Raw genomic sequence first — 43,731 nt, 5'->3', positions numbered from 1 at the left:
CGCGCCCGGTCCGCGGATCACCCGGACCTCTCGTTCTCCCATTGAACGTTCGCGACGCCCGGGATTTTCCCGGGCGCTCGCCAGACTCACCCCATCACCAGGGAAATCGCCATGTTGGACGCCAATCTCTCCGCCCAGTTGAAGGCCTACCTCGAGAAGGTCACGCAGCCGATCGAGATCGTCGAGTCGCTCGACGACGGCGCCAAGTCCGCCGAGCTGCACGAGCTGCTCGAAGAGATCACCGCGCTCTCGGACCAGATCACCCTGGTGCGCCGCGACGACGACGCGCGCAAACCCTCCTTCGCGATCAACCGCAAAGGCACGGATATCGGCGTGCGCTTCGCCGGCATCCCGATGGGCCACGAATTCACCTCGCTCGTGCTCGCCCTGCTGCAGGTCGGCGGCCATCCGTCCAAGGCCACACAGGACGTGATCGAGCAGGTACGCAACCTCGACGGCGAGTTCGCTTTCGAGACCTATTTCTCGCAGTCCTGCCAGAACTGCCCGGACGTGGTGCAGGCGCTCAACCTGATGAGCGTGCTGAACCCGAAGATCAAGCACGTCGCCATCGACGGCGCCTTGTTCCAGGACGAGGTGGACGCGCGCCAGGTGATGTCGGTGCCGACCGTCTACCTCAACGGCGAAGTGTTCGACCAGGGCCGCATGAGCCTGGAACAGATCGTCGCCAAGCTCGACACCGGCGCCGCCAAGCGTGACGCCGAGAAGCTGACGACCAAGGAGGCCTTCGACGTGCTGATCGTCGGCGGCGGCCCGGCCGGCGCGGCCGCGGCGATCTACAGCGCACGCAAGGGCATCCGCACCGGCGTGGCGGCCGAGCGCTTCGGCGGCCAGGTGCTGGACACCATGGGCATCGAGAACCTGATCTCGGTGCCGCACACCGAAGGCCCGAAGCTCGCTGCCGCGCTGGAGCAGAATGTGCGCGAGCACGAGGTCGACGTGATGAACCTGCAGCGCGCGACCAGGCTCATTCCGGCCAGCGATGCCACCGGCGGTCTGGTCCAGGTGGAGCTGGAGAACGGCGCGACGCTGAAGTCCAAGACCGTGATCCTCTCCACCGGCGCACGCTGGCGGCAGATGAACGTGCCGGGTGAGGACGCCTACCGCAACAAGGGCGTGGCCTACTGCCCGCACTGCGACGGCCCGCTGTTCAAGGGCAAGCGCGTGGCGGTGATCGGCGGCGGCAACTCCGGCGTGGAGGCGGCGATCGACCTGGCCGGCATCGTCAGCCACGTCACCCTGCTCGAGTTCGACAGCCAGCTGCGCGCCGACGAGGTATTGCAGCGCAAGCTGCGCAGCCTGCCGAACGTGGCGATCCTGGTGAACGCGCAGACCACCGAAGTGCTGGGCGACGGCCAGAAGGTCAACGGCCTGACCTACAAGGACCGCGTCAGCGGCAACACCCACACGGTCGACCTGGAAGGCATCTTCGTGCAGATCGGCCTGCTGCCGAACACCGAGTGGCTGAAGGGCACGGTGGAACTGTCGGCGCGCGGCGAGATCGTCATCAACGACCGCGGCGAGACCTCGCTGCCGGGCGTGTACGCCGCCGGTGACGCCACCACGGTGCCGTACAAGCAGATCGTGATCGCCATGGGCGCCGGCTCCACTGCCGCGCTCAGCGCCTTCGACCACCTGATGCGCCTGCCGGTGGCAGAGCGCGAGAAGGTGACCGAAGCGGCCTGAAGAACCCCCCGCAGGGCGCAGGAAGGAAAACGGGACGGCTTGCCGTCCCGTTTTCCTTTGCGGCGGATCCTTGTGGCGGTAACGGAGCTTCAGCTGCCCAGGTCCGGCCCCCTGTCCAGCGCCTTGCGCACCTCGTCGAGCGAAGCCGGATCGTCCAGCGTGGACAGGTCGCCCGGATCGGTGTGCTGCACCAGCGCCTGCAGCGAGCGGCGCAGCAGCTTGCCCGAGCGCGTCTTCGGCAGGGCATTCACCACGTAGATGCGCGCAGGCCGGGCGATCGGACCGAGCTGGTCGGTCACCGCCTGCTGCATGCCGCGCGCCGCCTCTTCCGAGGAAGCGGTGGCGCCCTGCTTGAGCGTGGCGAACACCACCGGCACCTGCCCCTTGAGCTCATCCTTCATGCCGATCACCGCCGCCTCGGCCACCGACGCATAGGTGGCGACGGACTCCTCGATCTCGCGCGTGCCCAGCCGGTGCCCGGCCACGTTGATCACGTCGTCGGTGCGCCCGAGGATGTTGGTGTAGCCGTCCGCGTCGCGGATCGCCCAGTCCAGCGAGCTGTACAGCAGCTCCTTGAAGTGGCTGAAGTAGCTGTTGACGTAGCGATCGTCGTCGCGCCACACCGTGGTCAGGCAACCCGGCGGCAGCGGCGGCACCATCACCAGCACGCCCTTCTCGCCCGCGGCGGCTTCCTCGCCGGTGGCCTCGTTGATCACCTTCATGCGGTAACCGGGAGCGGGCAGTCCGGGCGAGCCCCACTTCACCGGCTTCAGTTCCAGGCCCGGCATCAGGGTGAGCGCCGGCCAGCCGGTCTCGGTCTGCCAGTAGTTGTCGATCACCGGCACCCCGAGGCCATCGGTGATCCAGTGCGCGGTCGGCTCGTCCAGCGGCTCACCGGCGAGGAACAGCCACTTGAGCGAGGAGAGATCCGCCTTCTTCAGCCACGACACGTCCTGCTTCTTCAGCAGGCGGATGCCGGTGGGCGAAGAGAACATGGAGCGCACGCGATACTTCTCGCACAGCCGCCACCAGATGCCGGGGTCGGGGTTGGTCGGCAGCCCTTCGTACAGCAGCGACGTCGCGCCGACGATCAGCGGGCCATAGACGTTGTACGAGTGGCCCACCGCCCAGCCCACGTCGGAGGTGGAGAACATCACCTGTCCCGGCCCGATGTCGAACACCAGCCGCGTGGACATCGCCATCGCCACCGCATAGCCGCCCACGTCGCGCTGGATGCCCTTGGGCTTGCCGGTGGTGCCCGAGGTGTAGAGCAGATAGCTGGGCTCGTTCGACTCCAGCCACACCACCGGCACCTCGTCGTTCATGTGCTCGGCGCGCAGGCGGGCGTAGTCCAGGTCGCGGCCCTCCACCCGATGCATATCCGGATCCAGCCCGCGACTGACGATCAGCACGTGCGGCGGCGGCGCCTTCGCCTCGCCCAGCGCCGCGTCCACCAGCGGCTTGTACGGGATCACCTTGCCGCCGCGCATGCCGGCATCGGCGCAGATCAGCAGCTTGGGTTCGGCGTCGTCGATGCGCAGCGCCAGGTTGTGCGCGGCGAAACCACCGAACACCACCGAGTGGATCGCGCCGATGCGCGCGCACGCCAGCATCGCGTACACCGCCTCGGCCATGTTCGGCATGTAGATCACCACCCGATCGCCCTTGCCCACATCCAGCGACTGCAGGATGCCGGCAAAGCGATTCACCTCGCGGTACAGCACGCGGTAGGTGATCTCTTCGGTGGCGCCGGTCTCGGTGGAGATCGCCACCAGCGCCAGCTGCTCGCCGCGCTCGGCGATGTGGCGATCCACCGCGTTGTAGCAGAGGTTGGTGGTGCCGCCGACGAACCACCGTCGGAACGGCAGCTTCGAGGCGTCGAGAATCTGCTGCGGCGGCGTCTCCCAGTGGATCAGCCTCGCCTGCTCGCCCCAGAACCGTTCCGGCTCCTCGACCGACTGCCGGTAGAACTCGTCGTAGCCCATCGTCCGCTCCCTCACCCGTGCGATCGACGATATACCGCCCCCTTCCATCCGCCAGACCCGACTTTGGTCGGACAATTGCGCCGGCTGTGCCCGCCGGCCCATCCATCGCCAGAAATTGCCAATTGCGTCAATGCCTTGCATCGATCAAGGCGAGCCGCCATCGACGTCGACGAATTGCTGAATGCGTGCATCCCTGGCGCGCTGGAGCCCGTACGTCCGGAATGCAGGGGGAGCAAATGGAGCGGTACGTTTCGCTCGATCTCGAGAACGCACGCGTTCAGGAGGCAGATCATGCGCAAGACGACGACGTCATCGTGGAAGACACGCTTTCTCATTGTCAGCTGTCTTTCCGCTGGGGCCCTGGCACTCGCCGGATGCAGCGGTTCCGGCTCGGTCAGGTTGAACCATCCACCCGGAAGCTCGGCATCGCCAGGCAGCACCGGCGGAGGTGGTACCCCGGTCGGGGGTGGTGGTGACAACGGCGGAGGATCCGGGGGCACCGGCTCCGGCAGCGGCTCTGGAGGATCTGGCGGCGGTTCCGGTGGGTCCGGCGGCGGTGGTGGTGGATCCGGCGGTGGCGGTGGATCCGGTGGCGATGGCGGCGGTTCCGGTGATGGCGGCGGCTCATTGCCCGCGCCCAGCGGGCTGACCGGAGCGGTGCTCACCGACGCCGGCAACATCGTGGCGACCGCGGGCGGAGCCGTGTCGGGTATCGGCGCGCAGATTCCCAACCAGGTATTGCTCGGCGGCAGCAACGGCGTCACCGACGGACTCGCGGGCGTAGTCACCCATGTCGGCAACGCGGTCACCGCCGCTGGCGATGGGGTCGGCAGCGGCCTGGGCCAGGTGGGCAACATCGACGACCCGGTCGGCACCACCCTGGGCAGCACCGGAACGGTGGTGGCGTATACCGGCGACGCCGTGGACAGCCTCGGCCAGACGGTGGGCAGCCTGGGAGCCTTCCAGGGGTCGCCGATCCAGCCAATCACCTCCGCCCTCGGTGGCGGCATCTCGATGTTCGGCAATGGACTAGGCGATGGCGGCGCCGCGCTCGGCCAGATCATCGCAGCCGGATCGGTGCAATCGCTTACGCAATCGTTGAGCGGCGTCGTCACTCCCATCGCCGTGCTGGGACAGTCCGGCGCCAGCGGCGGCTCGACCAACATCGTGGCACTGGCCTCGCGCTCTGCGGGCGGCCTGGTCGATGGCGGCTCGAACCTGGTGAGCGGGCTCGGCAGCGCGGTGGCCTCACAGTCGCTGCCACTGGGCGGCAGCAGCACCACCCAGGCGCTGGGCGGCACGTTGCACACGCTGGGCGGTTCGCTGGACACGCTCGGCGCAGGCCTGAACAACGGGCTCGGCCAGACCGGCAGCATCGCCGATCCGGTCGGAGTGACGGCGACCGCGGCCGCCGGCACGGTCGGCGGGCTTGGCCAGACGATCACCGGCGCCGGTGGGACATTGGCCACGGTCGGCGACAACACGGCACTCGCACCGGTCACCGGCACCGTCGGCGGTGTCGTCGCCACCACCGGACAGGCCGTCACCGCGGTAGGCGGCGGTCTGGGTGATGCGATCGCCAGCGGCCCGCTGCATCCGGTCACCGGCACGCTCAGCCAGGTGGTGAACGGCGTGGCCGGTGCCGGTGACAGTGGCGGTGGCGGCGTCCTGCAGCCGGTCACCGGCACCCTCGGCAAAGCGGTCGGTGGCCTCACCGGCAGCGTGGGACTGTCCGGAACTCTCGGCCTCTCCGGCACGGTGCAGGGCGGCAGTTCGGCCTCGTCGCAGGGCTCCTCCGGCTCTGGCGGCCTGCTCGGTGGCCTGCTCCGCTCCAAGGGGGGCAGCCACTGACGATCCATGCACGACCCGGAACGGGGGCGGCAACGCCCCCGTTTCCGTTGCGCCAACGGGCGCCTCCGTCGCCCGGCCCCCATCCACGACACGTAAGGACACGTCATGAAGAGAGGAGCCTGCCTGCTGCTCGGCGCCACGCTGGTCGTCGGCGCCCAGGCACAGCAATCGCGCCCGTACGTGGGCAATCCCCTGCAGACCCTGCCCACGCCGGTGCCCATGGCGCCGACCCCAGCGGTTCGACTCAGCGTGCAGCCGCAGCGCAACGCGCAGTTGCAGGCGCTGCTGGCACGGACCCTGGTTCCCACCCGCTTCGAGATCGCCGGCGCACACGCACTGCCGGTGACCGAGATGGCGAAATTGTTCCAGCCGCTCGCCGGACACACCGTGCGCGTGGCCGACCTGATTGTCGCCGCCGACAAGGTCAGGGCGCTCTACGAATCTCATGGCTACGCGCTCTCTTTCGCCTACATCCCTGCCCAGACCTTCGCGGGCGGCGTGGTGCGCGTGGTGGTGGTGGAAGGCTATGTGGCGCAGGTGAAAATCCATGGCGACGCCGGCTCGCTGGAGGCGAAGATCCGCGCCATCACCTCGCACATCCAGGATGAGCGCCCGCTGCGCACCGCGACGTTCCAGCGCTACGTGCAGTTGCTGGGCCGGCTACCCGGCGCCCGTGTCGATGTCAACGTTCCGGCACCCACCACCACCGACGGCGCGACCCGGCTGGAACTCGACGTCACGCGCACCCGCTTCAACCTGGCCAGCAGCGTCGACTTCAATCATCCCGGCGTGCAGGGCTTGCTGAGCGCGACTTTGAACGGCCTGTCCCCGCTGGGCGAAAAGCTCACGCTGTCCACCCTCTTTCCGCGCGGTCGCGGCTCGCAGCGTTACGACGCCGGTTCGCTGGCGGTCCCGGTGGGCTCGGACGGGCTGCAGCTGAGCCTCGACGGCTCGCGCTACGACGGCCGGCCGGATGATTCGTTCCAGTCGCTTCCCGACCTGAGCCGGCGTCTGACCCAGCACCGCCTGCAACTGGCCGCAAGCTACCCGCTGCAGCTTTCCGCCGACCACATCCGGGAAATCGGCGGCGGCACCTTTCGCGCCGACGTCATTGACCGTTACCGCAACATCGTCACCAACGCGCAGCTCAGTCTGGACAGCCGGGTACGTGTGCTCTTCGCCACCTTCGACGACCAGCGCACGAGCACCCGACGCAGCCGCAAGATCAATTTCGCCATCGCCCGGGGACTGGATCGCTGGGGCGCGGAGTCGGTCGCGCGCAGCAGCCTCAGCGATGTCCCGCTGGCGTACCCCGGCGATGTCGCCTTCACCCGCTACAACGCCAGCCTCGAGCAGGCCGATCGATGGACCGCGCGCTTCGGCACGCGCTTCAGCGTCGCCGCGCAGTACAGCGCCGACACCCTGCCCAGCACCGAGCGGATCACCTTCGGCGGGGCGCGCTACGCGCTGGCCTACGACCCCGGTGAAGCCGCCGGCGACAGTGGCTGGGGACTGTCGCTGGAGCTCAACCGCAACTGGTCGGTGGGAAAGCGTTACCTGAAAACACTGACCCCGTATGCCGTCGCGCAGGTCGCCCGGGTCTACGTCCATCAGGGCCATCTGCCGATCGACCGCCTCGGCTCGGCCGGCGTGGGCCTGCGCATGTCCGACGACCGCCACTACGCCGTCGACCTCACCGTGGCGCAACCGTTTGGCGATCGTCCGCTGGAGGCGAGCCATCGACGCCCGCGCATCAATCTCGGGTTTTCCTACCAGCTCCGCTAGTTCTGGACGCGCCGGCAGCGCGGGGCGCCGCTCGTGGCCAAAGGACTTGACCCTCACGTAACGTGAGCCCTTAGCGTGCGGTCCCAAGCGAGGCGAACGGAGTGACGACGATGCAGCTGACGGTGGGCGAACTGGCGAAGCGTAGCGGGCTGACCGTGCGCACCCTGCACCACTACGACGCGATCGGCCTGCTCAGTCCGTCCTCGCGCTCCGATGCCGGCTACCGGCTTTACGGGCAGGCGGACATCGAACGCCTGCATCGCATCCAGGCCCTGCGCCAGCTGGGTCTGGCGCTGGCCGACATCGGGCAAGCCCTGTCCGGAGCGCAGCCACCGCTGGCCGAGGTGGTGGATCGCCAGATCGCCCAGCTCGACCGCGACCTGGCCGATGCCGCCCGCCTGCGCGAACGGCTGGTGCACCTGCGTGCGCAGCTGTCGTCCGGACAGTCCCCCGACCTGGCCGACTGGCTGGACACGCTGGAGCAGATGACGATGTACGAGAAGTATTTCACCCCCGAGGAACTGAAAGCCCTGCCACTGCACACCGACCCGGACGTATTGCCGGCCTGGAGCGCCCTGGTGGCCGCCGTGCAGTCGGCGATGGATCGCGGCGCCACGCCGGACGATGCCGATGCGCAGCAACTCGCCCTGCAGTGGATGGAGATGATCGGCCGCGGCACCGGCAACAACCCGGCCTTCCTGCTGCGCCTGCGCACGATGACCGAAGCGGAGCCGGGCATGCGCGAACGCAGCGGCATCACGCCGGCACTGGAGCGCTTCGTGGAGAACTCCCTGGTGAGCGCGCGGCTGGCGATCTTCGCCCGCTATCTGGATGAGGACGAGATGGCTCGCATGCGCGCCCACTACGGCAAGCAGATGTATGCCTGGCCCGAACTCATCGCCGCGTTGCGCACCGCCCTCGCCGATGGCGTACCGGCGGACGACCCGGCCGTGCAGGCCATGGCGCAGCGCTGGATGGCGATGTTCCGCGCATATGCCGGTGACGACCCGGCCACGCACGCGAAGATCCGCGAGGCCTATGCGAAGGAGCCGGAGCTGCGTACCGGCAGCTCGGTCGACGATGCCTTGCTCGCCTACGTGCGCGAGGCCGCGGCGAGCGCGACCGCCCGTTCGCACTGACGACGCGGTGCGGCGCGAAGCCCTCGCTGTCGCGCCGCGCCTTTACCCGCCCTGTAGTTCGGCCAGCAGCTGGCGCAGCGAAGCGACTTCGGCGGTCAGCTCCGCCACGCGCCGGCGCAGCTGCTGCAGCTCATCCTCCGCGCCAGCGGCCGCATCAGGGGCGGCCGCAGGAACCTCCTTCGGCTTGCGCCGCGACTCGCGCACGCGTTTGGCGGCCTCCTTCAGTTCCCTGTCGCCGCCGCTGGCCGCCGCACGCTGCTCGTCCTCCGGCAGGCTGGCCACCGCGGCGGCGGCGTTGATCGAGATCGTGCCGGCCTTCACCGCCTCCACCACCTCGGGCGCGGCCTGCTTGCGGATCTTCTCGATCAGCCCGACCTGCGTGTTGCTCAGGCGCGCAGCCTTCGCCAGCGCCTCGCGGCTGGGCGGCGCCTCCACCGGTGCGTCCGGCGCGCTGGCTGCCGGCTCGGCAACCGGCGCTGCATCTTCCGCGGCGGTTTCCGCGTCTTCCGGAATCGGCGGCAGTGGCGGCAACTTCACCCGCGCCTGAGCACGACGCGCAGCGAGGATGTCGCGCTTGCGCAGCGCCAGCTCGCCGCGCTGGAACACCGACAGGCTGCGCCGGCCCAGGTGCTGGTCGATCATCCACAGGTGCACGTCGTCCATCGACTGGAAGTGCGGATGCTGCACGGTCTGGAACGACAAGCCATGCTTCTGGCAGATCGCATAGCGGTGATGCCCGTCGACCAGGATCTCGCCCCACAGCACCAGCGCATCGCGACAGCCTTCGGCGAGGAGGCTTCGTTCCAGCGCCTCGTATTCCTCCGGCGTCATCGGCTCGATGTAGGCCTTGAGTTCCTCGTTGACGACGATGTTCATGCGGCGCGTATCCGACCTTGCAAAACGGGGGCGCATTGTAGGAAGTGCGTCGTTATCGCGCTGCCTTGCGCATCAACGAGGCATGTGCGTCAGGCTCGGTGAGCAGGCGATCAATGGCGAGTGTCCTCTGGCTCGGTCCACTTGTTCTCGATCGCCCGCTTCACTACCGCATCGAGATCCGCGTCTAGGACATCCTGCATCTGCTCCAGGTGACCGTTGCGCATACCGTAGAAATTGCCTTCCTTGCGATAGGTGGCACTCCACTGAACCCGCCCGCGACTGCCCCGCTCGAAGTCGCCTTCGTAGGTGAAGGCATTGCGGGTCTTGCCCGATACATGACTCATGGCAGCGCACTCCATTCGGACGATGCACCAGCATAGCCCTGTACCGGCCATGCCGAGCGTTCAAGTGCCGGCAGCGCAGCGATGATCGCGACACAGGTCGCCGATGAACGCATGCAGCCCGCGCGGTTACGAAAAGCGATGCGAAGCGAGCCGTCTGAAACTCCCTTCGGGAGTCGAGCGGGTCGGGACGAAAAGGCCCGCAGGGGAACGGGCAGAACGCCCGTTCCTTTTCGTCAGGGCAGGAGCCCTGTCGAAAAGCCCGGCCCGACCCGCGTGCCTGGAGCGCCGCAGGCGCGGAGGGACGACGGACGCAGGGTGCCGTTCTCTTTGGTTACTTTCTCTTGGGCAAGCAAGAGAAAGTGACTCGGCGGCCGCAGGACGTCGAAACCGCTTTTGAGTCTGCAACAAGTGCGCACGCCCATCCGCGCACCGCCTCGCCAATGCGGTGCGAAGTCACTGGATGACCGGCACTCGTCCCCTTTTCGGGATTCGCCGTTGAAGAGCGCCTCCAGCTTTCGCTGGGATGACGTTGAGGAAATATCCAGCCAGGTCGGTGAAGACCATCCAAAAAGAAAGGGCGGCCTAAGCCGCCCTCTCCTCCAGCCGAAACGAGCCGGCTTACTTCTTCGCGAACAGGTGCTCGACGCCAGCACGCTCCTCGCGCAGCTCCTTGTCGGTGGCATCCATGCGGGCGCGGGAGAAATCGTTGATTTCCAGGCCCTGCACGATCGCGTACTTGCCGTCCTTGATCGTCACCGGGTAGCCGTAGATCACGCCCGGGGCGATGCCGTAGGAGCCGTCCGACGGGATGCCCATCGAGACCCAGTCGCCCTCGGTGGTGCCCAGCGCCCACGAGCGCATGTGGTCGATCGCGGCCGAGGCGGCCGAGGCGGCCGACGAGGCGCCGCGGGCCTTGATGATCGCCGCGCCGCGCTGCTGCACGGTCGGGATGAAGTCGCTCTCGTACCAGCTCTGCTCGACCAGGCTCAGCGCCGGCTTGCCGTCCACGGTGGCGTGGTGCAGGTCCGGGTACTGGGTGGAGCTGTGGTTGCCCCAGATGGTCATCTTCTTGATGTCGGTGTTGTGCTTGCCGGTCTTCTCGGCGAGCTGGCTCATCGCGCGGTTGTGGTCCAGGCGCACCATCGCGGTGAAGCAGTTCGGATCCAGGTCCGGGGCGTTCTGCTGGGCGATCAGCGCGTTGGTGTTGGCCGGGTTGCCGACCACCAGCACCTTCACGTCGCGCTTGGCGTGGTCGTTCAGCGCCTTGCCCTGCGGGGCGAAGATGGCGCCGTTGGCCTCCAGCAGGTCCTTGCGCTCCATGCCCGGGCCGCGCGGACGGGCGCCGACCAGCAGCGCGTAGTCGACATCCTTGAAGGCGACGTTGACGTCGTCGGTGGCGACGGTGCCGGCCAGCAGCGGGAAGGCGCAGTCGTTCAGCTCCATCACCACGCCCTGCAGCGCGGGCAGCGCCGGGGTGATCTCCAGCATGTGCAGGATCACCGGCTGGTCCGGACCCAGCATGTCGCCCGCGGCGATGCGGAACAGCAGGGCGTAACCGATCTGGCCGGCGGCGCCGGTGACGGCAACTCGAACGGGGGCTTTCATGGGGTTGGCTCCTTGGTGGGAAGTTGATGCGTTTGTAGGAGCGGCTTCAGCCGCGATGCATTTCAGACCATTGCAGCAAGAGCATCGCGGCTGAAGCCGCTCCTGCAGGGGTTTGTGGTCAATTGAGTTCGGCAAAGAATTGGGCGATGCGGTCGAGGCCCGGCTGCAATTGCGCCGTCGGGCAGGTGTAGGAAATGCGCATGGCACGCGGCTCGCCGAAGGCCGAGCCCGGCACGCAGGCCACGCCCTTGGCTTCCAGCAGCGCGGCGCAGAAGCTCACGTCGTCGGTGATGGCCAGCTCGCCGTGGCGCTTGCCGAACGCGCAGGAAATGTCCGGGAACGCGTAGAACGCGCCCTGCGGCCGCGGGCAGACCACGCCGGGGATCGCGTTCAGCGCGGCCATCACCGTGTCGCGCTTGGCGGCGAACTCGGCGCACTTGGCCTGCGGCACGTCCTGCGGCCCGGTCAGCGCGGCCACCGCGGCGGCGGTGATCACTTCCGGCAGGCTGGTTATGTGGTTGGAGTTGAGCGTGGTGACCGCCTTGGCCACCGATTCGGGACCTGCGATGAAACCCACGCGCCAGCCCGGCATGCCATAGGTCTTGGACAACGAGTCGACGAACACCAGCCGGTCCTTCAGCTCCGGCTTCGAGTGCACGAAGTTGTGGTAACCGAGGCCGTCGAACACCATCGAGTTGTAGATGTCGTCGGTGATGATCCAGGTGTCCGGATACTTCACCAGCACGTCGGCGAGCGCGGCGATTTCCTCGCGCGTGTAGACCATGCCGGTGGGGTTCGACGGGTTGTTGAACAGGAACACCTTCGGCTTGCGCTTCAGTGCCTCTTCCAGCTGCGCGGGCACCAGCTTGTAGTTCTGGTCCGGGCCGCAGTGCAGGATGTTCGCCTTTGCCCCGACGATGTCGGCGATGTCGCGGTAGGTGGTCCAGAACGGTGCGGCGAAGCAGATCTCGTCGCCCTCGTCGAGCATCGCCTCGGCCAGGTTGTACAGCACCTGCTTGGCGCCGATGCCGATGGAGAGGTTCATGCGGCCGTAGCCGGTCAGGCCCAGCGCATCGATGTGCTTGAGGAAGGCATCCAGCAGCCCCTCGGCGCCGCGGTTGCTGCCGTACTGGCCCGAGTCGTGGCTGAGCGACTCGCGCGCCGCGGCGTACACGTGCTCGCCGGGCAGGAAGTTCGGTACGCCGATGGAAAAGCTGATGACGTCGCGGCCGGCAGCCTTGAGCTGCTTGGCTTTCTCGGCGATCAGCATGATCGCGCTGGGCTTGGCGCGACCGACGCGCTGGGCGAGCTGGGGCATGGTGTCCTCGAAGGGATTTGCGGTCAGCAAACCGGCGAAGTTTAACACGCGCCTACCGGCCGCCGGTCAGGCCGTCCCACCAAGGTCGTACCCGCGGCAAGATGCGCGAGGTGCCGCCGCAGCGGCCTGCGATGCCGGGATGGCGCGCGGAGCGGGCCGGAGTGCCCCCAGCCGGAGGAGGTTCCGCAGATGCATTGGCTTTGGGTATTCCTGGTCGGCCTGGTGGTCGGCGTGATCGCCAAGCTGCTCACCCCGGGGCGCGACCCGGGCGGCTTCATCGTCACCGGCCTGATCGGCATCGCCGGCTCGCTGCTGGCGACCTGGGTCGGCGTCCATGTGCTGCACATGTACGCCCCCGGCCAGTCAGCCGGCTGGATCGCCTCGGTGATCGGTGCGGTGGTCCTGTTGCTGGCCTACCACATGGTGTTCAAGAACAAATCGTCCTGAGCCGGCGGCCCGGCGCGGGATCTGCGCCGGGCCATCGCGCCTCAGCCGAACAGCTTGCCGGCCAGCCCGGCGAGCGCACCCAGGTCGACACCGGCATTGCCCGACGGCACCTGCCCGTCCGGCGTCAGGTGGTCGACCGCATGCGGCAACACCTGCGACAGCTGGCCGAGCAGCGCCTGCGGATCGGTACCGAGCTTGCTCGCCATCGACTCGATCACGCCGCCCAGGCCACCATTGCCCAGTGCCTGGCCGAGCTGGCCCGGGGACACCGGCTGATTGGCGCCAGTACCCACCCAGGACTGCACCGCGTCGCCCAGGCCGTGCTGCTGCAACATCGCCACCAGACCCTGCACGCCACCGGCCTTCTCGATCAGCTCGCCGGCCACCCCCAGCAGGGAGCCGCCGCCCTGCACGCTTCCACCCATCAGATCTCCCAGCAACGACATGGCTCGAACTCCCTGGACCGGCGCGCCACCGCGCCTCGCCGGCCGAGCATAGGCCGATCGACCGGGCGCAACCACCGCACCTCACCGGAAGCCCGAAACGACAGCGGCCACCCGAGGGTGGCCGCCGCATACCGCCTGAAGACCGGGCTCAGCCGCGGGCGTCGAGGATGGTGTTCCACTCCTTCACGCGCTCGGCCTGGGCCGCCAGCAGCGCATCGACGTCGCCTTCGACGGTGGCCTTCTCGATCACGTCGCCCTGGCGGATCGCGTCGACCACGGCCTGGTCCTCGGCGCCCAGCACTTCGCCGAACACGCTGTGCTTGCCGTCCAGCCACGGGGTGGCGCCGTGGGTGATGAAGAACTGGCTGCCGTTGGTGCGCGGACCGGCGTTGGCCATCGACAGGATGCCCGGCTTGTCATGGCGCAGCGACGGGTTGAACTCGTCCTCGAACTTGTAGCCGGGGCCACCGGTGCCGGTGCCGAGCGGACAGCCGCCCTGGATCATGAAGTCGGCGATCACGCGGTGGAACGACAGGCCGTCGTAATAGCCGCGGCGCACCAGATTGACGAAGCTGGCGACGGTGACCGGGGTCTTGTCGTCGTGCAGGCGCAGGCGGATCGGGCCGCGGTTGGTCTGGAGCGTGAGCTGGATGGACATGGGGCAATCCTTGGGTTCGGGTGGAACGCGTCGCCGCGCCCGGGCGCGGCGGCAAATGGCCGCCAAGGATAACGCAGGCACCCGGCGCGCGCCGAGCAGACACGGCGGTGCTCAGGGCAGGCCCAGCATCTCCCGGCGCAGCATGCCCTCGCCGCGGGCGGAGGCCGCCGGTGTCGGCAGCGCCTTCGGCCAGGGTGCCCCCTCGAACAGATGCGCCCACATGCGGTCCAGCGCGGCGTAGCCGTAGGGCATCAGCGGCACGTGGGCCGCACCGAACCCGGGCACGGCGAGAAAGGCGTCGAAATGCTGGGCATACGGCACCCGCCAGTACAGCGGCGAACGCCCTTCGCTGCGCAGCCAGGCCACATAGGGTTCGGAGCTGAAGGCGGTCGGCAACAGGCCGTCGCCGGCGCCGTGCAGTACCCACAGCGGCAGGTCCGCCCGCGGCAGCTTCACGGCGGTGGCGGCGACGCTGGCGTGCACGGTGCGCGCCTCGCTGCCGTCGCCGGTCCACAGGTTGCGCAGGCAGTCGAGCCCGGCCAGCGTCGGGTCGTCGGAGTGGTCCATGCCGCCGCGCAGCGCGATGCCGTTGCCGGGCGGAATGCCGGAACCGTCCGCCCACCAGGCCGCACGCGTCGCCGCATCGGCCAGCGCGGGATGGTTGTCCTTGTCGATGGTGACGTAGTGGAAACCGCACGGCATGTCGGTCGCTCCCGTCCGCGCATACGAGGAGGCGTAGCCGGCCACGATCACCCGCCACAGATCGAACGCCGTGGTGCTGGCCGCGGTCGCCATCGCCTCGTCGGTCCAGCCATGGGAGCGCAGCCGCTCGTAGGCCGCCTCGCCCTGCGCCGCCACCGTCGCACCCGGCAATCGACCGTCGGTGTGCAGGCTGGCGCAACGCTGGATCCACGCCGGCGGGACCGAGCCGTCCGGCGCACGGCCGAAGGGTACCCGGGCGAAGCGTGGCGAGGTCAGCGCGCACGGCAGCCAGATCGCCGCCTCGGTGGCGTAGTCGTACATCGGCCGGCCGTGGCCCGCGACGTAGACGTTCGGCTCCAGCGCCACCACGCCGGCGAACAGGTGTTCATCGTCCAGGCCGGCCGCCTGCAGCACGGCGCCGCCGCCGTTGGACAGCCCGGTGGCGATGATCCTCGTGTTCTGCGGCGTGAACGGCGCCTGCTCGGGGAAAGCGCGATCGAGCATGGCCAGGCCGAACCGGGCCGCCTGGATCACATCGCGGCCCCAGTCGGCCTCGGGGTTGTCGCCGGAGTGCATCTGCTTGACTGCGATACCGGCATCGATCGGCGCGGGCTTCGGTTCGAACTCCAGCATCGCCTCGCCACGCTTCGCGCGGGTGCCGTCCAGCTGCACGCCGCTGTCGTCGGCGTAGTCGAAATAGCCCGGTCCGGTGCCCTTGTCGGTGTAGGCCACCGCGCAGCCCTTCGGCAGGCCCCACGCACCGGCCAGCGAGATCGCGCCATACACGCCGCGCGAGCCCGACGACGGCGCCACCACCAGGCAGCGATGCGTCTGGTCGAAATGGTCGGGCACCTGCAGCAGCACGCGATGCGGCTGGCTTGCGCCGGGCACCCGGGCGAAGGCCTGGTATTCACGACCCGGCACGTCCGGCACGCCGCCATAGACCGTGCCGTAGCCGCCCAGCGGGCCGAGATCGGCGATGCCTTTCCAGTTGGCCTGGATCGCCCGCCGGCGCAGCTCGGCAGGCGTGGGATGCGCGGGATCGGCGATCGGCGAGGGAGCGCCGGCCAGGCCGGCCAGTCCCAGTCCCGCACTGAGCAGGTCGTCGTGGTCGCGATGGTCGGTGACGCGGACGTCGCCGACCAGGAATCCGGGATGGGTCATCGCCGCCTCCGGTGGGGATGGGAGCGCAGCACAGGCCGGCAGGGCCAGCGCCAGCAGCGGCAGGCAGAAGGTGCGCAGGTTCATCCGTGCACCATAGCAACCGCCTGCGTGGCCGCCATCGTACGAAAGTCCATGGCCGCCGACCGCATGCGGCGCAGCATGCGGCGACGTCCACGGACGTCGCCGCACGGCCCGGATCACTCCGGGCGCACGGTGCCCGGCTTCTGCGGCAAGGCCTCCATCAGCGGCTTGATCAGGTCCAGCGGCAGCGGAAACACGATGGTCGACGACTTGCCGTTGGCGGACATGTCGGCCAGCGTCTGCAGGTAGCGCAGCTGCAGCGCCTGCGACTGCTGCGACAGCATCGCCGCCGCATCGCGCAGCTTCTCCGCCGCCTGCATCTCGCCGTCGGCGTGGATCACCTTGGCGCGACGCTCGCGCTCGGCTTCGGCCTGGCGGGCGATCGCGCGCACCATGGTGTCGTTGAGGTCGACATCCTTGATCTCCACGTTGGCCACCTTGATCCCCCACGGGTCGGTCGCCTCGTCGAGGATGCCCTGCAGCGTCTGGTTGATCGATTCGCGCTGCGACAGGATCTCGTCCAGCTCGTGCTGGCCCAGCACCGAGCGCAGCCGCGTCTGCGCCAGCTGACTGGTGGCCTGGTAGAAATCCGACACCTGCAGCACCGCCTTGTCCGGCTCCACCACGCGGAAGTACACCACCGCGTTGACCCGCACCGACACGTTGTCGCGCGAGATCACGTCCTGCGGCGGCACGTCCATCACCGTGATGCGCAGGTCCACCCGCAGCATGCGCTGCACGATCGGCACCAGCAGGATCAGGCCCGGCCCCTTGGTGCCGGTGTAGCGGCCCAGCGTCAGCACCACGCCGCGCTCGTATTCCGGCAATACCTTGACCGAGGAAAACAGCAGGAACGCGACGAGCACCACCAGCACACCCATGAATCCAAACATGTCCATCTCCATCAGTGACAGGAAAGTCGCCGGCGCACCGGCGACGCATCGATCAGAGGGCCTCGACCCACAGCAGCAGTCCCTGCCGCCGCAGCACGCGCACGTGCGCTCCGGCAGGCAGCGGCACCTCGGCCCGCACCCGCCAGCGCTCGCCCAGCACCCGCGCCCAGCCTTCGGCACCGGGTTCCAGCGCCATCAGCAATTCGCCCTGCGCATCGCGCAATGCGTCGTCGCCGCTGAACCGGCGTGCCCGGCGCGCGCCGAGCACCATCCACAACAACAGCGCCAGCAGCAGCGACGCCGCCACCGCGATGCCGGCGATCACGCCGATGTTCACCGCGTAACCCGGCGTTCCCGAATGCATCAGCATGACCGACCCCAGTACGAATGAAATGATTCCGCCGACGCCGAGCGCGCCGATCGTCGGCGTCAGCGCCTCGGCCACGAGCAGCCCGATGCCCAGCGCCATCAGCGCCAGGCCGGCATAGTTCACCGGCAGCCACTGCAACGCATAGAACGCCACCAGCAGGCAGATGCCGCCGGCCATGCCGGGCAGGATCGCGCCGGGATGCAGCGCTTCGAGCAGCAGGCCGAAGATGCCCGCCAGCAGCAGCAGGTAAGCGATCGTCGGGTTGGTGATGACGGCCAGAAACCGGACGCGTGCACCCGGCGCGAAGTCGCGTACCGTGGCGCCGCGCAGGTGCAACGCCACCTCCTGCTCGCCGACGCGCACGACGCGACCGTCGGCCTGGGCCAGCAGGTCGGGGAGACTGGTGGCGACGATGTCGATCACGCGCTGCTGCTTCGCCTCGGTCGCCGTCAGCGTCGCCGCGCCGCGCACCGCCTGCTCGGCCCAGGCGGCGTTGCGCCCCCGCAACTGGGCGAGGGAGCGGATGTACGCGACGGCATCGTTGAGTACCTTGTGCGCCTCGGCGTCCCCGCCCTGGTCCGCGAGCGGGGATCCGTCCGCGGGGGCGGACGAGGCGCTGCCTGCGGGCGCGGGCTTCGCCCGCGGCAGTGGCATGCCGCCGCCCAGGGACACCGGCGTGGCTGCCCCGAGGTGTGTGCCCGGCGCCATCGCCGCCAGCTGCGCGGCGTAGAGGATGTAGGTGCCCGCCGATGCGGCCCGCGCACCACCGGGAGCCACGTAGACCAGCACCGGCACCGGGCTGGCCAGCATGTCCGCGATGATGTCGCGCATCGATTCGGCCAGGCCGCCGGGCGTGTCCAGTTGCAGCACGATCGCACTGGCGCCGGCGGCGACCGCCTGCCGGCTCGCGTCGTGGACGTATTCCGCGGTGGCCGGACCGATCGCCCCATCGAGCACGATCCGCGCTACCACCGGTGGGCCCTCGGCCGTGTTCGCCGCGCGAACGGCCGGCGACATGCCGAGCAGCAAGGTCACGATCGGCAGCAGCGAAATGCAGCGTCGCACTAACCCGGCCATCTCCGTCGCCCTCCTGTCGCCGTGGGACCTGCCGAGCGTAGCGCGTCGAGTGTTCAGAAGAAGGTAGTGCGCGGCCCGTCGTCCGGATGCCCGGCCGTGACGATCCACCCTCGACGGCACCGTCGGGCCCGGCTACCGTTCGATGGATGACCCGCCTGCTGATCGCCGACGACCACCCGCTGTTCCGCGCCGCCCTGCACCAGGCCGCCGCGACCAGCGTCGCCGGTTGCACGGTGCTGGAAGCGGCCGACCTGCATGGCGCGCTGGAAGCGCTGCGCGCGGACGCCGACATCGACCTGGTGCTGCTCGACCTGCACATGCCCGGCAGCCAGGGGCTGAGCGGTCTCGCCGCGCTGCGCGGCCAGCATCCCGGGGTGGCCGTGCTGGTGGTGTCCGCGCACGACGAGCCGCGGGTGGTCCGCCGCGCGCTGGACCACGGCGCCGCCGGATTCATTCCCAAGAGCGCCAGCCCGGCCGAGATCGGCGAGGCGATCCGCTGCGTGCTCGACTGCGGCACGTGGTTGCCGCCGGCGCTGGCCGAGAGCGTGGCCGCGCTGCCGGCCGATCCGGCCGACAGCAACCTGGCGGCCCGGCTGGCCAGCCTCACCGAGCAGCAGTACCGCGTGCTGGTGCTGCTGGCCGACGGCCTGCTCAACAAGCAGATAGCCGACCGGCTGGCGATCCAGGAGCGCACGGTGAAGGCACACGTCACCGCGATCTTCGAGAAGCTCGGCGTGCGCAACCGCACCCAGGCCAGCGGCGTGCTGAAGGCACTGGAACTGGGCGAGCCCGCGCGGGTCGTCTGATTCACCCCGCATCCCCCGACGAAGGATACTCCCCATGACCGACGCTTCCCGCGCCGACACCGCCCTGCTGTTGATGGACCTGCAGCCCGGGATCCTTGCCAACTACGGTGACGCCGACTACCTGCCGCGCATCCGCCGCGCGCTGGCCGCCGCCCGCCACGCCGGACTGCAGGTGATCTGGGTCCGCGTGGCGTTCCGCGACGGCTATCCGGAGGTGTCGGCCGACAACGCGATCTTCGCCGGCATCCGCGGCAGTGGCCGCCTGCTGGAATCGACCGATGCCGCCGGCATCCATCCGGACCTGGCAGTGCAGCCGCAGGACGTGATCGTCACCAAGCGGCGCATCGGCGCATTCGCCGGCAGCGACCTGGACGTGGTGTTGCGCGGCGGCAACATCCGCCACCTGGTGCTGGCCGGTGTCTCCACCAGCGGCGTGGTGCTGTCCACCGTGCGGCTCGCCGCCGACCTCGATTACCGCCTCACCGTGCTCGCCGACGGCTGCATGGACGGCGATGCCGAAGTGCATCGCGTGCTCACGGAAAAAGTGTTCCCGCGGCAGGCGACGGTGCGGACGATCGACGACTGGGCGGCCAGCCTCGCCGCCTGAGTCCGGCCCGGCCACCGTGCCGGCGAGGCTTACACCGCGGCCTGCTGCGCGCTGGCCACCCGCTGCAGCACCTGCCGCAGCGCCAGCGGCTTGAGCGGCTTGTGCAGCACCACCGCGCCGAGATCCTGCAGCCGCTGGCGCAGCTCGCTGTCGCGGTCGGCGGTGAGGATCACGGTGGCGACGTCCGCGTGACGCTCGCGCAGCTGCGCCCACACGTCCATGCCGGTGCGGCCGGCGTCCAGGTGGTAGTCGAGGATCTGGATGTCCGGCCGCCACGGCGCGGCCAGTGCCTGCTCGGCCTGGCGCGCCGCATGCACCTCCCAGCCCCAGCCGGCGAGCAGATGGCTGAGCGCGGCCAGCGCCGCCGGCTCGTTGTCCAGCACCAGCGCGCGGCCCGATGCCACCGGCAGCAGCGAGGACACAAGCGGCGCGGTCGGGCGCACCGGCCGCGCCAGCGGCAGCGCCAGATGGAACACGCTGCCGCGCCCCGGGATGGAATGGAGGCCCAGCGGATGATCGAGCAGCGCGGCCATCCGCTGGGCGATCGACAGGCCCAGTCCCAGGCCCTGCCCGCCCGCGGCGCTGCCGCGGCGGAACTCCTGGAAGATCAGCTGCTGCTCCTCCGGCGCGATGCCGGGCCCGGTGTCCCACACCTCCACCCGCAGCGCGTCGCCCTGCCGGCGCACGCCCAGCAGCACCCGGCCGCACTCGGCATAGCGCAGCGCGTTGGAGAGGAAGTTCTGCAGCACCCGGCGCAGCAGCTGCGGATCGGTGCGCACCCACGCCGTGCTGGCCACGGTGTCGAAGCGCACGCCGCGGTCGCGGGCGATCGCGCGGAACTCGGCGGCCAGCGGATCGAGCACCTCGGCCAGCGCCAGCTCGCGCGGCTGCGGATGCAGGCGTCCGCCCTCCAGCCGGGCGATGTCGAGCAGGCCGGCGAGCAGGCCTTCGGTGGCTGCCAGCGCGCCGTTGAGATGCTGCGCCGTGGCGACGTCGGCACCGCGCTCGGTGAGCGTGTGCGCGAACAGCTGCGCGGCGTGCAGCGGCTGCATCAGGTCGTGGCTGACCGCGGCGAGGAAACGGCTCTTCGCCTCGTTGGCGCGCTGCGCCTCTTCCGACGCCTGCGCCAGCGCGCGGGTGCGCTCGTCCACGCGCTGCTCCAGCGTCTCGTTGATGCGCTTGAGCGCCCGCTCGGCCTGGCGGAACGCGGTGACGTCGGTGAAGGTGGCAACGAAGCCGCCACCGGGCATCGGGTTGCCGCGGATCTCCACCACGGTGCCGTCGGGAAAGCGCCGCTCGGACAGGTGCCGCGTGCCGGAGCGCATGTGCTGCAGCCGGCGCTGCACGCGCGCCTCCAGCGTGTCGGCGTCGAACACCTCGCCGACGATGCCCAGCGCCACCGCGTAGCGGGTCAGGTCGGCCACCGGCCGACCCACCTGCAGCAGCTCCGGCGGGTAGTCGAACAGGCTGGCGTAGCGCGCGTTCCACGCGACCAGCCGCAGCTCGGCATCGACCACGCAGATGCCCTGGCTCATGTTCTCCAGCGCCGCCTCCAGCACGCGCTGGTTGAAGCGCAGATCCTGCGCGGCCTCGCCGACGATGGCCGCGACCGTATCCAGGTCGCCGCGCCCCTGGCGATGCACCACTTCCAGCAGCAGCCGCGCGGACGCCGCGCCGATCACCGCAGCCAGTTCGTGCTCCACCTCGGCCATCCGCGCCGCGCCCGCTGGCCCCTGCGCCGGCGCCTGGGCGAACAGGTGCTCGACCCGCTCCGGCGGCAGGAAGCGCACGGCCAGCGCGCGCAGCTCGGCCACCCCGACGTCGCCCACGCCGGCGGCCCCGGTCGCCTTGCCGTAACGGGTACCGGCGACCCAGCCGACCACCGCCACGTTCACCGCCAGGCTGAGCACCACCGCACGGCCGAGCCGGCTCCAGTCGCCCAGCCCGAACAGATGGTCCGGCCCCAGCCAGTCCAGCCCGAACGGCCCGGCCAGCAGCCACGCCGGCGCTTCCGGCAGCACCACCGGCAGCAGCGTGTAGAACCACACCGCGGTGCCGACGGCGAGCCCGGCGAACACCGCGCGCGGCCCCAGCTGCGGCCGGTACACTGCCACCAGCAGCGCCGGGGCCAGCCCGGCCAGGGCGGAGAAGGAAATCGCGCCGATGTCGGCCAGCGCATCGTTGCGCGCCAGCACGCGGCTGTAGCCCCAGGCCAGCAGGATCACCGCGAGGATCGCCACGCGCCGCTGGGTGATCACCTGCCCGCGCAGGTCGCCGCGCTCGCCGCGACCCCAGCCGGCACGCACCCGCAGCGGCGCGATGAAGTGGTTCACCACCATCAGGCTGAGCGCCAGCGTGGCCACCACCACCATGCTGGTCGCCGCGCTCAACCCGCCGAGGAAGGCGACCAGCGCCAGGCCGTGCTGCCCGCGAGCCATCGGCAGCGCCAGCACGTAGAGGTCCGACGGCACGCCCTGCGGCCCCAGCCAGGCATCGCCGAGTTTCGCCAGCGGCAGGATCGGCAGGGCAATCAGCACCATGTACAGCGGAAACAGCCAGCGCGCGGTGCGCACGTGGCGCTCGTCGCGGCACTCCACCACGCCGGCATGGAACTGGTGAGGCAGGGTGAACATCGCCAGCGCGCCGAGCAGGATCAGCGCGGGGAAGCCGCGGCTGTCGTGCGGCAGCGGCACCGGCGGCGGCAGGTTGGCCGGCAGCGGCGAAAACAGCAGCGTGCCCAGCGCCAGCATCGCGCCGAGCTTGAACAGGGACTCGAACGCCATCGCCAGCACCAGCCCGCGGTTGTGCGCGGTGGTCGCCGCGCGCCGGGTGCCGAACAGCATCGCGAACAGCGCCATCAGCAGCGCCACGTACAGCGCCGAGTCCTGCCACGGCTCGGACTCGCCGAGCTGGCCGCGGTTGAGCGTGGCGTAGCTCATCGCCACCGCCTTCAGCTGCAGCGCGATGTACGGAACGATGCCGATGATGATCACCGCGGTGACCAGCGCGGCCAGGCCGGCGTGGCGGCCGAGGCGCACCGAGACCAGGTCGGCGATCGATCCGGCGTTGTACTCGCGCGCCAGCTGCACCAGCCGCTGCAGCACGGTGACCGCCATCAGGTACATCAGGATCGCGCCGACGAAGGTCGGCGGCAGCCACCAGCCGGAGCGGCTGGCCTGGGTGACCGTGCCGTAGAAGGTCCACGAGGTGCAGTGGATCGCCAGCGACAGTGCGTAGACGATCGCCCAGCGCTTCTCCAGCAGGTGCGGGCGGCGCTCGCCGAGCTGGGCCACGCCGAACAGCAGGCCCAGCCAGAGCAGCGCGGCGGTGGCGATCAGCGGGGTGCTGAGCATGGCGGAGCGAGGAGTGAGTGGAGAGGAGTGAGAAGTGAGAGCGAGCTCCCGTATGCCGTGCGCGCAGGAAGCGCGCGGCTGTACCGGGGCCCCTTTGCGGCGGTGAGGAGCGGACGAAAAGGCCCGCAGGGTGGTGGGCAAGGATGCCCACCACGTTTCGCCGGGGCAGGATGCCCCGTCGAAACGCCCGGCCGATCCTCACGCATCCGGCGGCCATGGATGGCCGTCGGACGCCGCAACGGGGTGGCCTCTCTTTGGGTTACTTTTCTCTGGCCAAGCAGAGAAAAGTGACTCGGGCCGCGATAGCGGCTCGAAAGGCTCTTTGCTCCTGCTTGGCAACGCCATGCCAGGTACAGCGAAGACGCTGGGCCCCGGCTTCCGCCGGGGTGACGACCATGCAGGTCAACCGCGCGTCCTGCCATCACCGCTTCGCAGGCAACCCCAGCGCGCGCACGGCGTTGGCCAGCCAGCGCAGCTGCACGCCCTGGCGGGTGTCGTAGTCGGAGCCGGAGTATCCCCACCAGTCCCAGCATGCCTGCGGATTCAAGGGCGCGAAGCTTGCGCGGGTCTGAGGATAGAGCACCGCCACGCCGTAGACGTCGGCCCAGCGGTTGAAGCCGGCATCCTTCACGAACGCCTCGCCCACCGCGTCGGCGTTCTGCTTGCAGCCGTGCAGCGCCACCACCAGGCCGCAGGGCTTGCCCGCGGCGCAGGCCGGCGGCACGTAGAGATAGCCCTTGGCCGCCAGCAGCGCGTCCTTGCCGTCCGGGCGCAGCGCGTCCTGGTCGAAGCTGCGCAGCGTGCCCTTCGGCTCGGTTGCCGCGCGCGCCGGCGCACCGAACAGCTGGCGGAAGATCTCGCCCGCCGCGTCGAAGCCGCAATGGCCGAGATACGGCGAGACGGACTTGTCGCAGTCCTCGCCGGAGGCCGCCACCGGCAGGTTGTGGGCGAACGCGCGGCCGCCGTCGTCGACCACCTGCAGGCCGGCCAGCGCCGGCGCGCCCGCCTTCAGCTGTCGATAGAACTGCGCCCCGGCCTCGGCCACCGCCGGCGCCACGGTGCCATCGTCGCGCCCGTGCAGCAGGTACACATGCGCCCCGGCCAGCGCATCGAGCGAGCCGAGCTGGCCGGCCGCCGCGCGCCTGTGGGCAGTCGCCACCAATGCGTCCACGTCGATCGCCGGCGTGCCCTTCATGCAGCTGGACAGCGCCGTCTGCAGGTTGCCGCCGGCGCAGCCGTAGGGACCACCGGCGACGATCGCCGCGTCGTGGAACAGTTCCGGATAGGCCAGCTGCGCCTGGGTCGCCATGTAGGCGCCGGAAGACAGGCCGACCACGGCGGTGCGCCCCGCCTCCAGATGCAGCTTCGGCAACCCGCCATCGTCGTGCGCGGCGCAGGCCGCGGCGGTGCCGAACAGAAGGCCCAGGGCGGTCAGGCGCAAGCGGTGGAGCATCGTCATGGGAAATCCTCGCTGGAGCGGAAAAACAACGGCCCGCGCGACCGGGGAGCGTTCGCGCGGGCCTCTCGAGGCGGAAGGCCGCCTCAGAACGTGTAGCGCGCGCTCAGCGTCACCATCCGCGGGGCACCGTAGAAGCCGGTGACGATGCCCAGCGAGCCGATGTTGTAGCCGGTGGTGCGGTACGACTTGTTGGCCAGGTTGGTGCCCTGCAGGCTCAGGCTCCACGGCTGGTCGATCTGCCAGATGATGCCCGCATTCCACAGGCCGTAGGCACCCTGCGCGATCAGCGGCGACAGCGTGGTCTCCGGGTACACCATGGTCTGGTAGGTGTAGTTCACGCGGGCAGTCAGGCTGCCATTGCCGACCGGGCGGGTGTTCTCCAGCGACAGGCCACCGGACCACTTCGGTGCGTTGGTGAACTTCTGCTGGTCGGCGATGTTGACGCCACCGCTGAGGAACTCGGTGTATTTCGTGTGCAGGTAGGCGAAGTTGCCGCTGAGCGTCCAGCCGTCGGCCGGCTTCCAGGCGAACTCTTCCTCCAGGCCGTCGATGTGGCCCTTGCCGGCGTTGGTGAAGTCGCCGAAGAAGCCCTGACTGCCGTTGGGCAGCGTGTACGAGGTGAACACCGACAGCTGGATGTCCGAGTACACGTTGCGGAACAGCGCGGTGTTCATCATCAGCGCGTCGTCGAAGAAGGTCATCTTGCTGCCCAGTTCGTAGGACTGCACCTTCTCGTCCTTGATCGGACGGCACGAGGTCGGGATCGCCGTGCAGTTCGCGCGGATGTTGTAGCCGCCGGAGTGGAAGCCGGTGCTGTAGCTGGCGTACAGCTTGACGTTGTCGTTGACGCTCCAGTCCAGCGAGACCTTCGGCGAGGCGTTCCTCGAGGTGTGCGAGCCGGAGAAGTTGGCCGCCACCGAGATCGGCGTGCTGAAGGTCTCGTCGGCGTAGCCGTAGTTCTGGATCAGCGCGCTCTTGGTCTCGCGGGTCATGCGCACGCCGACATCCAGGCTCCAGCTCGGGTTGATGTCCCAGGTGAAGTCGCCGTAGGCGGCCAGGCTGCGCGTGCCGATGCGTCCGCCGGTGCTGCCGTAGAGCGAGTAGCCCAGCGTGCTGTAGGGCGGCGAGCCGAGGAAGATGTTGTGGATCTGGCCGCTGGCCGAGCCGTTGAAGTAGTACAGGCCGGCCACGCCGTGCAGGCTGCCGCCGGCGTCGTAGTTGGCCTGCAGCTCCTGGCTGAACTGGTGGTCCTTGTAGATCGCGGTGACGTCGGCGATCTTCTCCGGCAGCGTGTCGAAGTCGATCGCGGTGTCGGTGTGCGAGCCGCGCACGGCGGTCACCGACTTCAGCGTCCAGTCGCTGCTGGCCACCCAGTTCAGGGTCAGGCCGGTGCCGTACAGCGTGGTGTTGTTGAGCTGGGCCATGCCGCCGCGGGTGTCGAAGTTGCTCGACAGCGGCGCGTAGGCGGGATCGAACTTGTTGGCGATCAGCATCTTCGCGCCGCGCGGGTTGGAGTTGTCGCGCACGCCGTCCACTTCGAACTGGGCGTTGAAGTGGTCGCTGGGGAAGTAGCCGATCGTCGCCCGGGCCGAGTTGGTGTTCTTGTTGCCGTTGCGGCTGCCGGTGTTGAGGTTCTTGCCGAAGCCGTCATTGTGCTCGCTGGCGAACGCGGCGCGGCCACGCCACACCTTGTCGGCGCTGGCGCCGCCGAGGCTGGCCTTGATGTCCTTCTCGCCGTGGGTGCCGGCGGTCACTTCCACCGCACCCTCGGTCTTCGTCGGCAGCGGGTTGGAGACGTACTTGATCGCGCCGCCGATGGTGTTCTTGCCGTACAGGCTGCCCTGCGGACCGCGCAGCACCTCGATCCGGCTGACGTCGAACACGTCCAGCACTGCGCCCTGCGGGCGGGCCACGTAGACGTCATCCAGGTAGATACCCACCGCCGGGTCGAAGCCCCAGGTCGGGTCGGCCTGGCCGATGCCGCGGATGTAGGCGGTCAGCGTGGTGTTGGAGCCGCGCGCGGCGTAGATCTGCAGCGACGGCACCTTGCCCTGCAGGTCGGCCAGGTTCTGCACGTTCTGCTTTTCCAGCGACTGCGCGGTGAACGCGCTGACCGCGATCGGCACGTCCTGCAGCGTCTCCTCGCGCTTGCGCGCGGTCACCGTGATCTGGTCGAGCTGCTTGGCCTTGTCGACGCTCGGCGCACCTGCGGTGTCCTGCGCGTGCAGCACGGGGCTGCCGGACAGGCCGATCACCAGGCCGATCGCGAGACTGAGATGCGTGCGCTTCATGGTTTCCCCTTCCCTTCGGTGAGCTGGCCGCCTCGGGGGCGACTCGCGTGGACGCAGCCATCGACGATGGATGCTTGTTGGCTGGCAAGCCTAGGCAGCGGAGGGCGCCGTCACACTTGTACCTTCGTACAGTGCCGATGGCGGCGGGGGGTGCGGATACTGCGGACCCCATCGTGATCCACGCCACCGCCGAGGAACCGCAAGGATGGCCTTCCTGATCGTGCTCGCCGCGCTGTGCTTCCTGATGTTCGCGGCGTACCGCGGCTACAGCGTGATCCTGTTCGCACCGCTGGCCGCGCTGGGCGCGGTGCTGCTGACCGAGCCCTCGCTGGTGGCGCCGATGTTCACCGGCCTGTTCATGGAGAAGATGGTCGGCTTCCTCCGGCTGTACTTCCCGGTGTTCATGCTCGGCGCGCTGTTCGGCAAGCTGATCGAGCTGTCGGGTTTCTCCAAGGCGATCGTGGCGGCCACCATCGGCCTGGTCGGGCGCAGCCGCGCGATGCTGTCGATCGTGCTGGTATGCGCGCTGCTGACCTACGGCGGGGTGTCGCTGTTCGTAGTGGTGTTCGCGGTATACCCGTTCGCCGCCGAGCTGTTCCGCGCCAGCGACATCCCCAAACGGCTGATCCCCGGCACCATCGCGCTGGGTGCGTTCACCTTCACCATGGACTCGCTGCCGGGCACGCCGCAGATCCAGAACATCATTCCCACCGCATTCTTCGGCACCACCGGCTGGGCGGCGCCGTGGCTGGGCACGATCGGCGCGGTGTTCATCCTGGTCGTCGGGCTGAGCTACCTGGAATGGCGTCGGCGCAAAGCCGCCGCGGCCGGCGAAGGCTATGGCACCGACCTGGTGAACGAGCCGGCGCCGTTCGAACACGGCAAGCTGGCCAACCCCCTGCTGGCGGTCCTGCCGCTGCTGCTTGTGGGCGTGGCCAACAAGGTGTTTACCGACGCGATCCCGCGCCTGTACGGCGCCACCAGTTCGTTCGTACCAGCCGTGGTGGGCACCGCCAAGCCAGTGGTACAGGAGACGTCGAAGATCGCCGCGATCTGGGCGGTGGAGGCCGCATTGCTGGTCGGCATCCTGTGCGTGCTGGCCACTGCATGGAGGCCGGTGACCCGGCGCTTCGCCGAAGGCAGCAAGGCGGCCGTGGGCGGCGCGCTGCTGGCCTCGATGAACACCGCGTCGGAATACGGCTTCGGTGCGGTGATCGCCGCCCTGCCGGGCTTCAAGCTGGTCGCCGACGGCCTGCGCGCGATTCCGCACCCGCTGGTCAACGAGGCCGTCTCGGTGACCGCGCTGGCCGGTATCACCGGCTCGGCCTCCGGTGGCATGAGCATCGCGCTGGGCGCCATGGCCGACACCTTCATCCACAACGCGCAGGCCGCCGGCATCCCGATGGAAGTGCTGCACCGCGTGGCCGCGATGGCCTCCGGCGGCATGGACACGCTGCCGCACAACGGCGCGGTAATCACCCTGCTGGCGGTCACCGGCCTCACCCACCGGCAGTCGTACAAGGACATCTTCGCGATCACCGTGGTGAAGACGCTGGCGGTGGGGGTGGTGATTGCGGTGTATGCGATGACGGGGTTGGTGTGAGCGCCACCCGCGGCTCGTATAGAACCTGTGGGAGCGGCTTCAGCCGCGATGCTCTTGCTCCTGATGCACAACTAAAGCCTGGAGCATCGCGGCTGAAGCCGCTCCTACAGCAAGCGTGGTGAATCTTGATGCCGCGGCACTAAAAGCCAAACCCGGACCCCACCCCCGACATCCCTCCCCCGGCGCCCACCACGCCGCGATGTCGCTACCGATCCGGCACCACGCACCCGCGCGGCGCCACCCGCCTCGTCACCGAGGCACGTAGCGAAGGAGGAAAGACATGATGTCGATCAAGCACGTCCTGCTCGCCCTGCTGTTCCTGGTACCCGCGACCGCAGCCCACGCCGTGTGCCACGACACGGTGGTGATGGTCCACGGCAACACCGGCAGCCCGAGCGACTTCGTCAACACCTACAACCTGCTGCGCCAGAACGGCTGGAGCGATGCGCAGATCGTCCGGCCGTCCTGGGGCAACCCGTACTGCGCTGCCTGCAACGACCACAACGGCACCGAGGAAACCCCGGTGCGCAATGCCATTTCCAGCGCCATCGCCGGCTCGTGCAGCGGGAAGATCGACGTGATAGCGCACTCGATGGGCGTGACCCTGGCGATGCGCGAGATCGACCGGCTGGGCGTGGCGTCGAAAGTGGACACCTTCATCGGCATCGCCGGCGCCGTGCATGGCCTGTGGAGCTGCGGCGTGTATCCGTACAACGTGCTGACCGCCACCTGCGGCAGCTACGGCCTGTCGATCGGCAGCCCGCTGCTGAACTCGTTCGCGGGTCACCGTTACGGGGCGCACATGTACTCGTTCAAGTCGTGGATCGACGAGATCAACTGCTACGGCGGCGTATGTACCGTCGACGGCGTGCACACCTCGACCATCCCCGGCGAGGACGCCAGCTTCGACTACCCGTACGGTCACTACCAGCTGCTCTGGTACACCGCCAACGACCAGATGGCGCTGATCCACTAGGCCCGGCACCGCAAACAGCCCGCTCTCAGGCACGAATCCCCTGCAGGAGCGACTTCAGTCGCGACGCATTACCGGCGGTCCACCGCCCGCCGTCGCGGCTGAAGCCGCTCCCACACGGGTCGAGGCCTCCGCTTGCCCCCTGCAGGAGCGACTTCAGTCGCGATGCCCTTTCCCACCATGGCCCAGCCCCCGCCGGTCACCCGTGAAGCCGCTCCTGTTTGATCAGGAGACGCCCGCCACCCCGCTCGCATGCCCCCCGGCCCACCCGGTCCCGCCTGAACCGCCATACGCGGCGACGCAGCAATCTGTCACACAAGCCCGTATAATCCGGCGGTTATTCCTTCAGCCCACCCTTCAGGCGGCCCTTACGGCGCCCGCCGAGCCTTTACCCATGTCTATCGAAAACCTGCGCAACATCGCCATCGTCGCCCACGTCGACCACGGCAAGACCACCCTCGTCGACCAGTTGCTGAAGCAGTCCGGCACCCTGGCCGAACGCACCGTGCTGGCCGAGCGCGTGATGGATTCGAACGACCAGGAAAAGGAGCGCGGCATCACCATCCTGGCCAAGAACACCGCGATCACCTGGAACGGCAACCGCATCAACATCGTCGACACCCCCGGACACGCCGACTTCGGCGGCGAGGTGGAGCGCGTGCTGTCGATGGTGGACACCGTGCTGATCCTGGTCGACGCGCTGGACGGTCCGATGCCGCAGACCCGCTTCGTGACCCAGAAGGCGTTCGCGATGGGCTTCAAGCCGATCGTGGTGATCAACAAGATCGACCGCCCCGGCTCGCGTCCGGAGTGGGTGGTGGAGCAGGTGTGGGATCTGTTCGACCGCCTCGGCGCCACGCCCGAGCAGATGGACTTCCCGATCGTCTACGCCTCGGCGCTGAACGGCTACGCCTCGCTGGACGAGAATGCCCGCGAAGGCGACATGACCCCGCTGTACGAAGCGATCATGCAGCACGCGCCGAAGCCGGAGGTCGACCCGGAAGGCCCGTTCCAGATGCGCATCAGCCAGCTGGACTACAACAACTTCGTCGGCGTGATCGGCATCGGCCGGATCCAGCGCGGCACCCTGAAGAAGAACATGCCGGTGGCGATCATCGACCGCCACGGCAAGAAGCGCCAGGGCAAGGTGCTGCAGGTGCTGGGCTTCCTCGGCCTGGAGCGGATCGAGCAGGACAGTGCCGAGGCCGGCGACATCGTCGCCATCTCCGGCATCGCCGACCTGACCATCTCCGACACCGTCTGCGCGCTGGACACCCCGGAGGCGCTGCCGGCGCTGACCGTCGACGAGCCGACCATCTCGATGACCTTCCAGGTCAACAACTCGCCGTTCGCCGGCAACAAGGACCTCTCCGGCGGCAAGTTCCTCACCAGCCGCCAGCTGAAGGACCGCCTCGAGCGCGAGCAGGTGCACAACGTGGCGCTGCGCGTCGAGCAGGGTTCGGACGCGGACAAGTTCCTGGTTTCAGGCCGCGGTGAGCTGCACCTGTCGGTGCTGATCGAGAACATGCGTCGCGAGGGCTACGAGCTGGCCGTGTCGCGCCCGGAAGTGATCATCAAGGAGATCGACGGCCAGAAGATGGAGCCGATCGAACAGCTGGTGGTCGACGTGGAAGAGATCCACCAGGGCCCGGTGATGGAGCGCCTGGGCATCCGCAAGGGCCAGCTGAAGAACATGGAGCCGGACGGCAAGGGTCGCGTGCGCCTGGAGTACATGATCCCGGCGCGTGGCCTGATCGGCTTCCAGAACCAGTTCAAGACCCTCACCCAGGGCTCGGGCCTGCTGTTCCACGTGTTCGACCATTACGGTCCGAAGGAAGAAGGCCAGATCGCCAAGCGCCAGAACGGCGTGATGATCGCCAACGCCGCCGGCACCACCCCCGCCTACTCGCTGGGGCCGCTGCAGGAGCGCGGCAAGCTGTTCGCCGCCGAGGGCGACAACGTGTACGAAGGCCAGCTGGTCGGCATCCACGCCAAGGACAACGACCTCACCGTCAATGCGATCAAGCCCAAGCCGCTGACCAACATGCGCGCCTCGGGCAAGGACGATGCGATCCAGCTGTCCCCGGCGATCAAGTTCTCGCTGGAGCAGGCGCTGGACTTCATCGACGACGACGAGCTGGTCGAGGTCACGCCGAAGGAAATCCGCCTGCGCAAGAAGCACCTGACCGAGAACGACCGCAAGCGGGCCTCGCGCGGCGGCTGACCGGGCGTTCCGGTTCACCTCGCGAAAAAGCCGCCCACGGGCGGCTTTTTCGTACCCGCAGTGGCCCGGCCTTACTTGCCGAAGATCGCGTCCAGCATGTCCGGCGGCGGCATGCCGTCGGCCATGCGGATCTTGCCGTCGGCATCCTTGTAGATCACCGCGGGCGTGCCGGTGACGCCCAGCTGGTCCATCAGCGCCGCGTTGTCATCCAGCTTCTTCGCCGTCGCCGCGGAGACCTTCGCCAACGGCTGCACCGGACTGTTGCCGAAGTGCTGCTCGTGCTGGCGCAGGGTGGCGGCCGGATCGGACGCGTCCAGCACGGCGGCGGCGCGCGGCTCGCTCTTCGGCGCGATCACCGCGACCATCACGTAGCGCACCTGCACGTCACCCTTGGCCAGCTTCGGCTGGATCGCCGCCCACAGGTGATGGCAGTACGGGCACTCGGTGTCGTTGAACACGTAGACGATGCGCGACGCCTTCGGCGAGCCCTCGGCGATCCAGGTCGACTTCTCCAGGCTGTTCCAGGTACCGGCATCGAACACGGGCCGGCTGGCTTCGGCCATCGGTGCCTGGGTGAGGTCGTGCCCGTTCTCGTCGAACATCTCGCCGACGAAGGCATGCTTGCCGTCCGGCGGCACGTAAAGCGGCACCAGATGGCCGCGGTAGCTCGCCAGATAGGCGCGGTAGCCATCGGGGGCCGGCAGGCTGCCCTTGATCTCCAGGCCCACCTTCTGCTGCAACGCCTGCACCGGCGCCGGGTACTTGGGCGCATCCTGCGCCTGGGCACAGGCACTCAGCAGCAGGGCCAGGCCCAGCAAATGAAACTTCATCGGGTTACTCCAGCGTGGATCGGCGCCGACGGGGCACCGGACAGAATGAGCCGCATCTCGGCGGCCAGGGTGGCCGGCGACAGCGCTCCTACATGCATGCTACGCAAAACGCCGCCGGCATCGAAGAACAACGTGGTCGGGAACACCCGGGCGTTCATCTGCTGCGCCAGCGACTGGGCCGGATCGACCAGCATGTGGTCTGCGCGCAACCCGCTCGCCGCGAGATAGGCGCGCACCTCGGCCGCGGATTCGCCCTGGTCGACGAACACGAAGTGCACCTGCCGGTCCACCTGCTGTGCGCGGATCAGCACCGGCAGTTCGCGCCGGCACGGCGGGCACCATGTCGCCCACAGATTGACCACCACCGGCTTGCCCGCAAAGGCGCGCAGGTCCACCGGACGGTCGTCCAGATCGCGCAGGGTGAGTGCCGGCAGCGGCGTGTGCATGGCGGCGTCCAGCCGGTCCGCGACGAGCAGGCCGAAGCCCCAGACCAGCAGGCCGCCTGCCAGCGAGGCCGTCAGCGGCAGCCGCAGCATCGGTCGCCGCCAGATCAGGCCAAGCACGCCGAGCCCCAGCGCGACCACGCCGGCCAGGGGCGAAAAACCGCCATCGCGGGGATCGAGCATCGACAGCGGCGACGCCGCGTACTGCGGCCACCAGCGCACCACGAAGGCGATCCGCGCGACCAGCAACGAAAGCGCGAGCAGCGCCCACAGCGCCGGCTCCACCCTGGCCTGGCCACGACGATGCAGGAACGACGCCACCGCCAGTGCGACGAAGACGCCGGCCACCAGCAGCACCGTGCCCAGCGACCACGCCAGCGGACCGATCGACACTACCGGAGCGGCCATCAACCGATCCTGCGAATCGGGACGGGCCACCACGTGCGGATGGCCGCACCGGCGCGAGGCGCGGCCTCCAGCAGCATCCGCACCCGCCTAGTTCCGCGTGGCCGGTGCCGAGCCCAGCAGATGGCCGTTCACCGTGGTGCCGTACAGCGACATCGGCGTGTCGTGGTAGGCCTTGCGGGTGGCCGCCAGGTCACCCTTGTAGCGCGGATCCTGCGGGCGCTCGTGCCCGTCCATGTACATCGCCACGTCCCACGCGTCCTGGTCGGTGAGCGTGCCGCCCTGGCTCAACGGCATGTTGGCCTTGATGAAGGCCGCCGCGTTGTCGAGCTGGTGCATGCCGGCGCCCCAGTTGAACGAGTCCGGCCCCCAAAGTGGCGGGAACACGTAGCGCCCGGCCACCTGCTGGCCCTGCCCGTCGGCACCGTGGCACAGCGCGCAATGCGCCTTGAACACCGCTTCGCCGCGCGCATAGTCCGGCGGCTGCGGCGGCTTGAAGCCCTTCTTCGGATAGCCCGCGCCCGGCAGCTTCTCGCCGGTGGGCGCGCCCTTGGCCATCCAGAACGCATAGGTTTCCAGCGCCACCATCTCCTTCGAGTCCAGCGGGGGCGCCTTGCCGTTCATGCTGTACTTGAAACAGCCCTGCAGGCGTTCGCCCAGCGTGTTCACATGGCCGTTCTTCGCGCGGTAGGCGGGATAGGCCACATAGGCGCCCCACAACGGCGCCGAGTTGGCCAGCCGTCCGGCATCGAGGTGGCAGTTGGAACAGCGCAGGCCGTTGCCGACGTAGGCCTTCGCTGCCACGTCGGTGTTGACGAAGATCTCGCGCCCCTCGCGCACCACGTCGCCGAACGGCCCCTCAGGAATCGCCGATTCCGGCGGCGGTTCGAACGCGGCCGGCCTGGCCTTTGCGGCGGCCGCGGCCTGGGCATGGGTCGCCGGGCCAGTCGCTTGCGCGGCAGCGGCTGGCGTTGGCTTGGAAGCTTCCGGCGGGGCGGCCTGCGAACAGGCCGCCAGCACCAGCACGGAAAGGCCGATGAGCAGATGACGCGGTGTCATGGACGGGACTCCTTCGCCGGAAACGGTTGGGCGGCGAACCAGTGCGCCACCGCATCGATGTCCTGGTCGCTCAGCGAATGGCTGATGTTGCGCATCAGACCCATCGGATCGTTGTGGCGACTGCCGCTGCGGAAGGCCTTGAGCTGCGCCGCCAGATAGTTGGCCGACTGCCCCGCCAGCGGCGGGAAATCCGCTCCCACGCCCACGCCGCCCGGGCCATGGCACTGCACGCAGGCGGGCACCTGTTTCGACCAGCGCCCGCGCGTGGCCAGCGTCTCGCCGAGGTGCTGCGGATCGGCAAAGGGCGTGGTGCCCGCGGCATCCGGCGTGGCGACTGCCGGCATCCTGCTGAAGTAGATCGCCAGCGCCTTGCGTTCCGCCTCGGTCAGCGCACTGGCCTGCAGCTTCATCACCGGGTTGTCCCGCGTGCCGCTGGCGAAGGCTTCGAGCTGCGCCTGCAGGTAGGCCGCGTTCTCCCCGGCCAGCCGCGGAAAACCCCCGGACGCCTGGCCGCCGCCGTCAGGGGCGTGACAGGTCTGGCAGGGCGCCGCACCCTTGCCATTGCCCTGTGTGGCGATGGTCGCTGCATCCTGTGCGGTGGCCGGCGAGATGGCGACCAGCCACAGCGCAACCGCGGCGACCGCATATCCGCACCAATGATCAATGCGCCGCATGATCGCCTCCACCGACAGTCTGGAAACCGTATTTGCGGTAGATCGCCTGCGCCGCCGGCGTCTGCATGAAGTGCAGGAAATCCTTCGCAGCCTGCGCGTGCGGGGCGTCCTTCATGCGTGCGGCAGTGTAGGTGGCGATGGAGTTCTGGTCGGCGGGAATCGCGATCGTCTCGACCGGGCGATGCAGGATCTCCTGCTGGAAATACGCCTCGGTGGACCACACGGGCGCCGCGTCCGACTCGCCCTGCAATACCCGCAACGGCGACTGCCGGTGGTGGATGTGGGTGAGGAAGGTGCTGCCGTCGGCCACCTTGGTCTTCATCACCGCGGTCACCAGCGCCTCGCCCCCGGCCTTGCGGTAGCTGGCCTGGATCTGCCGGGCGATGCCCTCCCAGGCCGGGTTCGGCATGCTCACCCGCACGTCGGGCCGGCCCAGGTCCTTCAGCCCCTCGACGTGCTTCGGGTTGCCCCTCGCGACGAGGATCGCCAGCGGGTTGCGCACGTAGTCGACCGTTTCGGCGAACCAGCCATGCTCCTTCTGGCGCTCGGCGATGGCCGCCTTGCCGGCGGTATAGATGTCCGGCTTCAACGCGATGCGCAGGTTGCCCATCACCAGCGAACCGCTCTCGATCTGCCTGGCCAGGATGCCCGGCGGAAGCGTCTCGACGTAGATGCGCTGGTACTGCGGATAGGCCTCGCGGAACGCATCCATCAGGTCGTGCACGACCATGAACTGGTTGCCGGCGAAAAACACCGTGAGCTGCGGATCGGCGATATCGCCGTGCAGGTCGGCGATGGCATCGACCGGCGGGGCGCTGAAGTGCACGCCGCCCGCTGGCGGCGGGTTCCAGGGCGGCAGGTAGTCCGTGCTCTGGGCAGCTGCCGCCCCGGTGGTCACCAGGGCAAGCAGCGCCAGCACGCACGTCGCCGCGAGGCGGGTGGCCGAACGGTTCATGGTCGTGTCTCCGCTGTCGGGCTCGGGATCAGAGCGGCATCAGGGCATAGCCCTTCTGCTGCAGCTCGGTGACCGTGGTCAGCGCGGAAAGCGCCAGCGTGACGCTCTTGTCGACGGCTTCGTACGGGTACTTGTGCTCGGCGACCGCCTGCCCGCAGACCGCGATGTCGACACCCGCCTTGCGCAGCTCGGCGATCACCGGCAGGTTCGGGTTGTCGGTGCCGAACTCCTGGCGATAGTGCGCGTTGTCCAGCGCGATCGCGGTGGCCCCACCGGACGCCACGGCGACGATGTGCAGGTGCTTCAGCGGCACGCCGGCCCAGGTGTAGAGGTTGACGGTGCGCGCCACGCGCTCGATGCCGGGGTTCACTTCATCCGGCTTGGCGGCGGCCTTGGTCAGCCCGAACACGATCTTGTAGTTGGCCTTGGCGTCGGGCTTGTACGAGGCCTGCGGCAGCTCGTGCATCTTGCCGGCGGAGTGGATGGTGGGCGTCATCCAGAAGTTGCCGGCGGCCAGTGCGGCGGAGCTGGCGAAAGCCAGGCCGAGCACGGCACCCAGGGCAGTCACGGTCTTGTTCATCGGATCTTCTCCTTCGGTGGGAGGCGGTCCGGACGGACCGCAGATGCTGGAAAGCACCGCCGGCAACTGGGCGGATGCGGTGGCGTCGAGCCGATAGAACAGCTGCCGCGCCTGGCGCCGCTGGCTCACCAGCCCTTCCTCGCGCATGCGCGACAGATGTTGCGACAGCGCGGACAGGCCGAGCCCGAGTTCCTCCGCAAGCGCCCCCACCGACGCCTCGCCGCGATGGAACAGACGGCACAGCACCAGCAATCGCGTGGGGTTGCCGAGGGCCTTGAGCAGTCGTGCGGTCTCCACGACCCGCGGATCCATGGGAGGGGGCTTGCGCTTCACGAATTCACATTTCACTGAAATTTGAAATGTTTTAGCGCAGCCCCTCCGGCGGTGTCACCTCGCATCGCACAAAGTACCGGCAGCCGAACCCGCCCACGGGAGCTCAGGCGTCGGCCGCCATCCGCCAGAACAGCCAGGCCACCATGCACGCAGCCAGCAGCAGCAGGGACATGGCGATCCGCCCCATCACGCGCCATCCCCGCCCTTTCGCCGCCCTGCGCCGCTCGCCCGCGTACAGCGAGAGCAATTGCTTTTCGGCACCCGGCGGAAGGCGCTCGAGCTGGCATTCCAGTTCGCGCAACGGAGTCCTGCCCCGCACCAGCGCTTCCAGGCGTGCGATGCGCGGAGCGTGCCGATCCACGTCGCGGGACAGTGCGGCCATGATGCGCCCGGCGTCCGCCCCCTCACGCTCCAGCTGCTCGACGATCGCCCGTGCGCGCGCCTGGGCCGCGCGCCGATCGTCCTCGAGCATGCCGGCCAGTGCCTTGCGCCTGCGCCACGCCAATGGCCACTCCATGGTTCGACTCCACTGCCTCATGGACGATCTAGGCGTCGGCCTGCGCCCGCTCCAGCGCCGCAACGCGCCGCTCCAGCCGGGGGCCGAGGTAGGCCTGCGAGCCGCACGGCAGCAGGCCGGCCTCGCGGAAAGTGCGCAGATACCACGAGGCGTTGCGGGCGACGAAGCCCTGCAGGTCGCCGGCCGGGTCGTCCTGCCGGGTGAACACCTCGATGAAGGCGACGCCCTCGAGCATGTCGACCAGGCCCTCCAGCCCGGCGCGGATCTCGCCGGCCTTGAGGTAATGCAGCACGTCGCTGCACACGATCAGGTCGTAACGCTCGTCGAAGCGCAGGTACTGCAGCTGGCCGAAGGTGGCCAGGCCGATGTCGCGGCTGCGCCCGTAGCGGGACACCACGTACTCGCTGGCATCCAGCCCCCGGTAGGCGATGCCCGGGCGCAGGGCGCGCAGATGGGCGCGCCACGGCGCCTCGCCGCAGCCGATGTCGAGCACGTTGCGGATCGGCCGCCCGAGGTAGAACTCCGCCAGCGATACCGCCAGCGCCACCTTGCGGCGCAGCTCGGCCGGCGCCGCCACCGAATGCTCCGGATGGCGGTACCACTTGTCGAAATAGGCGCGATCGTAGGTCTTGGGCACGGCGGACATCCGGAGGAACGGGGCGCCATGGTAACCGCCGTGCCACGTCACCCGGCGCCGACGCGCACCGTTGCAGCATGGGGGCTCCCCAATCGCACGGAGGATCCCCATGACCATGATCCGCTTTCGCCTCACCGGCCACCGCGACGACGCCGACGCGGTGATCAACGCCCTGCACGGCCTCGACGGCGTCGAGCACGTGGAGGAAGTCGACGATCTGGTGCCCGCCATGCGCGACGACTCCAGCTCCAGCGCACCGCTCGACGGCCCCGGCGACCGCGTGTTCCGCGTGGAAGTGCAGGCACCGGACGATCGCCACGAGGACACGGTGCGGGACGTCGCCGCCCGGGTCGGCGCGGCGCGGGGCGTCGGGCTGGAAATCGTCGACGTGTTCTGATCTTCACGCGACTTCTTGCGAAGCATGAACGGCCACCGGCCGTCGCGCGGCGCAGGTACACCGCCGGCGGTCCGCTGCGTTGAGCATGCTCAGACCGACTCCGAAAGGAACGCCCGCCCATGCGTCGCTGCCCTCGCCTCGCACCGCTCGGCCTGCTGCTTGCACTGGCCGGCGCGACGTGCGCCCCAGCCCGTGCCGACAGTGTCCCGCTGACCCGCGACGACATCGCCTGGCTGCGCCGCGCCAGCTTCGGCATCGACAGCGCCACCCTCCAGCGCTACCGCGAGCTCGGCCGCGAGCGCTGGCTGGACGAGGCCCTGGCCGACCGCGACGACCGGCTGCCGCCGGCGATCCGGCAGGAGATCGACAGCTACGAGGCGATCGCCACGCCGCCGGCCGAGCTGGTTCGCGCGTATCGCGAATCGCTGCGCCAGGTAAAGGCGATGCCCGACGGCGACGCCAAGGTCGCCGCGAAGAAGGCCGCGCAGGTCCACGGCCGTGAGCTGCTGCGCCAGGCCCAGCAGGCCGAGCTGCTGCACGCCACCTACGGCAGCAATCCGCTGAAGGAACAGATGGTGTGGTTCTGGCTCAACCACTTCAGCGTCTACGGCCACAAGGGTCCGGTGCGCCTGCTCGCCGCCGACTACGAGGAGCACGTGATCCGCCCGCACGCGCTGGGCAAGTTCCGCGACCTGGTGATGGCCACGCTGAAGAGCCCGGCGATGCTGGTGTACCTGGACAACGCGCAGAACGCCAAGGACAAGATCAACGAGAACTACGCACGCGAGCTGATGGAGCTGCACACCCTGGGCGTGCACGCCGGCTACACCCAGCAGGACGTGCAACAGCTGGCCGCCATCCTCACCGGCGTCGGCGTGATCCGTCCGCGCGAAGCGATGCGGGGGCCGCGCATGAACCGGCACGGGCGCTTCGGCGGGTTCGACCGCTTCGGCGGCGAACGGCCCGGCGTGGTGCGCCAAGGGATGTTCGAGTTCAACCCGGCGCGCCACGACGACGGCGACAAGGTGTTTCTCGGCCAGCGCATCGAGGGCGGCGGCTTCGGCGAAGTGGAGCGCGCGGTCGACCTGATCGTGAAACAGCCGGCCTGCGCGCAGTTCGTCTCGCGCCAGCTCGCCAAGTACTTCGTCGCCGACCAGCCGCCGCAGGCGCTGGTGGACGCGATGGCGCGCACCTTCCAGCGCACCGACGGCGACATCGCCGCCGTGCTGCGCACGCTGTTTACCTCGAAGGACATCACCGCCACTGCCGGCGCCAAGTTCAAGGATCCGATGCAGTTCGTTGTCTCGGCGATGCGCTTCAGCCTGGACGGCCGGCCGATCACCAACGCGCAGCCGCTGGTCGCCGCGCTCAACCAGATGGGCGAGCCGCTGTACGGCCGGATCACCCCCGACGGCTGGCCGCTGGACAACGCCAGCTGGTCCGGCTCCGGGCAGATGGCCAAACGCTTCGACATCGCCGGCATGATCGGCAGCGGCCGCGCGCCGCTGTTCGCGCCCGATGGCACCCCGCCCCGACGCCAGCCCGGTGAGCGCCCCACCCCGCCCGCGCTGAACGGACCGCTGTTCGCGCAGGCGATGGCGCCCTGGCTGTCGCCGCGCACGAAGGACGCGCTGGCCCAGGCGAAATCGCCCGTCGAGTGGAACACCTTCCTGCTGTCCTCTCCCGACTTCAACACCCGCTGAGGTTCGCCATGGATCGTCGCCAGTTTCTCCGCACCGCCGTCGCGGCCGCGCTCGCGGCTCCCGCGCTGTCGTTCTCTGGCCGGCTGTTCGCCGCCCCCGTTGGCACGCCGCGCTTCCTGCTGGTGTTCCTGCGCGGCGGCTACGACTGCAACAACCTGCTGGTGCCGACGGGCAGCGATTTCTACTACGAATCGCGCCCGACCCTGGCGATCGCCCGGCCGGACGCGGGCAACCCGGACAGCGCGCTGGCGCTGGACGGCGGCTGGGGCCTGAACCCGGTGTTGCACGATTCCATCTGGCCGTTGTGGCAGAAGAAGCAGATCGCCTTCGTGCCGTTCGCCGGCACCGCCGATCTCTCGCGCAGCCACTTCGAGACCCAGGACCACATCGAGCGCGGCGAGCCGATGGATCACAGCGGCGACTACCGCTCCGGCTTCATGGCGCGACTGTCCGGCCAGCTCACCGGTACACCGGCGATCGCCTTCACCAACAACCTGCCGCTGAGCTTCCAGGGTGCCGGCCACGACATCCCCAACATCTCGCTCAAGGGCAATACGAAATCCCACTTCAACGACCGCCAGGCGGCGATCCTCGCCAGCATGTACCAAGGCACAGCACTTGCCGCCGCGTCGGCCGACGGACTGGCCCTGCGCAAGGACGTCACCGCCGACCTCGAGAAAGAGATGGTCGCCGCCAGTCGCGGCGCGCCCAGCGCCCGCAACTTCGCCAGCGAGACCCGGCGCATCGCCACGCTGATGCGCGACCGGTACCGGCTCGGCTTCGTCGACGTCGGCGGCTGGGATACCCACGTCAACCAGGGCAGCGTGAAAGGCGGCCTGGCCAACAACCTGCACAACCTCGGCGAGGGCCTGGCTGCGTATGCCGACGCGCTGGGCGACGACTGGAACGACACCACCGTGGTGGTGCTGTCGGAGTTCGGCCGCACCTTCCGCGAGAATGGCGACAAGGGCACCGACCACGGCCACGGCACGGTCTACTGGGTGCTCGGCGGACGCGTGCGCGGCGGGCGCATCGCCGGCGAACAGGTGGCCGTCACCCAGCCCAACCTGCTGCAGAACCGTGATTACCCGGTGCTCAACAATTACCGCGACGTGCTCGGCGGGCTGATGCAGAAACTGTGGGGACTGCGCGCCGACCAGCTGCAGTCGGTGTTCCCGCAGGCGCGGCCGGTCGATCTCGGGCTGGTCTGAGCCGGACGCTCAGTCACCGATGCGGTGGTAGGTCGCCTCCATCACCGGCTCCCAGCTCGCCCCGTCGTCGAACGAGCTGGCCAGCTCCAGGCGAAAGGCCTGCCCGTCGAGCGGGGTGTAGCGATGCCGTGTCTGGCCACGGGGTGAGCGGCGGACGATCGTCAGGACCTCGTCGCACCACGCACCCGCTGCCGGTTCCTGCGGCAGGAACCCGTAGCTGTCGAACCAGTACAGCGATACGCGACCCTCCGGTTCGGCGACGAATACCGCGTGGACCTGCAGCGCTGTCGCGCCGTCGCGGTCGTGGCGGTAGTCCTGCACCAGCAGGCGCCCACCCAGTTCGATGCGCGCATCGATGCATCCGCGGGCGATTCCGGCCGGGCCCCAGCGCGTGGCCGAGATCCGTTCCTCGCCTTCCCAGCGGCCGGCCATCCATTGCCACTTCGCGTTCATACCGTTCTCCCGCACTCCTGGGCGTTCAGCGCGCCGAACCGGCCACCAGCAGGTGCTTGGCGAGCTGGCCCTGCAGCTGGCCCAGTGCCCGCACCAGGTGCAGGGTGGCGAAGAACAGCAGCATGCCACCGATGCCCACGGCGATCAGTTCGCCCCAGCCTGGCACGTGCGGGCCCATGCCCCAATCGAAGGTGAGGGTGCCATCGACGAACACGCGGTTGATGCCGTCGATGTCCACCAGCCGCGCGAACGGCAGCGCCATGGACGCCAGCGCCATCGCCATCAGCGTCACGGTGAGCGTGAAATAGGCGATCCCCAGCGGCAGCATCAACACCATGTAGAACATCGTGGTCCAGGTGCGCCAGTCGGTGAACATCGCGCCGATGCGCTTGAGCAGCGACCCGTTCTGCGCCGGGTACGGCGGCCGCCGCGGCATGCGCACGCCGAGCATGGCCTCCACGATGCGCCCTTCCATCAGCGACATCGCCCGCACCACGCCGAAGAACAGCACGATGAACGGGATCCCGATGATCAGCACCGACAGGCCGGCCGACATCGACAGCCCGACCACCACCAGCACGAAATAGGCGATGCCGGTACCGAACGCCAGCAGCATGTAGAACAGCGCGCCCCAGGCACGCACGTCGGCGGCCACGCCGAAGAAGCGACCCAGCAACGAGCGGCGCTTCGGTGCCGGCGGAGGCCGCAGCGCGCGCTGGATCTTGATCTCCTGGTCGCGGTACAGCTCGGCCACCTCCTCCGGCGCACCGTAGCTGCCGACGACATGCGCGAGCATGTCCGCCTCGCTGCGCCCCGGTTGCTCGGCCAGCTCGGCCCGCAGGTGCTCCTCGGCGTCGTACAGCGCGTCCTGGATCAGCGCGGGATCGGCTCCGCGCAGGGCGTCGCGCAGCTGCGCGAGATATTCGGCGATCGTGCGTGGCGCATTCATCACAGCTCTCCTTCCAGAACCCGATCCATCGAGTCGCGCGTGGCGTGCCAGGCGTCGGTCCAGACGCGGAGCACCTCGCGGCCCGTCTTGGTGATGCGGTAGTAGCGGCGCGGCGGCCCGCTGACGGAAGGCTCGACTTCGCTGCTGAGCAGCTCGGCGGCCTCCAGGTTGCGCAGCACCGGATAGAGCGCGCTCTGCTTGCCCGCGAGCACGCCCTCCCCCGCCGCCTCCAGCCGCTTGGCGATCTGGTAGCCGTACATCGGCTGCCGCGCACGCCCCAGCACCGAGAGCAGCGCCAGCGACACCGTGCCGGCCGACAACTCCTTCTGGAACTTCTTCAGCGCGCTGGCGACGTCCTCATCCACGGCTTGCCCGCCCTGCTACCTGTGTTGGGATCAAGCATAGTGTGAACTTATCACTAGTCCATGGGTATGAAGTCATGGCGGGCGATGCGGCTGCTGGGCATGACGGCAAAGTCTGTGTGGATCCGGATACCAAAGTCTGTACAGCAGGAGCCGGTCCTGCACACACTTTGCTTGGAGCCGAAGAGCAAAATCTGTGTAGCCAAGGGAGGATCAACGGCTTGGCTGTCGCGCCCGCGGGCGATGGCCTCGCCTTGACAGGCAAAGTGTGTACGTAGTGGGCGCGCCACATCCAGGCTGACAGGAATGTCCAGCCGGAGCCTGCGCACACAAAATTCTGCACACGCTCGGCTGACAGTGTCGGATTGGATTACTATCGGGCGCGATACTACAGTCCAGTGCTTGGGCGATTTATCTCCGAAGACCCCATGGCGTTCGGGGGGGGGGGGGGGGTGGGGTGGG

The 43,731-nt window shown here is 69.0% G+C and carries 38 protein-coding genes; 14 read left to right on the top strand and 24 right to left on the bottom strand.

Going from position 1 to position 43,731, the window contains the following annotated elements:
• Window positions 1-111 precede the first annotated feature (111 nt).
• The gene (gene ahpF / locus C693_RS0109140) at window positions 112-1,704 is read left to right on the top strand and encodes an alkyl hydroperoxide reductase subunit F (RefSeq protein WP_017461962.1); all 1,593 of its coding nucleotides are present in this window, start codon (window positions 112-114) and stop codon (window positions 1,702-1,704) included.
• Between the two features lie 89 nt (window positions 1,705-1,793).
• Here the strand turns inward: ahpF and prpE are convergent, their stop codons facing one another.
• Entirely contained in the window at window positions 1,794-3,689 is a 1,896-nt protein-coding gene (gene prpE / locus C693_RS0109135) for a propionate--CoA ligase (protein WP_017461961.1), read from the bottom strand.
• Between the two features lie 627 nt (window positions 3,690-4,316).
• Here prpE and C693_RS0109120 point away from each other — a divergent pair.
• The 3 genes from C693_RS0109120 (at window position 4,317) to C693_RS0109110 (ending at window position 8,464) form a co-directional block, all read left to right on the top strand.
• A complete protein-coding gene (locus tag C693_RS0109120) occupies window positions 4,317-5,540 on the top strand; it encodes a collagen-like triple helix repeat-containing protein (protein ID WP_017461958.1) in 1,224 nt (407 codons plus the stop codon).
• 105 nt (window positions 5,541-5,645) lie between these two features.
• Window positions 5,646-7,325 (top strand): ShlB/FhaC/HecB family hemolysin secretion/activation protein, encoded by a 1,680-nt coding sequence (locus C693_RS0109115; RefSeq protein ID WP_017461957.1) that lies wholly within the window; start codon window positions 5,646-5,648, stop codon window positions 7,323-7,325.
• Window positions 7,326-7,435: 110 nt separating this feature from the next.
• Window positions 7,436-8,464 carry a MerR family transcriptional regulator gene (locus tag C693_RS0109110; RefSeq protein WP_017461956.1) on the top strand — a complete coding sequence of 343 codons (1,029 nt, stop codon included), beginning with the start codon at window positions 7,436-7,438 and terminating at the stop codon, window positions 8,462-8,464.
• A gap of 42 nt (window positions 8,465-8,506) precedes the next feature.
• Here the strand turns inward: C693_RS0109110 and C693_RS0109105 are convergent, their stop codons facing one another.
• From C693_RS0109105 to C693_RS0109090, 4 genes are all read right to left on the bottom strand, one after another.
• On the bottom strand, window positions 8,507-9,340 hold the full coding sequence (locus C693_RS0109105) for a hypothetical protein (RefSeq protein ID WP_017461955.1): 834 nt from the start codon (window positions 9,338-9,340) through the stop codon (window positions 8,507-8,509).
• 110 nt (window positions 9,341-9,450) lie between these two features.
• The gene (locus C693_RS0109100; protein ID WP_017461954.1) at window positions 9,451-9,684 is read right to left on the bottom strand and encodes a hypothetical protein; all 234 of its coding nucleotides are present in this window, start codon (window positions 9,682-9,684) and stop codon (window positions 9,451-9,453) included.
• A 618-nt stretch (window positions 9,685-10,302) separates the two neighbouring features.
• Window positions 10,303-11,289 (bottom strand): malate dehydrogenase, encoded by a 987-nt coding sequence (locus C693_RS0109095; RefSeq protein ID WP_017461953.1) that lies wholly within the window; start codon window positions 11,287-11,289, stop codon window positions 10,303-10,305.
• A gap of 118 nt (window positions 11,290-11,407) precedes the next feature.
• Window positions 11,408-12,607, bottom strand: coding sequence for a pyridoxal phosphate-dependent aminotransferase (locus tag C693_RS0109090; protein WP_026107298.1), 1,200 nt, complete (start codon window positions 12,605-12,607; stop codon window positions 11,408-11,410).
• 189 nt (window positions 12,608-12,796) lie between these two features.
• Here C693_RS0109090 and C693_RS0109085 point away from each other — a divergent pair, with 189 nt between their 5' ends.
• Window positions 12,797-13,054: a GlsB/YeaQ/YmgE family stress response membrane protein gene (locus tag C693_RS0109085; protein ID WP_017461951.1), complete on the top strand. Its 258-nt coding sequence runs from the start codon at window positions 12,797-12,799 to the stop codon at window positions 13,052-13,054.
• Between the two features lie 41 nt (window positions 13,055-13,095).
• On the opposite strand, the gene C693_RS0109080 is transcribed toward C693_RS0109085, so the two are convergent.
• The 5 genes from C693_RS0109080 to C693_RS0109055 form a co-directional block, all read right to left on the bottom strand.
• A complete protein-coding gene (locus tag C693_RS0109080) occupies window positions 13,096-13,500 on the bottom strand; it encodes a YidB family protein (protein WP_017461950.1) in 405 nt (134 codons plus the stop codon).
• Between the two features lie 148 nt (window positions 13,501-13,648).
• The gene (locus C693_RS0109075) at window positions 13,649-14,158 is read right to left on the bottom strand and encodes a peptidylprolyl isomerase (protein WP_017461949.1); all 510 of its coding nucleotides are present in this window, start codon (window positions 14,156-14,158) and stop codon (window positions 13,649-13,651) included.
• Between the two features lie 111 nt (window positions 14,159-14,269).
• Entirely contained in the window at window positions 14,270-16,108 is a 1,839-nt protein-coding gene (locus C693_RS0109070) for a 3-hydroxybutyrate oligomer hydrolase family protein (protein ID WP_083868275.1), read from the bottom strand.
• 113 nt (window positions 16,109-16,221) lie between these two features.
• Window positions 16,222-16,998, bottom strand: a complete 777-nt coding sequence (locus C693_RS0109060) for a slipin family protein (protein ID WP_017461948.1) — start codon at window positions 16,996-16,998, stop codon at window positions 16,222-16,224.
• 52 nt (window positions 16,999-17,050) lie between these two features.
• The gene (locus C693_RS0109055) at window positions 17,051-18,433 is read right to left on the bottom strand and encodes an NfeD family protein (RefSeq protein ID WP_241762654.1); all 1,383 of its coding nucleotides are present in this window, start codon (window positions 18,431-18,433) and stop codon (window positions 17,051-17,053) included.
• 158 nt (window positions 18,434-18,591) lie between these two features.
• On the opposite strand from C693_RS0109055, the gene C693_RS0109050 reads away from it, so the two are divergent.
• Window positions 18,592-19,251 (top strand): response regulator transcription factor, encoded by a 660-nt coding sequence (locus tag C693_RS0109050; protein WP_017461946.1) that lies wholly within the window; start codon window positions 18,592-18,594, stop codon window positions 19,249-19,251.
• Between the two features lie 34 nt (window positions 19,252-19,285).
• Window positions 19,286-19,858 (top strand): cysteine hydrolase family protein, encoded by a 573-nt coding sequence (locus C693_RS0109045; protein WP_017461945.1) that lies wholly within the window; start codon window positions 19,286-19,288, stop codon window positions 19,856-19,858.
• A 29-nt stretch (window positions 19,859-19,887) separates the two neighbouring features.
• On the opposite strand, the gene C693_RS0109040 is transcribed toward C693_RS0109045, so the two are convergent.
• From C693_RS0109040 to C693_RS0109030, 3 genes are all read right to left on the bottom strand, one after another.
• A complete protein-coding gene (locus C693_RS0109040) occupies window positions 19,888-23,211 on the bottom strand; it encodes a hybrid sensor histidine kinase/response regulator (RefSeq protein ID WP_017461944.1) in 3,324 nt (1,107 codons plus the stop codon).
• Between the two features lie 421 nt (window positions 23,212-23,632).
• Window positions 23,633-24,670: an extracellular catalytic domain type 2 short-chain-length polyhydroxyalkanoate depolymerase gene (locus C693_RS0109035; RefSeq protein ID WP_017461943.1), complete on the bottom strand. Its 1,038-nt coding sequence runs from the start codon at window positions 24,668-24,670 to the stop codon at window positions 23,633-23,635.
• A gap of 83 nt (window positions 24,671-24,753) precedes the next feature.
• On the bottom strand, window positions 24,754-26,961 hold the full coding sequence (locus tag C693_RS0109030) for a TonB-dependent receptor (RefSeq protein ID WP_017461942.1): 2,208 nt from the start codon (window positions 26,959-26,961) through the stop codon (window positions 24,754-24,756).
• A gap of 205 nt (window positions 26,962-27,166) precedes the next feature.
• Here C693_RS0109030 and C693_RS0109025 point away from each other — a divergent pair, with 205 nt between their 5' ends.
• The 3 genes from C693_RS0109025 (at window position 27,167) to typA (ending at window position 31,761) form a co-directional block, all read left to right on the top strand.
• A complete protein-coding gene (locus C693_RS0109025; RefSeq protein ID WP_017461941.1) occupies window positions 27,167-28,564 on the top strand; it encodes a GntP family permease in 1,398 nt (465 codons plus the stop codon).
• Between the two features lie 280 nt (window positions 28,565-28,844).
• Window positions 28,845-29,540 (top strand): lipase, encoded by a 696-nt coding sequence (locus C693_RS0109020; RefSeq protein WP_017461940.1) that lies wholly within the window; start codon window positions 28,845-28,847, stop codon window positions 29,538-29,540.
• 391 nt (window positions 29,541-29,931) lie between these two features.
• Window positions 29,932-31,761, top strand: a complete 1,830-nt coding sequence (gene typA / locus C693_RS0109015; protein ID WP_017461939.1) for a translational GTPase TypA — start codon at window positions 29,932-29,934, stop codon at window positions 31,759-31,761.
• Window positions 31,762-31,832: 71 nt separating this feature from the next.
• On the opposite strand, the gene dsbG is transcribed toward typA, so the two are convergent.
• The 8 genes from dsbG to C693_RS0108975 form a co-directional block, all read right to left on the bottom strand.
• Entirely contained in the window at window positions 31,833-32,591 is a 759-nt protein-coding gene (gene dsbG, locus C693_RS0109010) for a thiol:disulfide interchange protein DsbG (RefSeq protein WP_017461938.1), read from the bottom strand.
• Complete coding sequence (locus C693_RS0109005; protein ID WP_017461937.1) at window positions 32,588-33,442, bottom strand: TlpA family protein disulfide reductase; 855 nt, start codon at window positions 33,440-33,442, stop codon at window positions 32,588-32,590. The genes dsbG and C693_RS0109005 overlap by 4 nt, the downstream gene beginning before the upstream one ends.
• A gap of 87 nt (window positions 33,443-33,529) precedes the next feature.
• Window positions 33,530-34,498 carry a c-type cytochrome gene (locus C693_RS0109000; RefSeq protein ID WP_017461936.1) on the bottom strand — a complete coding sequence of 323 codons (969 nt, stop codon included), beginning with the start codon at window positions 34,496-34,498 and terminating at the stop codon, window positions 33,530-33,532.
• Window positions 34,495-35,172: a c-type cytochrome gene (locus tag C693_RS0108995; protein ID WP_017461935.1), complete on the bottom strand. Its 678-nt coding sequence runs from the start codon at window positions 35,170-35,172 to the stop codon at window positions 34,495-34,497. Before C693_RS0108995 ends, C693_RS0109000 begins: the two co-directional genes overlap by 4 nt.
• Entirely contained in the window at window positions 35,159-36,127 is a 969-nt protein-coding gene (locus C693_RS0108990) for an extracellular solute-binding protein (RefSeq protein WP_017461934.1), read from the bottom strand. The genes C693_RS0108995 and C693_RS0108990 overlap by 14 nt, the downstream gene beginning before the upstream one ends.
• 28 nt (window positions 36,128-36,155) lie before the next feature.
• Entirely contained in the window at window positions 36,156-37,004 is an 849-nt protein-coding gene (locus C693_RS24000; RefSeq protein WP_241762653.1) for a metalloregulator ArsR/SmtB family transcription factor, read from the bottom strand.
• A gap of 139 nt (window positions 37,005-37,143) precedes the next feature.
• Window positions 37,144-37,557, bottom strand: coding sequence for a hypothetical protein (locus C693_RS0108980; protein ID WP_157798576.1), 414 nt, complete (start codon window positions 37,555-37,557; stop codon window positions 37,144-37,146).
• 28 nt (window positions 37,558-37,585) lie between these two features.
• Window positions 37,586-38,194 carry a class I SAM-dependent DNA methyltransferase gene (locus C693_RS0108975; protein ID WP_026107294.1) on the bottom strand — a complete coding sequence of 203 codons (609 nt, stop codon included), beginning with the start codon at window positions 38,192-38,194 and terminating at the stop codon, window positions 37,586-37,588.
• Window positions 38,195-38,303: 109 nt separating this feature from the next.
• On the opposite strand from C693_RS0108975, the gene C693_RS0108970 reads away from it, so the two are divergent.
• The 3 genes from C693_RS0108970 (at window position 38,304) to C693_RS0108960 (ending at window position 41,505) form a co-directional block, all read left to right on the top strand.
• Complete coding sequence (locus C693_RS0108970) at window positions 38,304-38,591, top strand: hypothetical protein (protein WP_017461930.1); 288 nt, start codon at window positions 38,304-38,306, stop codon at window positions 38,589-38,591.
• Between the two features lie 119 nt (window positions 38,592-38,710).
• A complete protein-coding gene (locus tag C693_RS0108965; protein WP_017461929.1) occupies window positions 38,711-40,294 on the top strand; it encodes a DUF1800 domain-containing protein in 1,584 nt (527 codons plus the stop codon).
• A gap of 8 nt (window positions 40,295-40,302) precedes the next feature.
• The gene (locus C693_RS0108960) at window positions 40,303-41,505 is read left to right on the top strand and encodes a DUF1501 domain-containing protein (RefSeq protein WP_017461928.1); all 1,203 of its coding nucleotides are present in this window, start codon (window positions 40,303-40,305) and stop codon (window positions 41,503-41,505) included.
• Between the two features lie 9 nt (window positions 41,506-41,514).
• On the opposite strand, the gene C693_RS0108955 is transcribed toward C693_RS0108960, so the two are convergent.
• From C693_RS0108955 to C693_RS0108945, 3 genes are read right to left on the bottom strand one after another with little or no spacing between them, the layout of a single operon-like run.
• Entirely contained in the window at window positions 41,515-41,958 is a 444-nt protein-coding gene (locus C693_RS0108955; protein WP_017461927.1) for a DUF1579 family protein, read from the bottom strand.
• 25 nt (window positions 41,959-41,983) lie between these two features.
• Entirely contained in the window at window positions 41,984-42,907 is a 924-nt protein-coding gene (locus C693_RS0108950; RefSeq protein ID WP_017461926.1) for a sensor domain-containing protein, read from the bottom strand.
• Window positions 42,907-43,272 (bottom strand): PadR family transcriptional regulator, encoded by a 366-nt coding sequence (locus tag C693_RS0108945; protein WP_017461925.1) that lies wholly within the window; start codon window positions 43,270-43,272, stop codon window positions 42,907-42,909. The genes C693_RS0108950 and C693_RS0108945 overlap by 1 nt, the downstream gene beginning before the upstream one ends.
• A 287-nt stretch (window positions 43,273-43,559) precedes the next feature.
• Here C693_RS0108945 and C693_RS24485 point away from each other — a divergent pair.
• Window positions 43,560-43,731, top strand: a 172-nt coding sequence (locus C693_RS24485) for an RHS repeat-associated core domain-containing protein (RefSeq protein ID WP_430536802.1), incomplete at its 3' end; no start/stop codon positions are given.

The sequence above is a fragment of the Dyella ginsengisoli LA-4 genome, from assembly GCF_000334915.1.
Taxonomy (GTDB): Bacteria; Pseudomonadota; Gammaproteobacteria; order Xanthomonadales; family Rhodanobacteraceae; genus Dyella_A; species Dyella_A ginsengisoli_A.
Note: the sequence above shows the minus strand (reverse complement) of the source record. Positions and strands in the feature narration are given on the sequence as shown.

Excerpts from the sequence above, each read along its gene's own strand:
- C693_RS0109100 (WP_017461954.1), bottom strand. The coding sequence starts at position 9,684 with ATGAGTCATGTATCGGGCAAGACCCGCAATGCCTTCACCTACGAAGGC.
- C693_RS0108990 (WP_017461934.1), bottom strand. The coding sequence starts at position 36,127 with ATGAACCGTTCGGCCACCCGCCTCGCGGCGACGTGCGTGCTGGCGCTG.
- C693_RS0109070 (WP_083868275.1), bottom strand. The coding sequence starts at position 16,108 with ATGAACCTGCGCACCTTCTGCCTGCCGCTGCTGGCGCTGGCCCTGCCG.
- C693_RS0109045 (WP_017461945.1), top strand. The coding sequence starts at position 19,286 with ATGACCGACGCTTCCCGCGCCGACACCGCCCTGCTGTTGATGGACCTG.
- C693_RS0108960 (WP_017461928.1), top strand. The coding sequence starts at position 40,303 with ATGGATCGTCGCCAGTTTCTCCGCACCGCCGTCGCGGCCGCGCTCGCG.
- C693_RS0109000 (WP_017461936.1), bottom strand. The coding sequence starts at position 34,498 with ATGACACCGCGTCATCTGCTCATCGGCCTTTCCGTGCTGGTGCTGGCG.
- C693_RS0109075 (WP_017461949.1), bottom strand. The coding sequence starts at position 14,158 with ATGTCCATCCAGCTCACGCTCCAGACCAACCGCGGCCCGATCCGCCTG.
- C693_RS0109060 (WP_017461948.1), bottom strand. The coding sequence starts at position 16,998 with ATGTTTGGATTCATGGGTGTGCTGGTGGTGCTCGTCGCGTTCCTGCTG.
- C693_RS0108970 (WP_017461930.1), top strand. The coding sequence starts at position 38,304 with ATGACCATGATCCGCTTTCGCCTCACCGGCCACCGCGACGACGCCGAC.
- C693_RS0109040 (WP_017461944.1), bottom strand. The coding sequence starts at position 23,211 with ATGCTCAGCACCCCGCTGATCGCCACCGCCGCGCTGCTCTGGCTGGGC.
- C693_RS0109035 (WP_017461943.1), bottom strand. The coding sequence starts at position 24,670 with ATGACGATGCTCCACCGCTTGCGCCTGACCGCCCTGGGCCTTCTGTTC.
- C693_RS0109050 (WP_017461946.1), top strand. The coding sequence starts at position 18,592 with ATGACCCGCCTGCTGATCGCCGACGACCACCCGCTGTTCCGCGCCGCC.
- C693_RS0108995 (WP_017461935.1), bottom strand. The coding sequence starts at position 35,172 with ATGCGGCGCATTGATCATTGGTGCGGATATGCGGTCGCCGCGGTTGCG.
- C693_RS0109090 (WP_026107298.1), bottom strand. The coding sequence starts at position 12,607 with ATGCCCCAGCTCGCCCAGCGCGTCGGTCGCGCCAAGCCCAGCGCGATC.
- C693_RS0108950 (WP_017461926.1), bottom strand. The coding sequence starts at position 42,907 with ATGAATGCGCCACGCACGATCGCCGAATATCTCGCGCAGCTGCGCGAC.
- C693_RS0109080 (WP_017461950.1), bottom strand. The coding sequence starts at position 13,500 with ATGTCGTTGCTGGGAGATCTGATGGGTGGAAGCGTGCAGGGCGGCGGC.
- prpE (WP_017461961.1), bottom strand. The coding sequence starts at position 3,689 with ATGGGCTACGACGAGTTCTACCGGCAGTCGGTCGAGGAGCCGGAACGG.
- C693_RS0109085 (WP_017461951.1), top strand. The coding sequence starts at position 12,797 with ATGCATTGGCTTTGGGTATTCCTGGTCGGCCTGGTGGTCGGCGTGATC.
- typA (WP_017461939.1), top strand. The coding sequence starts at position 29,932 with ATGTCTATCGAAAACCTGCGCAACATCGCCATCGTCGCCCACGTCGAC.
- C693_RS0109025 (WP_017461941.1), top strand. The coding sequence starts at position 27,167 with ATGGCCTTCCTGATCGTGCTCGCCGCGCTGTGCTTCCTGATGTTCGCG.
- ahpF (WP_017461962.1), top strand. The coding sequence starts at position 112 with ATGTTGGACGCCAATCTCTCCGCCCAGTTGAAGGCCTACCTCGAGAAG.
- C693_RS0109110 (WP_017461956.1), top strand. The coding sequence starts at position 7,436 with ATGCAGCTGACGGTGGGCGAACTGGCGAAGCGTAGCGGGCTGACCGTG.
- C693_RS0109095 (WP_017461953.1), bottom strand. The coding sequence starts at position 11,289 with ATGAAAGCCCCCGTTCGAGTTGCCGTCACCGGCGCCGCCGGCCAGATC.
- C693_RS0109005 (WP_017461937.1), bottom strand. The coding sequence starts at position 33,442 with ATGGCCGCTCCGGTAGTGTCGATCGGTCCGCTGGCGTGGTCGCTGGGC.
- C693_RS0108965 (WP_017461929.1), top strand. The coding sequence starts at position 38,711 with ATGCGTCGCTGCCCTCGCCTCGCACCGCTCGGCCTGCTGCTTGCACTG.
- C693_RS0108980 (WP_157798576.1), bottom strand. The coding sequence starts at position 37,557 with ATGGAGTGGCCATTGGCGTGGCGCAGGCGCAAGGCACTGGCCGGCATG.
- dsbG (WP_017461938.1), bottom strand. The coding sequence starts at position 32,591 with ATGAAGTTTCATTTGCTGGGCCTGGCCCTGCTGCTGAGTGCCTGTGCC.
- C693_RS0109020 (WP_017461940.1), top strand. The coding sequence starts at position 28,845 with ATGATGTCGATCAAGCACGTCCTGCTCGCCCTGCTGTTCCTGGTACCC.
- C693_RS0109105 (WP_017461955.1), bottom strand. The coding sequence starts at position 9,340 with ATGAACATCGTCGTCAACGAGGAACTCAAGGCCTACATCGAGCCGATG.
- C693_RS0108955 (WP_017461927.1), bottom strand. The coding sequence starts at position 41,958 with ATGAACGCGAAGTGGCAATGGATGGCCGGCCGCTGGGAAGGCGAGGAA.
- C693_RS0109030 (WP_017461942.1), bottom strand. The coding sequence starts at position 26,961 with ATGAAGCGCACGCATCTCAGTCTCGCGATCGGCCTGGTGATCGGCCTG.
- C693_RS0109115 (WP_017461957.1), top strand. The coding sequence starts at position 5,646 with ATGAAGAGAGGAGCCTGCCTGCTGCTCGGCGCCACGCTGGTCGTCGGC.